General features: G+C 39.1%; 31 protein-coding genes. 23 read left to right on the forward strand and 8 right to left on the reverse strand.

Annotation, left to right across the window (positions count from 1 at the left end; all coding sequences use genetic code 11):
• Positions 1-455: 455 nt before the first annotated feature.
• On the forward strand, positions 456-1,313 hold the full coding sequence (locus ACFSTH_RS12570) for an immunoglobulin-like domain-containing protein (RefSeq protein ID WP_377770317.1): 858 nt from the start codon (positions 456-458) through the stop codon (positions 1,311-1,313).
• A gap of 128 nt (positions 1,314-1,441) precedes the next feature.
• Here the strand turns inward: ACFSTH_RS12570 and ACFSTH_RS12575 are convergent, their stop codons facing one another.
• Together ACFSTH_RS12575 and ACFSTH_RS12580 are read right to left on the reverse strand one after the other, a co-directional pair.
• Complete coding sequence (locus ACFSTH_RS12575; protein ID WP_377770318.1) at positions 1,442-2,392, reverse strand: 1,4-dihydroxy-2-naphthoate polyprenyltransferase; 951 nt, start codon at positions 2,390-2,392, stop codon at positions 1,442-1,444.
• A gap of 128 nt (positions 2,393-2,520) precedes the next feature.
• The gene (locus ACFSTH_RS12580; protein WP_377770319.1) at positions 2,521-3,141 is read right to left on the reverse strand and encodes a LysE family translocator; all 621 of its coding nucleotides are present in this window, start codon (positions 3,139-3,141) and stop codon (positions 2,521-2,523) included.
• 173 nt (positions 3,142-3,314) lie between these two features.
• On the opposite strand from ACFSTH_RS12580, the gene greA reads away from it, so the two are divergent.
• The 4 genes from greA to ACFSTH_RS12600 all read left to right on the forward strand — a co-directional run bounded on the left by greA (position 3,315) and on the right by ACFSTH_RS12600 (position 7,772).
• Positions 3,315-3,782, forward strand: a complete 468-nt coding sequence (gene greA, locus ACFSTH_RS12585) for a transcription elongation factor GreA (RefSeq protein ID WP_377770320.1) — start codon at positions 3,315-3,317, stop codon at positions 3,780-3,782.
• Between the two features lie 190 nt (positions 3,783-3,972).
• Entirely contained in the window at positions 3,973-5,745 is a 1,773-nt protein-coding gene (locus ACFSTH_RS12590) for a glycerophosphoryl diester phosphodiesterase membrane domain-containing protein (RefSeq protein ID WP_377770321.1), read from the forward strand.
• 12 nt (positions 5,746-5,757) lie between these two features.
• Positions 5,758-6,759, forward strand: coding sequence for an L-glyceraldehyde 3-phosphate reductase (mgrA, locus tag ACFSTH_RS12595; protein WP_377770322.1), 1,002 nt, complete (start codon positions 5,758-5,760; stop codon positions 6,757-6,759).
• A gap of 50 nt (positions 6,760-6,809) precedes the next feature.
• Entirely contained in the window at positions 6,810-7,772 is a 963-nt protein-coding gene (locus ACFSTH_RS12600; protein WP_377770323.1) for a hypothetical protein, read from the forward strand.
• Between the two features lie 432 nt (positions 7,773-8,204).
• Here the strand turns inward: ACFSTH_RS12600 and ACFSTH_RS12605 are convergent, their stop codons facing one another.
• Together ACFSTH_RS12605 and ACFSTH_RS12610 are read right to left on the reverse strand one after the other, a co-directional pair.
• The gene (locus ACFSTH_RS12605; RefSeq protein ID WP_377770324.1) at positions 8,205-9,827 is read right to left on the reverse strand and encodes a response regulator transcription factor; all 1,623 of its coding nucleotides are present in this window, start codon (positions 9,825-9,827) and stop codon (positions 8,205-8,207) included.
• On the reverse strand, positions 9,817-11,706 hold the full coding sequence (locus tag ACFSTH_RS12610; RefSeq protein ID WP_377770325.1) for a sensor histidine kinase: 1,890 nt from the start codon (positions 11,704-11,706) through the stop codon (positions 9,817-9,819). The genes ACFSTH_RS12605 and ACFSTH_RS12610 overlap by 11 nt, the downstream gene beginning before the upstream one ends.
• Positions 11,707-11,906: 200 nt before the next feature.
• Here ACFSTH_RS12610 and ACFSTH_RS12615 point away from each other — a divergent pair, with 200 nt between their 5' ends.
• From ACFSTH_RS12615 to ACFSTH_RS12650, 8 genes are all read left to right on the forward strand, one after another.
• On the forward strand, positions 11,907-13,283 hold the full coding sequence (locus ACFSTH_RS12615) for an ABC transporter substrate-binding protein (RefSeq protein ID WP_377770326.1): 1,377 nt from the start codon (positions 11,907-11,909) through the stop codon (positions 13,281-13,283).
• 127 nt (positions 13,284-13,410) lie between these two features.
• On the forward strand, positions 13,411-14,283 hold the full coding sequence (locus tag ACFSTH_RS12620) for a carbohydrate ABC transporter permease (RefSeq protein ID WP_377770327.1): 873 nt from the start codon (positions 13,411-13,413) through the stop codon (positions 14,281-14,283).
• Positions 14,283-15,107, forward strand: coding sequence for a carbohydrate ABC transporter permease (locus ACFSTH_RS12625; RefSeq protein ID WP_377770328.1), 825 nt, complete (start codon positions 14,283-14,285; stop codon positions 15,105-15,107). Before ACFSTH_RS12620 ends, ACFSTH_RS12625 begins: the two co-directional genes overlap by 1 nt.
• A 23-nt stretch (positions 15,108-15,130) precedes the next feature.
• Complete coding sequence (locus ACFSTH_RS12630; RefSeq protein WP_377770329.1) at positions 15,131-17,287, forward strand: alpha-galactosidase; 2,157 nt, start codon at positions 15,131-15,133, stop codon at positions 17,285-17,287.
• Between the two features lie 179 nt (positions 17,288-17,466).
• Positions 17,467-18,150, forward strand: coding sequence for a response regulator transcription factor (locus tag ACFSTH_RS12635; protein WP_377770330.1), 684 nt, complete (start codon positions 17,467-17,469; stop codon positions 18,148-18,150).
• A gap of 5 nt (positions 18,151-18,155) precedes the next feature.
• Positions 18,156-19,157 (forward strand): sensor histidine kinase, encoded by a 1,002-nt coding sequence (locus ACFSTH_RS12640; protein WP_377770331.1) that lies wholly within the window; start codon positions 18,156-18,158, stop codon positions 19,155-19,157.
• 166 nt (positions 19,158-19,323) lie between these two features.
• The gene (locus ACFSTH_RS12645) at positions 19,324-20,007 is read left to right on the forward strand and encodes an ABC transporter ATP-binding protein (protein WP_377770332.1); all 684 of its coding nucleotides are present in this window, start codon (positions 19,324-19,326) and stop codon (positions 20,005-20,007) included.
• The gene (locus ACFSTH_RS12650; RefSeq protein ID WP_377770333.1) at positions 20,004-22,652 is read left to right on the forward strand and encodes an FtsX-like permease family protein; all 2,649 of its coding nucleotides are present in this window, start codon (positions 20,004-20,006) and stop codon (positions 22,650-22,652) included. The genes ACFSTH_RS12645 and ACFSTH_RS12650 overlap by 4 nt, the downstream gene beginning before the upstream one ends.
• A 535-nt stretch (positions 22,653-23,187) precedes the next feature.
• On the opposite strand, the gene ACFSTH_RS12655 is transcribed toward ACFSTH_RS12650, so the two are convergent.
• The gene (locus ACFSTH_RS12655) at positions 23,188-24,999 is read right to left on the reverse strand and encodes a methyl-accepting chemotaxis protein (RefSeq protein ID WP_377770334.1); all 1,812 of its coding nucleotides are present in this window, start codon (positions 24,997-24,999) and stop codon (positions 23,188-23,190) included.
• 374 nt (positions 25,000-25,373) lie between these two features.
• Between ACFSTH_RS12655 and ACFSTH_RS12660 the strand changes: the two genes are divergently transcribed.
• The 6 genes from ACFSTH_RS12660 (at position 25,374) to ACFSTH_RS12685 (ending at position 31,849) form a co-directional block, all read left to right on the forward strand.
• Positions 25,374-26,291 (forward strand): aldo/keto reductase, encoded by a 918-nt coding sequence (locus ACFSTH_RS12660; RefSeq protein ID WP_377770335.1) that lies wholly within the window; start codon positions 25,374-25,376, stop codon positions 26,289-26,291.
• Positions 26,292-26,476: 185 nt separating this feature from the next.
• Positions 26,477-27,415 carry an ArsR/SmtB family transcription factor gene (locus tag ACFSTH_RS12665; protein ID WP_377770337.1) on the forward strand — a complete coding sequence of 313 codons (939 nt, stop codon included), beginning with the start codon at positions 26,477-26,479 and terminating at the stop codon, positions 27,413-27,415.
• A 205-nt stretch (positions 27,416-27,620) separates the two neighbouring features.
• A complete protein-coding gene (locus ACFSTH_RS12670) occupies positions 27,621-28,898 on the forward strand; it encodes an ABC transporter substrate-binding protein (RefSeq protein ID WP_377770339.1) in 1,278 nt (425 codons plus the stop codon).
• A gap of 19 nt (positions 28,899-28,917) precedes the next feature.
• Positions 28,918-29,202 (forward strand): hypothetical protein, encoded by a 285-nt coding sequence (locus ACFSTH_RS12675; RefSeq protein WP_377770341.1) that lies wholly within the window; start codon positions 28,918-28,920, stop codon positions 29,200-29,202.
• Positions 29,199-30,005 carry a carbohydrate ABC transporter permease gene (locus ACFSTH_RS12680; RefSeq protein WP_377770343.1) on the forward strand — a complete coding sequence of 269 codons (807 nt, stop codon included), beginning with the start codon at positions 29,199-29,201 and terminating at the stop codon, positions 30,003-30,005. Before ACFSTH_RS12675 ends, ACFSTH_RS12680 begins: the two co-directional genes overlap by 4 nt.
• 56 nt (positions 30,006-30,061) lie before the next feature.
• Entirely contained in the window at positions 30,062-31,849 is a 1,788-nt protein-coding gene (locus ACFSTH_RS12685; protein ID WP_377770345.1) for a glycoside hydrolase family 2 protein, read from the forward strand.
• Between the two features lie 128 nt (positions 31,850-31,977).
• Here ACFSTH_RS12685 and ACFSTH_RS12690 read toward each other — a convergent pair whose 3' ends face one another.
• Positions 31,978-32,826: an AraC family transcriptional regulator gene (locus ACFSTH_RS12690; protein ID WP_377770347.1), complete on the reverse strand. Its 849-nt coding sequence runs from the start codon at positions 32,824-32,826 to the stop codon at positions 31,978-31,980.
• 141 nt (positions 32,827-32,967) lie between these two features.
• Here ACFSTH_RS12690 and ACFSTH_RS12695 point away from each other — a divergent pair, with 141 nt between their 5' ends.
• Complete coding sequence (locus tag ACFSTH_RS12695) at positions 32,968-34,290, forward strand: alpha-L-fucosidase (RefSeq protein ID WP_377770349.1); 1,323 nt, start codon at positions 32,968-32,970, stop codon at positions 34,288-34,290.
• A 101-nt stretch (positions 34,291-34,391) separates the two neighbouring features.
• Here the strand turns inward: ACFSTH_RS12695 and ACFSTH_RS12700 are convergent, their stop codons facing one another.
• Positions 34,392-34,961 (reverse strand): TetR/AcrR family transcriptional regulator, encoded by a 570-nt coding sequence (locus ACFSTH_RS12700; protein WP_377770351.1) that lies wholly within the window; start codon positions 34,959-34,961, stop codon positions 34,392-34,394.
• Positions 34,962-35,028: 67 nt separating this feature from the next.
• The gene (locus ACFSTH_RS12705) at positions 35,029-36,525 is read right to left on the reverse strand and encodes a cellulase family glycosylhydrolase (protein ID WP_377770353.1); all 1,497 of its coding nucleotides are present in this window, start codon (positions 36,523-36,525) and stop codon (positions 35,029-35,031) included.
• A 403-nt stretch (positions 36,526-36,928) separates the two neighbouring features.
• Between ACFSTH_RS12705 and ACFSTH_RS12710 the strand changes: the two genes are divergently transcribed.
• Genes ACFSTH_RS12710 through ACFSTH_RS12720 form a run of 3 tightly spaced genes read left to right on the forward strand, consistent with a single transcriptional unit; the run spans position 36,929 to position 43,382 of the window.
• Positions 36,929-39,373 (forward strand): glycoside hydrolase family 95 protein, encoded by a 2,445-nt coding sequence (locus ACFSTH_RS12710; RefSeq protein ID WP_377770355.1) that lies wholly within the window; start codon positions 36,929-36,931, stop codon positions 39,371-39,373.
• Between the two features lie 42 nt (positions 39,374-39,415).
• Positions 39,416-41,869: a beta-galactosidase gene (locus ACFSTH_RS12715; RefSeq protein ID WP_377770357.1), complete on the forward strand. Its 2,454-nt coding sequence runs from the start codon at positions 39,416-39,418 to the stop codon at positions 41,867-41,869.
• A 46-nt stretch (positions 41,870-41,915) separates the two neighbouring features.
• A complete protein-coding gene (locus tag ACFSTH_RS12720) occupies positions 41,916-43,382 on the forward strand; it encodes an alpha-L-fucosidase (RefSeq protein WP_377770359.1) in 1,467 nt (488 codons plus the stop codon).
• The last annotated feature ends 1,123 nt before the right edge of the window (positions 43,383-44,505 follow it).

The raw sequence follows: 44,505 nt of genomic DNA on the forward strand, positions 1-44,505 counted from the left end.
ATATTGAGTCATGATGAATCCCTCCATTGAATGTCGTCTCGACAACTTCATTCTAAAGGAAATAATTCATCATGGCTCTTCTTATTTTCTTCCAGATGCATTTTACACAATTATATGGACTTTACTATGCTTAACCTATTATCGGGGTCATTTTATATGATTTTTCTTATAAAACTGACCTATCTCCATACTTATTTGGATATTTGTACGTATTATCGTATAAAATCCTATTATATTCTCCTAATACAATTTTCACAGTAAATGTTAAGACCTCACGCGATAAAAGTTACGTCCGAACGACCCAGGGTCAGTTGCTACAACACTTAAATAACGTCACATTCTCTGGTGTGTAAATTCTTGCAGGGGGGATAGCAATTTTCAACGAAAATGACCAAAATGGAAGGAAATTAAGCATACGTTGTATCATTCCCTATATTATTTTGATAACTCTTCTATTGACGGCTTGCACATCTAAAGTAGACAATCAACAAGAAGGTGAAGCAGCTGAAGGGTATGAAAAGCAAGCATCTCGTTGGGGCGAACTTTTCTCTAACGCGGGAAAGACTGATCAAGTACAAATGAAAAAATACAATCTTGACGATTCGATCATTATCCCCAAACTTGCTGAACTAACAGGATTGTCTGAACGGACAAACGTTATTTTTCAAAGCCTACGAGATAATAATCTTTTATATTATAGACCTGGTGATGCGATTACGTTTAAACCGTGGAATGACACTACGAAAAATATTCAAATTCGTTATCGTTTAGTTGCAATAAATGAACAATTTACGGAGATGAAAGTGGTTATTGACGATAGTACCTCTACTGATCCCTATACTGTAGAGCTACCTAATCAGAAGGACAGCCTCTACTTACTTAGCTTAGAAGCACTGAATGAACAAAAGCAAGTGATAGACACTGCTATATATGTAGTTGAAGTAACACCGCAAAAAGTGAATGCTGCATTGACGCTTGATCAAGCGAAGTTCGATTCTGCGCAAGACATAGCTGCTACCATAGAATTAAAAAATTACGGACCAGATATTATCTATTACGGTGACGACTATTTCATTGAACAATTTGAAAATGAGCAGTGGTACTCATTAAACTTTAAGGAAGATTGGGGTTTTACGTCGCAATTAAATCGTAGTCAGCCGGGAGAAACGTTCCAGCAACCACTTTACATACCATCGCAACTAACAGCAGGTAAATATCGAATAGTCAAAATAATCCAAACATTAGACAGCTCGACCAATTTAGAAGCGTTTGAAACTGTTCCATTGGCAATAGAATTTCAAGTAAAAGATTGAAAGGTTGATCGCTGGAGAGGTTGAACGTTTATAAGCGTATCCCTCTTGCTCAGTTAACAACAAAATGTAGTATTCGTTGCTACTGAGCGAGGGGGATACGCCTGCAAAGAAACAATTACATCCTAGTTCTATTGCAGTAAAACAGCGATAAACAGTACAATCACTCGTGCCATACTAATGATAATGAAATTTTTTACGGCAAGATGAAATGTTCCTCCTTTAGATGGAGCAGCTACAAACGTATTAATATTTTTGTGGACTGGAATAACGGTAATGATAATAGCAAGCGCTAGCCACCATGGAACGCCCAAATAAATTAAGATAGGTATGTCTAAGTATGAAGCATAGTATAAGTAGCGAAATAAGTAGAGCGCATTGGATTTTCCAATATAGTGTGGAAGTGTATAGCGCTTGTTTACGATATCTTCGTCAATATCAGAGATGTTATTTGCTAGCATAATGTTGGCAATTCCCAAAATAGTCGGTATAGAGATAAGTAAAATAAGCAATATTTCGACTATATTGATGTTAATCGATAATTGACTACCTAACAGAGTAATCGTTGCTAATTGCCCGCCATCACTATGAATATAAGCAGCAACAAAAGTGATAACAAACCCCATAAATAACCCCGAAAACAATTCACCCAATGGCATACGAGAAATCGGTATAGGACCAAATGAATACAATATTCCAACGCCAAAAGATAAAAAACCGAGGACAAGTACAACTAAATTTGTTTGTGATACAAGCACTAGACCAGCAAAAACGGAGCTTAAAAACATGATTAGTATAAGAATAAATACAAAGATGGGATTCATCTTATATTTAACAATAGCATTATGTTCTTCATAACCGTAGCCATGTCGTTTTTTTGCTTTGACATAATCGAATAAATTGTTAATCGCTGTCGTTGTCATATCGAAAAAAAGTAAAGAAACGAGCATTAATAAAAATAGAGGCGTACTAAAGGTATCGAAGTAATACCAAGCGTACAAGGAACCGAGCAAGAAGGGAATCATGCTGGCTACTTTCGTGGGAAGTTCTACAAGCTTAAAAAATTTTGTTATGATGTGCATCAAAGATCATCCTTTCTGATTTCAGTATAAACGGTTTCCGAATGGCATTGCGTGATGTTTGTCACTAGGAAATCGGTGAGTAAGAAAGGATGTAGCTTACATAAGGAAATAGAAGCAACAATTTTCCATTACTGTTTACTAAAGACGATGTTCAAGCTAATCAATGTTAAGATAGTTCCTTCTGCAAGAGGAAGTTTGCTAGCAATCGTTTTGTTTTTTCGTAAGTAGTTACCAATTTTTGCAGCGAAAATACTGATTAAACTAAAAATAAAAAATGCTTGGATTAGGAACACTAACCCTAGACCGATCATTTGAAGTGGAACTGACGATTGATTGTTAACAAACTGTGGTAGTAAGGCTAGGAAAAATAAGGATACCTTTGGGTTAAGCACGTTCATAATGACACCTTTTTTGTAGAGCGCGCGATACGTTTCGGCTGGTTTCCCATCGATCGTCGGATTAGAAGTATGGCTGCGAAATGCTTTAAAGGCAAGATAGAGTAAATAGATAGCTCCCGCATATTTCACCACATGAAAGATGAAGGCAGATTGATAAACGATGGCTGAAATACCAGCGGCAGCCGCTGTAATATGAACGAGCAGCCCTGTACATAAGCCAAGTGTAGTGGCAAAGCCAGCTTGTTTGTTTTGCGATATACTTTGAGCAAGGACGAACATGTTATCTGGTCCAGGCATAATCGTTAATAACATAGCTGTACCAAGAAAAGAAAAGATTGCTAAAAAGTCCATGAAATAAATTCCTCCGTAAAAGTTAACGTGGTTAAAATAATATAAATAATATCAGTTAATTGTTTGTATTATAGCATGGTCATGCTAAAAATCACGAAAATAGTTTTGTGACAAACATGACTTCACCCTTAATATAAGGTAAGATAGGAGTGAAGTGAAAGGGCGGGATGTTAATGCAGGACAATACAACCATCTTAACTAAAGAAGGCTTGGAAAAAATTCAACAAGAATTAGAGCATTTAAAAGGCCCTCGTAGAAAAGAACTAGCACAACGATTGAAAGTGGCAATCGGGTACGGTGATCTGAAAGAAAATAGTGAATATCATTCTGCCAAAGAAGATCAGGCATTTATGGAAACACGAATTTTAACGTTAGAACGTATGCTACGCACAGTTCAAGTCGTCGATCAAGCAGCTACTGGAAAAGTAGGTATCGGTTCAACGGTAGTTTTGCACGATTTGGAATTTGACGAGGAACTGGAATACCGTTTGGTAGGTCCGGCTGAAGCAGATGTTATTAACCATATGATCTCGTACGAGAGCCCGCTAGGCAAGCAACTGTTTGGTAAACAAGCAGGTGTTTTGATTAAAGTTGATGCTCCTGCTGGAATTATTCAGTATAAGCTATTGGAAGTGAAGTAAGAATAAAGCTCTTTTGCAATAGCAGGAAGAAATATAATTCCTCATTGTAAGAGAGCTTCTTTTTTGAAAATTGCAAGTACCAATTCATAAGTTGATAGTAATTTGATAAAAAAAGATGAATGGCCACGGTTTCAATCTGCTATCATTCAATAGTATAATGTAAAAGATACTTCGATAAATAGGTGATGGTATGTTTCATATTCTAAGTAAAAGTTTGCGTGATTTTCGCAATTCATATAAACGGTTGTTAGCATTTGAATATTTATTTATGTTACTAACTAGCGTTATTATTATTCCAGTAATTACTTTTATATTTAACCGTATATTAATGGTGGTCGGATCTGGATCACTACTTAATGGGGAAGTGTACCGTATTGGTATGAGTATAGAAGGAGTTAGTGGTCTAATTATTATCGGGTTAGTTGCTTCGTTCGCTCTATTTATTGAGTTGTGCGTTCTTGTTATTATGATTCAACAAAATTATTTTCAGAAAAAAATTACAATGGCAGATGCGTTAATAACGACGCTACGCAAAACACCTCGTTTGCTCGGATTCGGTTTTGTGCAGTTATTGTTTTTCTTATTGATTTTCATTCCATTCATTGATTCGCCTTTGTCAGAATCCTTTTATAATTTGTTTAACACCACCATTTTTTTTCAAAATAAAGTGTTGAACACCTCTTTTTTAATGACGTTAATTTATTCTATTATTGTAATAGTAGTGGTTTATGTCGTTTTACGATGGATATTTGTGCTTCATTTTATTATGTTGGAAGGACAGTCGATTACAGAAGCGATTCGTAGCAGTCAAAAATTAACAAGCGGAAAACGTTGGCGAATATTAAGTGTTCTCTTATTATTTAACGCCGTTGTACTTGGTTCAGGGATACTGATATTAACGGCTCTTTCCTATTTGCCAGTATGGCTCGATCTCGATTTACTCAAAGCGTTTTCTAGTCACTATTCATTGACTATTTCAACGATACTTGCTTATATGATGGCGTTGCTGGTAATGCCGATTAATTTGATATTTCTAACAAGATTATATTATTACTTTAATTATGGGGAAGGAAATAGACCGCAAGATCGTGCGCATGTTTATTATAGTAAGCTTGGCAAATGGGAAAATAAACTTATCAATCGTTTGAAATTGCTGGCTCGTCCTAAATTAGTTATTGCTGTAGTAGCGGTGATCTATGTTGGTATTACTATATTCGTCGGGCTTAGAGCGAGCGAAGGATTAGTTTATGCAAAATGGAATGTGGTTATATCGGCTCATCGCGGTGATACATTAGAGGCGCCCGAAAATTCATTACGTTCGATTACAGCTGCTATAGAAAAGGGATATCAATCGGTTGAAATAGATGTTCAATTAACAGAGGATGGTGTAGCCGTTTTGCATCATGATCAGACGTTAAAACGTCTGGCGAAAGAAACGCATGCGATATCTGCTCTCTCTTATGCAGAGTTAGGTGGATATTCTATCGGCAAAGATAGTAGTGGTGAAGTCGTCTATATCGCTTCGTTATATGAAGCATTGGCAGCGGCAAAAGGCAAAGTAAAGCTGCTTATCGATCTCAAGCCGTATGGCCCAGCTACACAATTAGTTGAAGAAGTTGTAAGACAAGTGAAGTCGTTTGAAATGGAAGAAGAAGTATATGTGCAAGCATTTGATAAAGAAGCTTTACGCTATATGCGGACATTGGAGCCTACGATCAAAATTGGGCAAGTGTTATACGTTGCACTTGGTAACTTGACGGCACTAGATGTTGATTTCTATACAATCGAACAAATTATGCTCACAGATAAGTTAGTCGAAACGGCTCATGCAGCTGGACGAGAAGTATGGGTGTGGACGGTGAATCATCCGAAAAATATGAAGGAAGTATTGAAGTACCGGATCGACGGTTTAATTACCGATTACCCCAGTATTGCGCAGTCAATGGTAGAATTAAATTTATAGAGGAGTGTTGATATGTCTTACGTGGCAAATGCACAGCGGTATGAGTCAATGAACTATCGAAGAAGTGGAAAATCAGGATTAAAACTCCCTTTAATTTCACTTGGGTTATGGCATAATTTTGGAGATGTTGATTCTTTAGCAAATGCTAGAGAGATGGTTAGAACGGCGTTTGATTTGGGCATTACTCATTTTGATTTAGCTAATAATTATGGACCATCTGCTGGTTCGGCTGAAGAAACGTTTGGTGAAATTTTAGCAAAAGATATGCGTCCATATCGAGATGAACTTGTCATCTCAACCAAAGCAGGCTATTACATGTGGCCTGGTCCTTATGGTGAATGGGGCTCTCGTAAAACGATGCTAGCAAGTTTGGATCAAAGTTTACAACGGATGAAATTGGATTACGTTGATATCTTTTATTCGCATCGTCCCGATCCTCATACACCGTTAGAGGAAACGATGATGGCACTTGATCATGCCGTTCGCCAAGGAAAGGCGCTTTATGTAGCTATTTCGAATTACAATGTAGAAGATACGAAGCGGGCAATGGATATTTTAAAACAGCTTGGCACGCCGTTACTTATTCATCAAACGCCGTATTCTATGTTTAATCGTCAAGTTGAGGATGGATTACTAGCACAGCTTGATGATGGTGGAGCAGGATTTATTGCTTACAGTCCACTTGCACAAGGATTATTAACAAATCGATACCTTCATGGTGTACCAGCTGATTCGCGAGCAGCGAGTGAACATAGCCCATTTTTGCATACGAAAGATATTACGGAACAGAAGTTAGCGCAAATAAAACAATTGCAACAAATAGCGGAAGAACGAGGACAATCGTTAGCCCAATTAGCATTAAGTTGGGTATTACATGATGAACGTGTTACTTCTGTCATTATTGGTGCAAGTAAAGCGAGTCAAATAGCGGAAAATTGTCAGGTTGTTGATCAAGTGTCATTTACGGAAGAACACCTTACACGAATTGAAGCGATTTTAAGTAATGATAAATAATAAAAAATGATAATGCCATGTGAAATTACTGCTAGGGAGGAGAGGTTTCGATGTCTCATTCGCTATTTCGTATAACAGAAACAAGTTTTCATGAAGTACGTGCCTTTACGATGGAAAGTAACAAAGTAAAGCTAGTGATGCTACCGGACCAAGGGGCGAGTATTGTATCTCTGCAATATAAACCAACAGCAAAAGAATGGTTAGTCCAATCTCCTCATCAGGCAGTCGTTCGGCAGACAAATTACGGTGACGATTTTTCAGAAGCAGTGATGCATGGCTACGATGAATGCTTTCCAACAATTAACGTTTGTAATTACCCGGTCGAGGGGAAATATGAAGGTGCGTTGTTGCCCGATCATGGGGAAGTATGGTCGATTCCATGGGCTGCTTCCGTTGTCAATAACAAACTAGTCACTACAGTTGCTGGACAAGCTTTACCGTATTCACTTGAGCGTGAGATAGCATTTGTAACGGATAGTTGTTTACGTTTCAACTACACAGTAACTAGTAAAGCGGAAGAAGAACTCGCATTATTTTGGTGCGCACATCCGTTATTTACCGCGACCGATTATACACGTATTCACATTCCGAAAGATGCTGCAGATATGTTATGTGTCGTGGGTGGCAAGCGATATAACGCTAATCAAACGTATACATTTACAAATGATAACTTGGATAAACGAGGGATTGCGATTAATCAAGTAGCACCTGTGACTACGGAGGATTCTCGGAAGTTTTATATTGATCAGCCATATGAGGATGGACAAGCTGCTTTAGTCGAAGAAAATACGGGAGAGTACTTGCAAATGAATTGGGATAGCAAGCAGCTACCTTACTTTGGGCTATGGATTAATGAAGGGCATTATAACAAGCAACGAATGGTTGCCCTCGAGCCATGCAACGGTTATTATGATAACTTAGCACTAGCCTATGAACGTGAGCAAACGTTACTACTTCCAGCGGGAAGAGCAGCAACGTGGTCATATACGATAGAGTTTGGTGAACAGAAGTAAAATAGATAGTAGTCCACCTATCGTTTCTAGAAAAGTAGCGAGGCGGTTTCCTGTCGCTTTCGAGCCTGTTGCCTTCATGTTACTATCCTTTTTGTTGTGTTTGCTTTATTTATTTATTGCTTGCTACAACCTTCCAAAAGCCAAATTTATACGTTTTTTCGTATGAAACCTTACATTACAACCCACTTCTCAAGTCTTTTATACGTTTTTTCCTACAAAACCTACGTTACTAGCTACTTCTCAAGTCTTTTATACGTTTTTTCCTACAAAGCCCTACGTTACTAGCTACTTCTCAAGTCTTTTATACGTTTTTTCCTACAAAGCCTACGTTGCTACCCACTTCACATGTCTGTTTATACGTTTTTTCCTACAAAGCTTAAATCACTAGAATGAAATGCAATGCTCATCGAGATAAAAAACTGCATAGGCAGTTTAGCCGCGAAATTCGGTTGGGCTAAGCCCGGTCGCATTTTTGAAAACTCGGGAAAAGTATTGTTGTTCAGGATAGCCAACTACTTCTGCAATATGTTTAATGTCTAGTTCAGGTTGTTCAATCATTAGTTGTTTGGCATGTTCTACACGTAATGTTGTTAAATATTTCATTGGTGGTTCGCCGCTGTATCGTTTGAACACACGAATAATGTAGGAGGAGTTAAAGTTAAAATGATCGGCTATCATTGAGACTGTTATTGGTTTGCTCATATTTGTTTGAATGAACTGAGCGATTTGTTGATAAAGCTGCTCGGAAGTATCTGTCGATTTTTTGCGTGTTTGCAACAAGGGACTGATGTGACTGAGAAAGATTTGTATAGTGTCAGTTGCTAGCTGTTCGGGTTCTGTTGCGGCAGCGATGGTCTCGATTATTTCAGCAGCAAGTAGTTGACTTGCCATGGAAGTATCAGCTTCTAAGGAAGCAAGTAGTTGTTGAGCGAGCCGTTGAATGACCATTTCCAAATGACGCTGTGTTATAGGTTCACTCATCATTGGGAGTAGTAATTGTCGCAATTGCTGTTGCCATTGTACTAGTTGTTGTTCTTTCATCAGTAGCTTTAGTGCGTTTATTTGTACCTGTTCTATTGCTATATCTTTCGGCGCAGGTTGCTGTTCTATTCTATCATCTGTAACAAACAACAAAGAGGAAGTGCAGCATAAACTTGAACGCTCTAACGCATGCCGAATAGTACGGGCATTGTCTCTTAGTAGCTGGATCGTTGTCGGGGTAATCGTAGTACTTACTGTTACAGACATAGACTGTAATAAATAGTTTGTAATCGTTGTTTGGATATGCGCTGAAAAAGCTGCGATTTGGGCTTTATGTTCAACTTTATATTCAATTTTATCTTCATTAGACGCCTCAGCGGATTTTGGAGCATAGCGAATAATAAGAAATCGTTGATTGTACGATATATCTTCTGTCATCCACCATCGCGATAGTGGTAAATTACTATTATGAAGTAGCTTGTCCCAGTCGATCATCGCCCATAGTCGGTGGAAATAGTCCATATCGAGCAGATCGGGAGCGTATGTGTATAAATTACCAAGTGTAATAGAGATGAGCTGGAGAGGTGCTTTCCAGGAGGAATCCACAGTGGATAATGGCTTGCCCCGAAATTTCCCCCCTTGTAAAGCTTCTTCGACCATCCGCTGTTCGTCCGCAAGTAATCGTTTGTTCAATCGTTGTGTGATGTCAGTAACAATCGCTTCTAGCTGTTCCATTTTGATTGGTTTCAAAAGATAGTCGGACACACCAATTCGAATTGCTTGCTGCGCATAGCTAAAATCATTGTAGCCACTAATAATAACTACTTCCAAGTGCGGACATATTTGTTTTGCTAATGCAGCAAGGGATAGCCCATCCATTTCGGGCATTTGAATATCTGTAAATAGTATGTCTGGTTCATACTGTTTAATTAGTGCAAGAGCATCACTTCCGTCATGAGCCGTACCAACGATTTGAAATTGTGTTGTAGCTTGCGATATTTTCTGAACAATATGGTCTAATATAAGCGGCTCATCTTCAGCAATGACGACATGATACATCGGTTTATTCTCCATAATGATCGCTAATCCTCCTTCCGTTGTTTGGATGCATGCTGTATAGTTTTCCACCGCCGATTGTAACGCTAGCTCCCCCATTTTCCCCATTTTTAAACGTCAAGAGAAGTTGGTTTCCATAAATTAATTTTAGACGATAGTAGATGTTGCTTAATCCGATTTGTTCTGACATGTTTGCTGGTTGCAGTGGTTCCGTTACTTTAGAAGTAAGCTGTGTTAGTTGTTGCAGCGTCTCCTCGCTAAATCCAGCACCATTATCGCTAATGGTCAATTGCCAGTCGGTAACTGTAACGGTACCTGTAATTATAATGTGCCAAGGTGGTTTTTGCTTAAAACCGTGCTTAAAGCAATTTTCTACAATCGGCTGAATAATTAAACGTGGCACTTCTAACTGCTGCAAGTTTTCTGGTACAGCTATTTCATAATAAAATTGTGTCGTATAGCGTACTTTCATGAGTTGTAAATACTGCTCAGTATAAGCCAATTCTTGTTGAATAGAGACGGGATTGGCATTGTCTACGGCGATATAACGCAACATATCAGACAAGTTATAACACATCGCTACGATGTCTTGTTGATCATTGTTTTCTGCTTTAATGCTAATGGTCGCTAACGTATTGTACAAAAAGTGAGGATTCATCTGCGCTTGTAAGGCGAATAAACGCGCTTGATATTGATGAGATTTCGCAGCAACCACTTCTTCTAACGAAATTTTTAACCGTTCACACATTTCAATAAATGCTTGGTTTAATTCTTCTAATTCATTGAGCGATATTTCGGTGTTCATTTTTGGTTCTAACGTTTCTAAACTGAGTGTTTTAATTGATTTACGCATCCGCTTCAATGGCAAGGCTAACCCTTTGGCTACAAAAAAGGAAACGATTAACGTGACTAATAAAATAAGCACTCCAAAGAAAAGCAACTGATTTCGGAAAGTGCTTACTGGAGCTAATAAATCCGCTTCCGATTGCACAAGTGCAACTGTCCAGCCTGTAAATGGTGAACGGGTAAAAGAAACGCTATCTGTATTTGTAGATAAAGGGGTAGTCATTGTAAACGTATGTTGTGTTTGTGTTTGCAGTGCCAATTGTTCCCAATAAAGAGCAGCTTGTTCATGTAACTGTTCTTCCTTTCCTTTCCATTGTTGCTGAACAGTCGGATGTGGATAAATAAGCGAACCTTGCTCGTTAAATATATAGGCATGAATAGGTGCACTTGTTTGATCGTTGTGCGGATTAATAGAGCGAACAATAATATCGGCAATCGTATCGTATTTCTCCTGCACTTCTACAATGCTATCCATTTTGGCACCGAAAACTTCTGAGAAAGCGCGAGATAATGATAGAATAAGTGGAGTTTTATCATCTATTGGTTGTGAATCATCTAATCGAGGTGTCGATATCGTTCTCCGACCATCATTAACGAGCACTGGTTTTGTCCATTGCTTGGCAGCGATGAATGCGGGACTCGTATCATATACATCATACTCTTTGCCAAATTTCACAAAATGACCATTTAATCCGAAAATATTGAGTTGATAAAATTGAAAGGGAGTACCGGTAATCGAAAATAGCATACTGGTTATATCCCATTTATTATGGAGGAAAGTAACTTCCTTTTCGTTGCTTTGTGAATAAAATAGTTGCTTTACTGGTTCAGCGCTAATGACGCGTTCCGCGATAGAGTCCATATATCGAAACTGAGCATCTAATTTATCAGATAGGTTCAGCGCCAATCGACTGCTGGAATCTGCCGCTTGTTTTGTTAATAATTGCGCTGTAGAAATGTAATAGATGACCCCAAGGATAACCATAATAATAAGAATGAGCAAAGAATAATTAACAAATAGTTTCGATTGAATACTTTTGAATTTAATCATTGTTTTCTCCGCCTTATCATTTAGTATGGTTGATTATAGCATAATAAAAGCCAGAAACAAGTTGAAAATGAAAACTGCAACAAGTCAGTATAATCCACATCTTGAAGTCAGTAAATGATATTCATCTAATCAGTGAAAGGGGTTACAATGAAAACGAAGCGATCAAGACTAACTCGTATATAGAAAAGGGAGGAATAACAATGGTAATGAAAAGAAAAACGTTGCTGTCTATTTTTATACTGTTACTCGCTGTATCCGTTGTATTAGCTGGATGTGGATCGGGCAACAATGGTGGCAATAATGGCGGGAAGAATAATACAGGAAATAATAGTGCTACAACAGAACCAACTGCTCCTGCCGAAACGGATAAGCCAGAAAAAGTGAAAGATGTAAAGCTAGTATTCGTATCTTCACAAAACTGGATGAACAAAGGTTCCAAAGTAGATTCAGAACTAATTGAAGCTTTTACAGAAAAAACGGGAATTAAAGTTGATTTACAAATTGTACCGGATGATCAATATACGAACGTATTGAAAACGAAAATGACTTCTGGTGAAGTGCCCGATATATTTATGGTTGGTGCTGGGTCAGGCGCACAAAAATATTTGCCAGAAAAGTACTTTGCAGATTTATCAGATGAAGCTTGGGTAGATCGATACCAAGAATATGCGAAGATGGGTACTACAATCAATGATAAAATCAGTGGTTTTATGACTTGGAACGTTGATGGTTGGGGAGTATTGTACAACAAAGCATTGTTTGATAAACATCAGTTGTCTATTCCAAAAACAAAAGAAGATTTGATGCAAGTCATTGATACGCTCAAAGAAAACGGAGTAAAACGACCATTTTATATGGTAGGGAAAGATGCTTGGTATTGGGCGGTTTGGTTTTCACAATACGGTCCGAAAGCAGCAGCAACTCACCCGGGCTTATATGACAAATTGAATAGCAATGAAATGAAATTTGCAGATGTACCTGAGTTTGAAACATATTTGAACGAATTTAAAGAGTTATACGACAAAGGTTATTTTGGTGAAAATTCGCTATCTAACGCATGGGATTCTAGTTATGAAGCATTGGGAACAGGCGAATCTGCAATGGTAGTTATGTATCAATCGTATCAAGGGGAAGTTAGTGAGAAGTATCCTGATTCGGGTGCTGATGAGTGGGAGATGTTCCCGATTCCTTTAGCTGGTAACGATATGTACTCTCATTCCGCAGGTGGAAATATGCGAGTAGCTTATAAAGATTCAGCAAACTTACCATATGTGAAACAATTTTTCGATTTTCTAGCAGAGCCAGAAAACTTGCAGAAATTTTATGACGGTCGTCCGGATTTACAATCTAATCCTTCATTTGTAGATGTAGAAGGCAAGCCATCACTAGCTGGTAAAACGATTATGGAAAATACACCAGGTGGTCAAGGATTAGATATGGAATACGGTATTCTCTATTGGGATAATACGAACATCGGAAAATATATACAAGAAATGATGCTAGGTAGCAAGACTGCTAAGCAAGTATTAGAAGAAATAGACAAAGAACGTGCGAGATCTTTTGCAGCAAATGAGTAATTGTTCTGTTTGTCGATAACTACAACTTTTGTTAATGCTCCTAAGTGAATAAAGAGGGCTGCTCGTTTGTTGCGACAATGCAGCTCTCTTTTTCTAACTAAAATTATTCGATAATGAGGGAACAGCGATGTATATAAATAAGATTTACTCCAAAAAGTTTATATGGCCAGCGCTAATTATTTTCTTTGTCCTATTTTTATTGCCCAGCTTGTTAGGTTTTTATTATTCGTTAACGAATTGGAATGCGATGAGCGACAAAGTAAAATTTATCGGTTTAGCCAATTTCAAAGAAATATTCGGTGATGCAAGTAATTTTATTTTTATTAAAAACACATTAATGTACGCTTTCTTTACAACTATTTTAAAAGTAACGATTGGACTAGCATTAGCATTAATGCTGAATGAAGGTATTAAGTCAAAAGGTTTATTGCGAACGATTTATTTTTTACCGATTATTATTTCCAATTTAATTGTAGGGTTGATGTTTCAACAAGTACTACACCCAGTACACGGTATATTAAACACAGGATTACGCTCTATTGGACTAGGAGGACTGACACAAGCTTGGCTAGAAAATCCGAACATTGTTATGTGGTCTACGATTGGGGTAGAGGTGTGGAAATCAGCGGGCTTTGTGATGATTATATTTTTGGCAGGTTTGCAAACGGTATCGAAAGAAACATTAGAGGCGAGTGAAATTGATGGTGCTAATTACTGGAATAAATTAACGAAGATAATAATACCGTCGATCTCTCCATCGATTTTAATTAATACATTGCTCAGTATTATTTCGGGATTAAAAGTGTTTGACGTTATTTTCGCTTTAACAAATGGTGGACCAGGTAGATCATCAGAAGTTATTAATATTACCGTATTTAATCATTTTTCGATGGGGAACTACGGCTATAGTACGGCATTAGGGGTCGTTATGTTTATCTTCCTTGCGATCATTTCTATCGGGATTATTACGTTATTTACGAGAAAGGACGCGGATAGCTGATGACAAAACAACGTAAGTATTGGAATATAGCGAAAGAAGCTATCGCTTGGATATTAAGTTTAATTATAATCGTACCGTTTCTGATGATTCTCTTTAACTCATTTAAGACGGTTACGGAAGCAGCGACGATGAGTTTAGCATTACCAAGCAAGTTTATGTGGAGCAACTACGCAGAAGTATTAAGTGATAAACGAATTTTTTCCTCTTTCTTTAACAGCTTACTTTTGGCGGGCGTATCTTCGCTTATTACATTAGTTGTATCGGCGATGGCATCTTTTGTCCTTTCTCGTAATCGAACACGGGCAAATATGATCTTTTATAATATTTTTTTACTAGGTTTAGTAGCGCCGATGAACTATGTGACCACGATGAAAGTGTTGCAATTTTTGAACATTATTAATACGTACACAGGAGCTTACTTACTTTATAGTGCCATGTTTATTCCGTTTACGATCTTTCTTTATTTCGGCTTTATTAGCAGTATTCCTAAAGAGTTAGATGAATCAGCGATTATTGATGGTGCTGGTGGTGGTCGCTTATTTATGAGCATTATTTTCCCATTACTGAAGCCAGTAACAATGACGGCTATTATTATTAACTTTTTAAATGCTTGGAATGACTTTATTATACCGCTTTACTTTTTAAATTCATCGAGTAAGTGGGGCATGATTATGGTAATGTATAATTACTTTAGTACGTATATTAGCTCTTGGAACTTAGTGTCAGCAGCGATGATTCTGAATTTGCTTCCAATTATTGTGGTGTATGCTGTTGGTCAAAAGTATATAATTTCAGGTATGACAGCGGGAGCGGTAAAAGGTTAATTATAAGTAGGAGGAGAATTTTATTGATAAAAGTAGATGAGCAACGACTATTGTTTTTATTAAATACGGAGCAGATGAGCTATGGCATCGGAGTGAGCAGTAAGGGGCATGTCTTGCACGGTCATTGGGGCGAACAAGTGCAGTTAGATGATCTAGCGTCGCTATTTACGCCGTATTATCATTCGCATTTTGATACCGAAGTGGAACGAGAACGAGAAGAATATACGGATTGGGGTGGGCTTATTTTTACGGAGCCTGCTCTAAAGGTAACTTTCGATGATCATGTACGTGATCTGCAACTAATATATAGCAGCTATCGAGTAGTGGGTAATCACACATTAGAATTGACACTGATGGACAAACATTATCCGTTGCAAGTAACGCTCATCTATCAAGTTATTCGACAATTGAATGTGATCGAACGTAAAGCGACGATTATTAATAACGGAGTTACGGCTGTGCAACTGGAAACTGTCCAATCAGCGGTGTGGAATATACCCGCGCTAGAACAATATCGAGTAACATCGGTAACGGGAAAGTGGCAAGAGGAATTTCAAGTGCAGCAGCAGCTTATGTCGGTCGGCAAATATGTGATGGATAGCCGTCGTGGTATTACGAGCCACCATGCTAATCCATGGTTTGCGATTGATAATGGTACAGCGACGGAGCAGCAAGGTGCTGTTTGGTTTGGCGCATTAGCGTGGAGTGGTAACTGGAAAATAACAGTCGAGCAATCGATCTTTCATCATTTGCGTGTCGTTGGTGGCATACAAGACTTTGATTTTAGTTGGCAATTAGCAGCGGGGGAACAGTTTGAAACACCGACATTTGTTGGTGGGTATGGGACGAGTGGTTTTAGTGGAATGAGTAGAGTGATGCACGAATATCATCGTCAGTATGTGATGCCAGAAGTAACGAAACATACCGTTCGCCCAATTCTCTATAATTCTTGGGAGGCAACGGAATTTCATGTGCAAATAGAAGAACAAGTCGCCCTAGCGAAAAAAGCAGCGGATATGGGAGTTGAGCTATTTGTTATTGATGATGGGTGGTTCGGCGAGCGTAATCATGATAAGGCAGGGCTTGGCGATTGGTATGTAAATCGGGACAAGTTTCCTAACGGACTAGGTGAATTAATTACGCAAGTTAATGCGCTTGGCTTGGAGTTTGGTTTATGGGTAGAGCCAGAGATGGTAAATGCAGATAGTGATTTATATCGAGCACATCCGGACTGGATTTATCATTTTCCTCATAGAGAAAGCACATTAGCTCGCAATCAATTAGTATTGAATGTTGCTAAACCAGAAGTGAAGCAGTACATTATCGATTTCATGAGTAAGCTGTTAGCGGAAAACAATATTTCGTTTATAAAGTGGGATATGAATCGAGCGATTAGTGAACCGGGTTATATGAATGTACGACCTGCTCAGCAGCGGGAAATGTGGGTGCGACATGTGTATCATATTTATGATATTTGGGAGCATTTGCGTGTCAAATTTCCACATGTTGCGTTTGAAACATGCGCTAGTGGTGGTGGGCGTATTGACTTTGGAATGCTGCGTTATGCGGAACAAGCATGGGTTAGCGATAATACTGATGCCTTCGATCGACTGAAAATTCAAGAAGGATTTTCTTACATGTATTCTCCACAGACGATGATGTGTTGGGTGACGGATTCACCAGGGCATGCGAATAAGCGTAGTGTGTCGTTAGCATATCGTTTTCATGTGGCGATGACAGGTGCTCTTGGGATTGGCGGTAATTTGAACAAGTGGGCGGCAGAAGAACTAGTAGAAGCAGCAGCGCATATTAACACGTATAAACAAATTCGTACGTTAGTACAACAAGGACAGCAGCATCGATTGCAATCGCCACGACATGGCGAGCTAACAGCGATTCAATATACGAGCAAAGAAGCGGATGAAGCTGTCGTGTTTACATTTTTACATGCACAGCAATTTGGTAATAGTCCAAATCGATTACGATTAGCCAACTTACATCCATCCGTCCATTATCGTGTGGAATATGTAGGGTTAACGGACGAACAAGCAGCATTTACGATGAGTGGTGCTGGCTTAATGCAAATCGGTATTCCTTTAACTTTAGGCGGCGATTTTGATAGTCAGTTAGTGCGTATCAGGGAGGAAATTGCGTTATTGCTCAGTAGAAAAATAGTGTAAAAAAAGAATTAGCAAGCTAAGCTTTTGATATGTCTCATATCAGAGCTTAGCTTTTTTGGTGTTTCCCGTCGAATCATAGTACTTCGTTCCATAATATGTAATAATAAGGAGAACTCATTGATGAAAATAGTAAAACAGATGATACTGTTAATACTATATGTAGCGAAGGCGGTATAGAGATGAAAGTATTAATGGTCGAAGATGATAAAGCGATAGCGCTTGGATTAGAATATTCCCTACAGCAAGAAGCGTACGAGACGATTATTTGTTATGATTTTGCATCTGCGGCTACCGTTATAAAGGAACAATTAGATGACATTAGTTTGTGTTTATTCGATTTGTCGCTGCCAGATGGTAGTGGTTATGAGTTATGCAAACTAGTAAAGGAAAGGTCGGATGTTCCGGTTATTTTTTTGACGGCGCTGGATGACGAAGTGAATGTAGTAATGGGATTGGACATGGGAGCAGACGATTATATAACAAAACCATTCCGGATTAGAGAGTTGTTATCGCGGATGAATTCGGTGCTGCGTCGTTACCAACGACAAACATCACCAAAAGGTGCTATTATACTTGCTAATATTACAATCTATCCACAAGAAGGAAAAGTATTTAAACAGGGAAATGAGATAGCTTTGACAGCGTTGGAATATAGGTTGTTACTCATATTTTCTAATCATATTGGTCAAGTACTAACAAGAGATCAACTATTAGAAAAAATTTGGGATATCGCCGGCGAATTTGTAAATGATAACACGTTAACAGTTTATATTAAGCGACTAAGAGACAAGCTGGAAGATGATCCGCAGAAGCCGGTCATTATTAAAACGATGCGAGGGTTGGGCTATAAAGCGGGGGAGTAGAGACGATGCTACGTAATAAAGAGTATGTTATTTGGTTAGTAGTTAGTGTATTAATTGGTAGCTGTGGAGTCGTTGCCGTTAGTTTTTATTCGAATAATGCTGCTGTTTGGACAGCTATCACTGTTGGGTTATTAGTAGGTAGTTATTCCATATTTACTAGGTGGCGATATAAACAAATCCGGTTGTTATCAGAGTTTTTGCAACAAATCCGTAATGGCAATTATAGTTTGGATGTGCGTGATCATCGTGAAGGTGAATTAAGTATATTGAAAAGTGATATTTATAAAATGTCGGCTTTGTTATCCGAACATAATGAACAATTACAAATAGAAAAACAAAAATTGACGGAAGCGATCTCAGATATTTCTCATCAGTTAAAAACACCGCTGACATCGATGATGATGATGAGTGAATTAGTAGCCGATGATCAACTACCACATGAAAAACGTCAGCAGTTTGCTGGTCAGATTACGGCTCAATTGGAGCGAATTGATTGGCTGGTGTCGTCTTTGTTGAAGCTGTCCAAAATCGATTCGGGCACGATTGTTTTTAAAAAAGAAACGATAGCAGTAGAGCAGCTCGTGCAACAAGCGCTTGATCCTATTCGAATTACTAGTGAACTGAAGCAACAAACCATTACGATGACAGGCGATCCAACATTGATGATAGTTTGTGATAGCAATTGGACGAAGGAGGCACTGCTGAACATTGTGAAAAATAATGTGGAGCATACGCCAGTAGGTGGTCAAATTGCTATTCGTTATGGAGAAAATCCGTTATACGTAGAGATTGTAATAGAAGATAACGGTGTAGGTATGGCAAAAAGTGAATTGCCATATTTGTTCAAACGTTTTTTTCGGGGAAGGCAAGCAAGTGAAAATAGTGTAGGGATCGGCTTATCGATGTCCCATAGTATTGTTACTAGTCAACGTGGTGTCATTGATGTATATAGTGAAGCGGGGAAAGGAACAACATTTCATCTGAAGTTTTATAAACAACATGAATAGCGGCATGAGTGGCTGACTTAGCAAATGAACTTGAAATAATAGTAGATGACGCAATGATTCAATGACGTAATGGTTCATTGATAATGACAATATTGTCACTTAACAGTCACGAGAAAGTCATCTGCCTGCTTTATGCTTTGGTTATGAATAGATGGAGGTTGGAACAATGGACATTTTACAAATAAAGCAGTTATCCAAAGTGTACGGCAAAGGTGATACGAAAGTAAAAGCGGTTGATAATGTTTCTTTTTCTGTACGAAAAGGTGAATTTGTAGCCATTATCGGTCCTTCTGGTTCTGGTAAATCAACACTTATGCATATGCTTGGTGGCGTAGATCGTCCAACGAGTGGACAAGTCATCATTAATGGGACAGATATTTATAAATTAAATGAAACACAATTAGCAATATTTCGCAGACGACAAATCGGTTTAATTTATCAATTTTATAATTTAATTCCGGTCCTTTCGGTTGAAGAAAATATGACACTGCCGATGTTATTGGATGGACAAAAAGTAGATAAACAACAATTAGAAAGTATTGTAGACAAGCTAGGTTTGAATGAACGATTGCAATATTTGCCTAATCAGTTATCAGGAGGTCAACAACAACGGGTATCGATCGGTCGAGCACTTATTTCAAAACCTGCATTGATGCTGGCAGATGAGCCTACTGGAAATTTGGATAGTCGTAATAGCGGTGATATCATCGACTTACTTCGTATGTTTAATCGGGTGTTTAATCAGACGCTGGTTGTTATTACGCACGATGAGCGTATTGCTCTGCAAGCAGATCGGATGATTACGATCGAGGATGGCAGAATTGCGAGGGACGAGGTGGTACGTCCATGAATATTGTCAACAAACTAACACTTCGCAGTATGAAGGCTAATAAACGGCGGACGATCGTTACGATTATCGGAGTCATCATTTCGGTAGCGATGGTGATGGCAGTCGCGACGATTAGTGTATCATTTCAAGATTTGATGAAAAAGCGAGAGATTCAAGATAATGGTTATTGGCATATTGCATACAATGCTATTACAGAGAAACAGCTAAAGGATATAAGAGCAGAGAAGCAAGTAGATAAGGTTGTAGTTAAGCAAGAGTTGGGTTATGCACAGCCGGAAAATAATCAAGATAAACAAAGACCGTATCTTCAGTTTGAGTTTTTTAATAAAACAGGGTTCGACCATTTTCCACTTGAAATAGTTAACGGAAGACTACCAGAAAATCCGCAAGAAGTTGTCGTTACAGAAGATTTAATTAAGATGGCTGGCTTAGATTATTCGCTAGGAGAGAAAGTAAATTTCGATATTGGAAAGCGGATGGGTACGAAGCGTGATGGTTCCAAAGAGGTATTAGGGAAGCATGTATTTTATGGACAGACAGATACAGATGGAGAAGTAGAATACAGCGAATCGTTGCAAGTGAATAGACAGCTCGAAGTGACGATTGTCGGTGTCGTGAAGTTACCCAACTGGATTACAGCATGGAGCTCCTATCCTGTTATTGGATTATTGGACGAAGTGATCGTAGAGGCGGAATCCGATAATGGCGAGCAAATATCTGCATTAGTTACGACTCATAAAATAAATGGGAGTATATATAGTTATGGTTCTAATCAAATGGAATCTCTCGGGCTAGCAGAGCAACAATTATCGTTTAATAATAGTTTGTTGCGCTATGATGGGATAACGCAGGATGATAATTTTAGAACGGTACTATACTCCCTTGCTGCGATCATTATTGCAATTATTATGGTCGGCTCTATTTCACTAATTTTTAATGCATTTGCTATTTCTGTTTCAGAGCGTTCTCGTTATTTGGGAATGTTATCTAGCATAGGTGCAACCAAAGTACAGAAGAGAAATTCGGTATTTTTCGAAGCGGCTTTAATTGGAGTAATTAGTATTCCACTAGGACTAATATTCGGTTGGCTCGGCATATGGGTTACTTTCCAGATTATGAATGATACATTACAACAAGCTTTAGACTTTAATATTCCTTTGGAAGTGCTCTTATCACCAGCTGCTTTATTAGTAGCTACTGTTGTATCGATGGTTACGATAGCCTTATCAGCTTATATTCCAGCAAGGAGAGCGTCACGAGTGACAGCGATTGAAGCGATAAGACAAACACCAGATATAAAGTTAACGGGGAAGAAAGTACGAACGACGAGAATTGTTCGACGTTTATTCGGTATGGAAGCAGATATTGCATTGAAAAATTTGAAGCGAAATAAGCGTAAATATCAAGTGACCGTCTTTTCGTTAGTCATTAGTATCGTCCTTTTTTTATCGGTTACTTATTTTACAGATGTGATGAAGAAATCGCTTTTGCTCACGCAAGATGGAGAAAATTACGATATTGTTATTTATAATATGCCAGAAGAAGAGCAAGCTACAATACTACAAAAAATCGCAGCCTTAGACACGGTAGAAGCTTATAGTGCCAAGAAAGGAATGGGCGGCTATGCTTATATAACGGAAGCGCAATTCGCTGAAGCAACGATACATCCTTCGATGAGTCGGAGTGAGCAATTGACGACATCTCTCGATGAAAATGGACGTTATCCCTTATCGCTAAATATAAGTATATTGGATAAGGAAAGTATGGAAGCTTATGCAGCGCAGATAGGGGTAGATAGTAAGCAATTATTCGATGTAACAAAACCAGCGGTGATTGTGCAAGATACAATACGCTATAAAGATGAGGACTTGAAAAAATATGTGGAAAAGAAAGTAATGGAAGCTAAAGTCGGTGATCGTTTAGTATTAATGCAAGGAAAGCGTGGTGAGAATCACGAGTTTATACCGACGGAGGAATACGAAGTAGGGATAGCTGCAACAACGGATGAAATACCGCTTGGCGGTGAACGGAGTTATCCCCAAAATATGAACATTGTTGTTTCGGAAGAAGTAGCGCTACAATTTCCGTTTATTTCAGAACAGGTAGCGGATAAGTCGTTCAGTGTGTATTTGACAAGTAAAAAACCGATGCAAACAGAGCAAGAGATATTGGAAATAGACGAGAGTTTGTATATGAGAAATTGGTATACTATGCGACAAAGAGATGTGCAGATGATAACATTAATGTCCGTATTTACTTACGGGTTTATCGTATTGATTTCTGCCGTTGCTATAGCCAACATATTTAATACGATTTCAACTACGATTGCACTTAGGAAACGAGAGTTTGCGATGTTGAAATCGATCGGGATGACACCGCGTGGTTTTAATAAAATGATGCAATATGAAAGTTACTTCTATGGTTTAAAGGCACTCTTGTACGGTATTCCGATCAGTATCCTATGTATGTATGGGATTTATCGTGCGTCAGATAGTATGTTTGATTTTGCATTTCGACTCCATTGGCTATCGCTGACGATTACGATCGTTGCAGTATTTACAATCGTGATTGCGACGATGTTTTATGCGACATCCAAACTAAAACGAGAAAATATTATTGATGCATTGAAGCAAGAAAATATATAATACTCAACATGATGGGGTGTCTAGTGAGTCAGTGAAAACTGACTACTGGATACTCCTTTTGTGTAGAGGAGATGACGTAACAGGAGAAAGTTTGTATGAAAAAACGTATAAAGGGTCGTGTACAGCGTGTTGTAACGAAAGCTTTATACGAAAAAACGTATAAAGGGTCGTGTACAGCGTGTTGTAACGAAAGCTTTATACGAAAGAACGTATAAACGATCATGTGTAGCGTGTAATAAGCGAAAGCTTTGTACGAAAAAACATATAAACGGTCGTGTATAGCATATAGTAGCGAAAGCTTTATACGAAAAAACGTATAAACAGTCATGTGTAGCTTGTTGTAGTGAAAGCAGTATTTTACTAATTTAAGCATAGACGATGAACATGGTGGATATATTATGGCAATAGTATTATATGATGTGAAGGTAATTCACCAAACATAATATATAACGAAAAAAGAATCCTACAAAAGAGTCGCTGCATCAACTCTTTTGTAGGATTTTTGTAACTTAGTAGACTGTTTAAGTTTACCTATTTACAATTTAAACTTATCCGATTGTTCTTCCATATTAGTGGACATTGATTTTAATTTTTCAATAGAGGATGCTATTTCGTCCATGGAAGCAAGCTGTTCTTCAGCGGCAGCTGATACGTTTTGGGCTGCGCCGGCTGTACGTAATGAAATATGCTCGATTTCATGAATAGCAGCGGATATTTCTTCCGAGCTTGCAGACATTTGTTGTGCTGCTGCCGATACATCTTGAATTTGATCAACGACAGACTGGGTAGAATCAACAATTGTATCAAAGCGTCTACTGGACTCTTGAATAGCTAATATGGCATTGGAAAATTCATGTTCGCTTTTCTTCATCGTTGCAGAAGTTGTAAATACGTTGCCGCGAATGTTATCGACTAGCTCTGTAATTTGTTCAGCAGATTGATTAGTCATTTCTGCCAGTTTACGCACTTCACCCGCGACCACTGCAAATCCTCGACCATGTTCCCCTGCTCTTGATGCTTCGATGGCAGCATTAAGTGCTAGTAGGTTGGTTTGACTCGAAATACTTTTTATCACATTAACGATATCTTCAATTTGTGCAGATTGTTTCATTAAGAGTGCAATAGAAACACTTAATTCTTGCACCGTACCACTTAATACCTGGACTTGATTCGTTGCAGCTATTGTACGTTCATTGCCATCTTTTGCTTGATCAAGCGTAGTAGAAGACAACTCGTAAGCTCTAGAGGACGCATCTGCAACTCTACCAATTCCAATCGCCATTTCATCCATGGCAGTAGCTGTTTCTTGTGTAGATTTTGCTTGCATCTCGTTATTATTCGCCACTTCAGTAATGGCATTAGTAGTATGATTAATCGCTTGAATCGTTTCTTCTGTCACGACTGATAGTTGATTAGAAGAAGCGGCTAGCGTATGGGAACTAAGCGAAAGATTTCCGATCAAATGCTGCAAATTTTCTTTTAAAGTATTAAAAGATACGCCAAGCTGTCCAATTTCATCACGATTACGAATAATAAGCGGTTGTCCACTTAAGTTACCAGCTGCGATTTGTTCTGCTTCTCGTTTAATTTTAATAATCGGGTTAATGAGATGGCGAGCAAATAACAAGAGCAATATACTGCCGATAACTGTACAGATAACTAAAATGAGCACAATCGATTTCAAAATATTGGTTTGACCAGAGTTATAGTCTTGTTTGTAAAAACCAGCGGATACGATCCAATCCCATTCTGGCACAACTTTCGCATAAGATAGCTTCACTGCTTCTTTACTGCTCGTTTCTTTTTGATTAGCTGACGTTTCAAGATAGGCACTATTGTCATTTTTATTTGGCAATGGATATGGATATTCTACGAACCCACCACCTTGAGTCGCCGCTTGAATTAATTCTTGTATATAAAATGTTCCGTCAGATGCTTTGTTATTAAAAATATTTTGTCCTTCAGAAAAAGGATGGGCCAGCAATGTTCCTTTCTCGTCAATGATAAAGAAATAACCATTCTCTCCAAAATCAATAGCGGAATTTAATGGGCGAGTACCATCGTTTGCTTTTTCACCGAGTATCATTTGTTTTACCTGCTCTTGCGCAGCTTCTTTACTCATCATGTTGTTTTGGACAGATTCATTAAGCTTTTCAATGATTTCTATCGCCATATGTACGCTAGTACTCAGGTTGCTTTGAATTAAAGATTCGGTTTCTTTTTTAGACACATTATAGGAAGTAATTCCTAATACAGATAAAGGTACTACGAGTAATAACAGTGAAATAGTAATTAATTTGACACGAATCGACATTTTTATACTAGTTCTTAAGTCGTTATTGGTCATTTTATCTCCCCCCGCCTAGCTTATTATATAGTATATTCCTACTACTATAATCAATAAGGGCTAGTCTTGGCAATATCATAAGTTACTGTAAATAGAAATGATTTCTGTTACGTTGTAGTAGTTCGCACAATTGAAACAATTATAGTGATATTAATCAAAATGGTAGCTGAAAAAGAGGGAAAATTCATTATTTAAAATAAAACGGAAGTTAAACAATAGCAATCGGACAATAAAGAGGTGAAAAGGTCTTCTTCTTGAGACTATATGACTAGTAACAGTAATGAGTTTTATCATTAAAACTTTCCATTATGCGAGAAAAAGTATACGATAGAAACGAGTGCTTTATCATTTCTATGAAAAGGGGTTAGATAATAGTGAAATATATTAATATTGGCGGAAGCGGTATACATGGCTCTGCGGTTACACTTGGTTGTATGCGGATTGCACAGATGGAACATAATGATGTAGCACGATTAATAGAGACGGCATTTGAAGCTGGGATTAATATGTTTGATCATGCGGATATATATGGTCGAGGACAGTCGGAACAAGTATTTGCTGAAGCGCTGAAACTAACTTCAATTAAGCGAGAACAAATGATTTTACAATCAAAATGTGGTATTCGCCAAGGATTTTTCGATTTTTCAAAGGAACACATTTTACAGTCGGTTGATCAAATACTACATAGATTACAAACAGACTATTTAGATATATTATTGTTGCATCGCCCAGATGCTTTAATGGAGCCAGAGGAAGTGGCTGAAGCATTCCAGCAATTACAGTCTTCCGGAAAAGTTCGTCAGTTTGGTGTAAGTAATCATCATCCAGGTCAAATTGAATTATTGAATAAGTCATTATCTGTAAAATTAGTAGCTAATCAATTGCAGTTTAGTGTGACTAATGCCAGCATGATTGATGTTGGACTGAATGTGAATATGGAAAATGCGGAAGCGATTAATAGAGATGGACAAGTGCTAGATTATTGTCGTTTACAAAATATGACGATTCAAGCGTGGTCACCATTGCAGTATGGGTTTTTCGAGGGAATTTTTATCGGTCATGAGAAATACGCTGCTTTAAATGAAGTGCTTGAGCGAATTGCTGCTGAACAGCAAGTAACGGTGGAAGCCGTTGCTGTTGCTTGGATATTGCGTCATCCAGCTCAAATGCAAGTTGTCATTGGGACAACGCAACAAAAACGAGTGCAAGGAATGGCACAAGCGTCGAACGTACAGTTGAGTCGTGAACAGTGGTATGAAATATATCGAGCATCAGGAAAAAAATTACCGTAATTAGTAGTTACAACGGTGTTGGATGGAAGTAATGGAGGTGTTGCCGGCAGCATTATGTGTGCGGTAACATCTTTTTTATGTTCATTTGTTACAAAAATCTTGCATTAAACCAGATAATGCTATTATAATAAACGGACTTCAACAAAATAATGGAAGAAGAACATGAATATAGGTAGGTGATGAAGATGCTTCAAGTAGGGATGCATGATCCCGATCAACTTGTCCGAGTAGCACATGCCTTATCTACAAGAGCGAGAGTGGACATGCTTCGGTTGTTGAATGACCGTAGTATGAACGTACTAGAAATTTCAGATGCACTTTCATTACCAGTGTCTACTGTAGCTAATAATGTAAAAATATTGGAGGCAGCTGAATTAATTCATACAGAATTGTTACCAGCGGTACGTGGAGCGATGAAAGTATGTACGCGTAGTTATGATGATGTGCACATGGCATTAAACACCAAATTCAATCAACCTGTGGGCGATTTACAGCTGTATCAAATAGAAATGCCAATTGGTCAGTACAGCAATTGTGAAGTATATCCGACATGCGGAATGGCTAGTGTAGAGGAGCTATTAGTGCAGGAAGATGAGCCGGCAAGTTTCTATCATCCATTGCACATTAATGCCGGTATTATTTGGTTTCGCAAAGGATTTGTTGAATATTTACTGCCACTGGAAACACCGCAACAAGCAACGATAGAAGCTATTGAATTTTCCATGGAGCTATGTTCGGAAGCGCCAAATTATGATCACGACTGGCCTTCAGATATATCCGTTTGGATTAATGACGTGGAGCTTGGTCATTGGACTAGTCCGGGCGACTTTGGTGAACGAAAAGGAAAACTCAATCCGTTATGGTGGAAGGAAAGAACGAATACACAATATGGATTGCTAAAAACGTGGCGTGTTGATCGAGAGCGTACAACGCTCGATATGACGAAACTTTCCGATGTGAAACTACTTGACCTACAACTGGAGCATCGACCAAATATTAAGTTGAAAATCGGTGTAAAACAAGATGCATTGCATCGAGGTGGTGTTAATTTATTCGGTCGACAATTTGGCGATTATGAACAAGGGATAATAATGAAAGTACACTATAAATTAAATAATGACTAGTTGCGATAAGACGTTGGTTATAGAAAGTATATAATCAACGTCTTGTTTTTTTGTTTTACAGATCAATTATTACAATAAAACGATATGAAAGCGTTGGCAAAGTAAAGTTATTGTCATATAATTTTCATTAATAAATATAATAATTGTAACAAACCAAGTATTTTGTTTATGATTTAATGATATTAATGAAAAGGGGAGAAAGAGGATGCGAAGATCATGGCGGTTAGTTACAGCATTGTTGCTAGTAAGCGCGTTAATGTTAGGAGCTTGTAGCTCCAATTCTAGTGGGGGAAATAGCGGAGATAAAGTAACATTATCGTTTTGGACGCTATTTTCTGGCGGAGACGGCGACAATATGCAAGCAATGATCGATTTATTTAACAAAGAACATCCGGATATCGTTGTCAAAAATACGAAGCTAGAGTGGGCTGAATATTACACCAAGCTAGTTACAGCAGTAGGGAATGGTAATGGGCCGGATATTGGTATTTCTCATACGTCTCGCTTGCCTGATTTAATTGATCAAGGAGTTGTAAGTCCGCTCGACGATATAGCGTCCACTGCGGGAATTGATTTTTCGACATACAATCAAAACTTACTAGCTGCCGCCATCGTCGATGATGTTCACTATGCTATTCCAATAGATACACACCCGTTCATTATGTACTACAACAAAAAATTGCTCAGAGATGCTGGATTATTGCAAGAAGACGGAACTCCTGCCTTTGAAGCAGACGCCGAATCATTCGTTACGTTTTTACAGCAATTACAAGAGAAATTGCCAAAAGGAATAACGCCATTAGCACTATCTCCAAACAATGATGACCCATTTCGCTTTTGGTGGGCACTGTATGCACAACTTGGTGGGGATGACATTATAGATGACAGTTTGCAAAAAGAGCAAGTAGATGATACGAAAGCGGTGCAAGCAGCGACTTATATTCAAAATCTATATAAAAGCAAGTTTATAAAAGAAAATGATCCCGATTTCTATAAAAACTTTCAAAGTGGAACGGCAGCAATAATGATGACTGGAGTTTGGGCGACAGGAACATGGGAAAGTACAAAAGACTTGGAGTTTGGTGCAATGCCATTGCCGCAACTATATGATAAGCCAGCGACTTGGGGCGATTCGCACACGATCATATTGCCATTGTCGAAAAAAGAGAATGAGCAAAAGCAACTTGCGGCTATTACCTTTGCTGATTGGATGGCGGAAAACGGACAAATATGGGCAAAAGCAGGGCATATTCCAGCCAAACCTGCCGTATTAGAAAATGCGGAATATAAAGCAATGCCTTATCGCAGTGATTATGCAGCGGTAGCAGATACTGTTAAATTCAATAAGCTATCGACGAAAAATTGGCAGCTACGTGACTTGGCGATGTTTAAATATTTGAATGAAGTTTGGGCGAACAAAATGACACCGGAACAAGCGATTGCTAGTATGAAAAAAGAGATACAAAAAGTGCTCGACAATTAACAGCAGAGGGTGAATGGATATGAAAATGAGCAAAATGAAGGCGGATGTACAGGCGCTTTTGTTCTTGCTACCCTTTCTTGCCATTTACTTGTTGTTTACGATATGGCCAATGCTCAAAGGTGTAGAGATGAGTTTTTACAAATGGTCGCTCATCCATAAGATGGAGTATCTTGGTCTAAGTAACTATGAGAAATTGTGGCAAGATCAGGAGTTTTGGGCATCGGTCGGGCATTCTTTTATTTTACTAGCTATGTCCGCACTGCAATACTGGTTAAATAATCGAAAAGGAGCGGATGATGCATGAAATGGGTATACCGGATAATCTCCCTTGTCGTAGCTTCAATATTCGTCATTCCGCTCATTTGGATGCTAGTTGTTTCCATTAAACAAGAAGGGATGAAAATCGTCACTGTCGTAGACTGGTTTACTCCTCCCTATTCTTTGGCAGTTTACCAGGAGGTGATTACCGAAACAAAACTACTGCTATGGTCATGGAATAGTTTGTTTGTAGCACTATTAGTAACGTTATTTACGATTATTATTGCTGCTATGGCAGGTTTCGTCTTATCCAAAATACCATTTCGCTATAAAACATTTATGTTTTTATTCGTATTATCAGGTCTACTTATACCTGGTGAGGCAACGCTAATTCCGTTGTATCAAGTGGCCAAAGATTTAAGTATATTAAACTCTTACCCCGGTTTAGTATTACCGGCACTTGCTTCACCAATAGCCATTATTGTACTAAAAAGCTTTTTTGATGGCGTACCGAACGATTTAATAGAAAGTGTACAAATAGATGGTGGAGGTATTGTTCGTATTTTCTTTCATATGATGTTGCCGCTTACAAGGCCGGCGCTAGCTTCTATGGCAATACTTACGTTTATCGGTTCGTGGAATAACTTCTTATGGCCGTTTCTATCGATTACCGATGACAACTTATTTACACTACCGATGGGTATTCCGACATTAATGGATCAGTTCACTGAAGATTATGTCAAACCGATGGTAATTAACTCCGTTGCTTCCTTACCAATTGTAGCCATTTTCTTAATTTTTGAAAGACAGATCGTCAAAGGAATTAGTTTAACTGGTATAAAAGGCTAAGTGCGTAAGATTGATAGAGAGTGATAATAAAAAATATAAAGGATAGGGTGAATAGTATGGCTTTGAAAGATCATTATCGCAAAGATTATCCGCGACCACAGTTTGTACGTGAAATATGGGAAAGTTTGAATGGGAGCTGGGATTTTATATTTGATGATAAAGATGTAGGGGAGCAGCTAGGTTATCCGCAAGGATTTACGCCTACGCATATTATTCAAGTACCATTTAGCTATGAAACGAAAGCGAGTGGCATGCAAGAAGAGGCGTTTCATCCCTATGTGTGGTATCAAAAGCAAGTGGCGATTAGTAAACAACAGTTAGAAAAAAACGTCATATTGCACTTTCAAGCGGTAGATTATGTCGCAAAAGTATGGGTGAACGGTATATTTGTTGGACAGCACCAAGGAGGATATTCGGCGTTTTCGTTTGATATAACGGCATATCTTCAACCGGACTCGGAAAATAGAATCATTGTAAAAGCAGAAGACAGTAATAGTTGTACCCAACCTCGGGGCAAGCAACGCTGGAAAGAATACAATTATGGCTGCTGGTATGTACAAACGACAGGAATTTGGCAATCGGTATGGTTAGAATTCGTTCATCCAACGTTTGTAAATCAGGTGAAAATGACACCACTGTATGATGATATTAGTGTGAAATTCGATTATTGGATCACTGGTTTAGCGAACACGCAAGCGAAGTATTCGATCACGACAATCGTATCGATTGACGAGCAAGTGTTGCAGGAGATGACACAAACGGTGCAGCGAGAACAGTTTACGACGATTGTGTCATTGATGCACCAACATTTGGACTGGAAAGTAGCGCATTGGAGCCCGAATAGTCCTCAGTTATATGAGGTATCGTTTCTACTGAAAGAAGATGGGCAAGTCGTGGATACCGTTCATTCGTATTTTGGTATGCGAAAGATCGCTATTGAACATGGAAAAATATTGTTAAATAATCAACCGTTTTATCAGCGACTTATTCTCGATCAAGGGTACTGGCAAGATAGCCACCTGACACCGCCTTCCGAAGAAGCAATTATTGATGATATTAAAAATATTATGGCGATGGGCTATAACGGTGTGCGCAAACATCAAAAGATTGAAGATGCAAGATTTTTGTACTGGTGTGACGTGCTAGGTGTAGTTGTGTGGTCTGAAGCGGCAGCTACGTATGAGTTTAATGATGAAGCTGTTAAGCGATTTACTACGGAATGGATCGACATTGTCAACCAGCATTACAATCATCCTTCTATTATCACTTGGCTTCCATTTAATGAATCGTGGGGAATTGCCAACGTATATAATGATGTAGAGCAACAGCAATTTACAGAAGCGATCTATCATTTGACCAAATCGATAGATGCTTATCGACCAGTCGTTGTAAACGATGGTTGGGAACATACGATATCGGATATTTTGACACTACATGATTATGAAGAATTAGGAGAGTTGCTGAGCAAACGGTATAGCGATAAACAAGCAATTGTAGGCAATCGAGTCTCCTTTTCGCGTTCTAAATTAGCTTTTGCAACAGGTTACTCTTATCGAGAGCAACCGATTATTATTAGTGAATTTGGTGGAATTGCCTTTAAGCATGAGAGTGGATGGGGATATGGTAATCAAGTAGCTTCTAAGGAAGAATTTGTCGAGCGATTCCGCGCTATTACACAAGCGATCAAAGATTTGGATTACGTATGTGGCTACTGCTATACACAAGTGTCAGATGTGCAACAAGAAGTAAATGGACTACTAACTGAAGATCGACAACCGAAAGTGGACTTAGCTATTATAAAAGAAATAAATTTGGCAGAGCGAAAGTGTGGCTTTGAGAAATAGTAGCTCATAAATAGTAAGACCGTACAATGCTAGTGGTGCTGCATGGTAAGTAAGCAGCTAGCCTGTACGGTTTATTTTTTTATATAGTCTAATATGACATCTCTACACCTGCATGCGACTACCTTTGATTACAAACTTTTGCGTACTTGCAGACGGTACTCTGTTGGAGAACAGCTGTTTTCTTTGCGGAATGCTTTGGCAAAATGGTTCGTATCAGAAAAGCCGACTTGTTCGGCAATTTCTCGTACAGGAAGTGACGTTGTACTGAGCAAAGCGGAAGCTTTTTGCATTCGTTTGCGGTTCAAATATTTTAGTGGTGAGACAGCAAAGTGTTTGTTGAAATAACGAACCAAATAATTAGGATGCAGATGTACGTGTTTAGCAATTTGTTCTAATGTGACTGGTTCAGCCAAATGCTCTTGAATGAAATGTTCGATGGATTGCAAACGATCCAAATCTTGCGTTCGGTTTGCCACAAATTGCATTGCCGGTTCAGCTTCGTTTAAAAAAGCAGCAATAATTTCTAATAGAATAGCTTTTTCGCGAATGCGAGCAGTTAGAGAATCATCCTCGTAGAGATGCGTTAGTTCTTTGAAAAATTGATGCAACTGTTGTTGGTTATGTTTAATCGTTAAGCAATGTGGGACAGCGAGCCACTGAAATAAATCCAAGTCACCAATGGTAGCTGTAAAATGACACCAGTATTTACGATACGTATTATCATTAATAACCGAATAGGATTGTTTCACATTGGCAGGCATCAAACATAATTGTCCGGCTTTCGGATAGTATTCGTCTTCCCCAATTTTTAACCATCCTTCCCCGTCAACAATCCAATAAAATTTATTATAAGTAGGAATATAATCGATTTCACGCCATTTGAGATGACAATGTGAAAAATAGGAACTAACTAGATGTACTTGTAAATTATGGAGTAACTCTGCAACGTAACTACTACTTGTGTTTACTGGCAACATTTGTCCACCTCAGAAAGTTAATTTGATACCCGTCTAGGCTAATCGTCTGTCTATTGATTATACCAAATGATTGTTACACTGTTGAATATAAGCGATATTAATTTTATAAAATCATATCACTCAGGTGGAGGAGAATTCATAATGACTAACAAATTGATTGCTGAACGTACAGAAAGAACACAATGGTTTATGGAAGATCGGTTTGGAATGTTTATACACTGGGGCTTGTATGCGATTCCAGCAAGAGGAGAATGGCTGCGTTGTAATGAGCAGATGTCAGTAGAAGACTATCAAGTTTATTTTGATGAGTTTAATCCACAGCGCTATAATCCGAAAGAATGGGCAAAAGCAGCGAAACAAGCAGGCATGAAATATGCGGTTCTTACAGCAAAGCATCACGATGGTTTTTGTTTGTTTGATAGTAAGCTAACAGATTACAAATCAACTAAAACGCCATCTGGACGTGACCTTGTTCGAGAGTTTTTGGAAGCATTCCGTGAAGAAGGAATTAAAGTTGGTTTATACTATTCGATCATTGATTGGTACCACGAAGATTATCCAGCTTATGGCGATCGTCATCATCCAATGCGTAACAATGAAGATTTTAAACGTGATCCAGCTACATTTGAAAACTATTTAACATATATGCATGGTCAAGTAAAAGAATTGGTAACCGAGTATGGTCATTTGGACATTATGTGGTTTGACTTCTCTTATGATGAGATGACAGCTGAAAAATGGCGTTCAACGGAATTGATCGAAATGATGCGATCAAACCAACCACATATTGTTATCGATAACCGTTTGGAAGTGAACGGCGAGCAAGGAGCAAGTATTTATACGAGCAATCCTGAAGTGTATGCCGGTGACTTTGCTTCTCCAGAGCAAATTATTCCGCCACAAGGTGTGATGGATGAGAAAGGCAACGCTATTCCTTGGGAAGCATGTGTTACGCTCAACAATAACTGGGGATATGCAGCGAACGACCTTAACTATAAGTCGCCAGAGACTATTATTCGCAAACTGGTAGAGTGTGTAAGTAAAAATGGCAACTTGTTACTGAATGTCGGACCGAATGCGCAAGGTGAAATTCCAGTACAATCTCTCGAGATTTTGGAAGAAGTAGGCGAGTGGATGACCGCAAACGGTGAAAGTATATACGGCTGTAGTTATACTGATTTACCTCAACCAGAGTGGGGTCGTTATACGAGAAAAGGTAACAAAATATATGCACACGTATTTGAGCAGTCGATTGGACCGATTAACTTACCGGGCTTAGCAGGTAAAGTGAAAAAAGCACGTGTACTAGCTGATGGATCAGAAATGTTCATTTCGATTCCATGGAATGCACAATTGTTCGTAGATGATGCATTTATTAACTTTGCAAGACCAGAGCACAATACGTACCAGCTGCCTGATAAACGTAATACGGTAATCGAACTTACATTGCACGACGACAATTAATAAAATTAACTAGAAGCTATTTAATAAATAGGGCTGTATCCTTCTAATGTCTTCTGCTACGCAAGCAGCGACTCGTTAGAAGGAACAGCCTATCATATAAGTTAATTTCGGAGCAAGGCAGGTAATATTAGTTCATTGACGGTTTCATGTAAATCGTCAATCGTATATTTACCATTGCTGCTGACAACATACATGCAAGCACTTTCTAGCATGCCTAGCAACCCGGCTGCGGCAATATCGCTATTGAATTTCTTTAAAGCGCCGTCGGTATATCCAAACGTCAGGACACCCGACAAGAAATTAATATATTCTTGTTTCAGTTTATTGATGCGTTCCAAAATTGGCGGTTCAATACCATTAGTCATTTCGTTAAAAATAATATGGACAAGTTCACTATATTGCGAAAATAATTCGATATGCTTGCTAACGATAGTACGAATTAATTGATCAGGATCACTATCTTCTGTCAATGCTTGATCTACTTTTTCGCGCAGCATATGCATACCGCTAGTAACGATCACTTCGAACAATTCACCTTTTCCTGTGAAGTGATAATATAGTGTGCCTTTGGCAACATTTGCTTCTTTGGCGATATCGTCCATGCTCGTTCTATGATAACCAAGCTCAGAAAATAGCTTAATGGCAGCATCAACTATTTTGTCTTTGCTCATCTAGTAATCGCTCCTCATCTATGACGTGCTTTTTATTTCATTAAATTATAGCACAACTTTGAGGGTATTATCCGATTTGGACTTTTCTAGCTCCGCCACCAATTGGTTGGATAACGAGTAGTCCGCCAACTCCATCGTCAAAAGCAACCCATTCATAATTGCCAGCTCCATTGTTGTTATCGATTGTCAGCGAAGTTTGCTGAGTGGCAGCTAAATTAGGGAAATAAATAACAGTTGGCGCTGTTACGCTAGCATCTTCTTGCCAAGCAAGTTGGAATGTATTCGTTGCATGTACGAAGGAATAGGAATCGATCGGTCCAGATGCAGCCATCGGATAACTACGCTGTACTCCTTTGAAGGAAGAATAGCGATCCATTTCTGGATAGAGGTAACACCAATACGCATCGCTTACAAGTAGTTTCTCGAATACGGTTTGAATGTGAAGTGCAGCTGCTTCTGCTATTTCGGATTCACCATAAGCACCCCATTCCCCGATCATCATCGGCATGTTAAGACGTTGTCTTGTTTTCTCGTGTTGTTCGAAAATAAAGTCAATTCTATCATTATTAGCAGCATGGACGAAGTCCGAGTCAGTAACAAGATCATAACCATGCGGTGCATAACACTGTTCGGCATCACGAATTCCTGCTGCGTTAGTTACAGGGGCAATCGAACTTTCTACTCCCATATTAGAGAAATAGTTTGTTTCCAAAAATAGAATGCCATGCTGGTCTACTTCACGAATAGCGGCAGCCACTTTGTTATTGAAAGGTGATAACACCTCGCGCTCGAAGTAAGCTTGCGCTTCACCAGCAGCATTCATAACAGAGCCGTATGCAGCTGGATCATCTAGCATTTGGAGAGCTTCCATCTTTTTCTCTGGATCTAACCATACTTCAAATAGTTGTTCTACCTCTACTTGTTGTCCAGTAGCATCTGTCATTAGCTGGGCAAAGCGAGAGAAGAGACTAACGACAATGTTGTAAACGTCGGAGCCGATAAATGGTTCATTCATAATATCGTAACCGATTAAGTTTGGTTCGTTAGAGAGTGTTTTGACAGCATGACCCCAAGCTGCAGCATAATGATCCTGTAGTCCAATGCCATCAGAAGCTGCTGTATTATTCCAGAAGTGGTCAAACGCCGTTTGAACTGCTCGATCGAACAAGTAAGCATCGCTCCACAGCTCCGTTGCTTGATAGACGTGTTCGTCTGTCATAGTAGCCCAGTCTGGTGCACCATCGGCATATTGCTGGCTGTACAGATCTTGATGCATATCGAGAAACACATATTGATCATATTTGTTTGCTAATTGCATCCATTTGCGAATATTTTCTAAATAGTTATCATCATATTTTCCAGGCTCTGGTTCGATACCATCCCAAATAATGCCTAATCGAATAACGTTGAATCCCCATTCTTTTAACTTAGCAAAGTCGGTTTCCGTCCAATCGTCTATAAAATTTTTAGACTTATCTTTACAAACCATACTAATACCGTGGAGAATAACATGTCTCCCATCTTTATCGATAAAGCGACTACCATCTGTACGAATTGCTTTCATTGTATTACCTCCTGTATTCTCTTGTATAGTTATTGTCTATTCCTGCTGATTGATACGTGTTGTTGCTTAATAGATAAAAGTTGTGAAAGTTGAAAGGTGCTGTTTATTTTCCGTTATGGAGAAAGTATCACATTTACCTTGAAATGACTGGTCAGTACAAATATAATAAATGTAGTACTGCTTTGTCAATGGATGAGCAGGATATTTCTACTCGATAGGGAACATTTATTAAAAGTTGCTTATTACTTTAATAATTGCTTATCACTTTTGCAAAGGATGCTTACATTTAAAGATTGTTCAACTATACATTAATGAGTAGCATAGGCGTTAGAGATATGCCGTTCATGGATAATGAGCGAGTAGTTTTTGACAAAGCTAGCTTGATGAGGAGGAGAATGTAATCGTGAAACAGACAGAAACGCTTCAATTATGGTATCGTAACGCAGCAGAAAAATTTGATGAAGCATTGCCGATTGGTAACGGTCGCATTGGTGGTATGGTGTACGGAGGGATCGAGCAAGAGCGAATTAAACTGAATGAAGACACGTTATGGTCAGGTGGACCGAAAAATACAAATAATAGTGAAGCGCTAGCACATTTGCCGGAAGTTCGGCAATTGATTGCGGATAAGCAATTTGTTGCAGCGGAACAAGTGATTACTTCGACTATGTTAGGGCCGTTTACGCAATCGTATATGCCACTTGGAGATTTGCTTATAGCAACAGATCATGCAGCTAGTGATGTGCAAAATTATCGTCGAACATTAGATTTGGAGCAAGCGATTGCAACGGTTTCGTATGAACGAGCTGGTGCGCAATATAGTAGACAAGTTTTTTGTTCCCATCCTGATTTGGTTATGGCTATTCGATTGGAAACTACCGCTCCTGATGGGCAATCGGTGAATATAACGATGGATAGTTTACTTCCATATGAAATACAGACACTGGATAACAAAATGCTATTAAGCGGTACTGCGCCAAGTCATGTCGATCCGAATTACTTTAATCAAGCAGGGAGAGAGCCAGTCATCTTTACGGAGGGCGAAGGAATGCGCTTTGCTTCTATTGTAGAGGTACAGTTTGCCGATGGAACAGTTACGACGCAAGCTGATGGTTTGCACATTAGTAATGCCAAAGAAATCGTATTGTTACTTCACGCCGCTACTAGTTTTGTTTCGTATGATGTCGATCCGGCAACTAGCAATCGAAATCCCATTAATATATGTGAGCAAACACTGCGTCAAGTCGTTACTTCCATGCAATGGAACAACCTGCTTGAAAGACATGTTGCTGATCATCGGGAGCTATTTGGTCGCGTTCAATTCACATTAGATAGCCCGGTTCGTCAGAAGCCAACGGATTTGCGATTAATTGATATGAAATTAGGCGAGCAAGATTTGTATATGGAAACGTTACTATTTCAATATGGACGCTATTTGATGATTGCTGGCTCACGCCCGGGAACCGAACCGCTTCATTTGCAAGGGATATGGAATGAAAGTTTGCGCCCACCATGGAGTAGCAACTATACGATTAATATTAATACAGAGATGAATTATTGGCCGGCAGAAGTATGTAACCTAGCAGAATGTCATGAACCACTATTCGATTTGATAGCGGATTTGAGCAAAATGGGTAGTGTGACTGCGCAAGAGCACTATGGTGCGTCCGGCTGGGTGGCGCATCATAATACCGATTTGTGGCGACAAACTACCCCTGTTGGACGAACGGGCGAAATGCCGGATACTGTTTCATGGGCGATGTGGCCAATGGGTGGTGCGTGGTTAGTCCGACATTTGTGGGAGCATTATGAGTTTCAGCCTAGCCGGATATTTTTACGAGAAACCGTAGTTCCGATTGTGACGGAGGCTGCACAGTTTTTACTTGATTGGTTATTTGAACATGAGAGCGGTTATTTATATACGAGCCCATCTACTACGCCAGAAAACAAATTTTTTACGGCGACAGGTGATATATCTGGTGTCAGTGAAATGACGACGATGGATATTGCTATTATTCGTGATGTTTTTACTATTTGTTTGCAGGCAAATGAGCAATTAGTTAAGCATGATAATGGAAACGATAAGCCGTTTCACAGTGCTGTTCATGTCGATAGTGCGCAGCAACTTGATAGTTTGATCGAGAACATTAGGCAAGCTATCGTGAAGTTGCCACCTTATCAAATCGGGGCGAACGGTCAATTGCAGGAATGGATCGAAGATTATGAAGAAGCCGAGCCTGGACATCGTCACGTTTCTCATTTATACGCGCTACATCCCGGTTATGACATTACGCCAAGAAGTAATCCAGCGCTCGCTGAAGCGTGCAAAACGACGCTTCAGCGACGAGTCGAGCATGGGGGTGCGCATACGGGATGGAGTTGTGCCTGGACGATTAATATGTGGGCGCGTTTGTATGACGGCGAAGAAGCATATCGGTATGTGAGAATGTTGTTTGAGCAATCAACGAATGATAATTTATTCAATTCCCATCCACCATTCCAAATCGATGGAAATTTTGGCTACACTGCTGGTGTTGCAGAAATGCTCGTGCAAAGCCATGATGGCATCATCACGGTATTGCCGGCAATTCCAACATCGTGGGCATCCGGTCAGGTGAAAGGTTTGCGGGCAAGAGGCGGTTATGAAGTAGCGATCCAATGGTCCGCTGAAAAGATCGATACAGTAGAGATTTCTGCTAGTGTTGATGGCGTATGTAAAGTAGCGGCGAAAGATCGGTTGCAACTGATGGATGATCTACCTTGTCAAGAAACGCAATTAGTCGATGGCTATTACCAGTATGAATTTGCTGTACAACGAGGAAAGCAATATCACTTGCGAGTAAAATAAACGGTTAATAAAAATTATCTATTTTGAAAGGAAGTAGAAAAGATGATCGTAACGTTGCAAGCGAATGAGGCACAGCAAATAGCAGCAACACCCGCATTGCTAGAAGGGCATTTGCGAATGGGTGGAGCTAATCCTACTGGAGAAGTTATCGATGTAAATAATCGTTATATTACGCGTAATGGTAAGCCATGGCTACCGGTTATGGGGGAAATGCATTTTTCTCGTTATCCTCACGAGTTGTGGGAACAAGAGATACGCAAGATGAAAGCTGGCGGCATTCAAATTGTAGCTACTTATATATTTTGGATTCATCATGAAGAGATTGAAGGCGAATTTGATTGGACTGGTAATCGTAACTTACGGAAGTTTATTGCATTGTGTGCCAAGCATCAATTGTATGTACTGGTTCGGTTAGGACCGTGGTCACATGGAGAATGTCGTAATGGTGGATATCCCGATTGGATTTATGGACGTTGTGCTTTGCGGACGAATGACCCTGATTATTTGTATTATGCCAAACTATTATATGAACAAATTCACCAGCAATTGGAGCAGTTATATTTTAAAGATGGTGGACCGATTATTGGATTGCAATTTGATAATGAATTAACGAACAATGGTCCTCATCTATATGAGCTGAAAAAGTTAGCATTGTCCATCGGAATGGAAGCCCCTCTATACACAGTAACTGGTTGGGGTGGTCCAGGTGGAGCAGAAATTCCACAAGATGAAGTATTGCCATTGTTCGGTGGATATCCAGATCATCCATGGGAACAGCATACAAAGCGACTTGAACCAAGCTTGCACTATTTCTTTCATAGTATTAGAAACGATCCAGGAATAGGTACAGATGTTATACCTGTCAATCAAGATGGTCTGGAAGGTGATTTAAGCAATATAGAACGTTATCCAAATGGCACTTGTGAGCTAGGTGGTGGCGTACAAATTACGTATCATCGCCGACCTATTATACCTGCGGACGATCTAGTAGCGATGGCTACTGTTCGGATTGGAAATGGTTGTAATTTGCTAGGCTACTATATGTATCATGGCGGTATTAATCCAGATGGAAAGCTATCGACGATGCAAGAGCATAATGAGCTGAATCGATTGCCGGTATATAGCTATGATTTTCAAACACCATTAAGCGAATTTGGCTATATTAGACCGTCGTATCATGCTATGCGCCGACTTCATTTGTTTTTGGCAAGCTACGGCGAATCATTAGCGCAAATGACAACGATCTTTCCAGCCGAACGACCTGCTTCGCTCTATGACAATGATACACTGCGTTATGCTGTTCGTGTCGATGGCAATCGAGGATTTTTATTTATTAACAATTATCAGCGCCATACCAATATGCCGTCACACGAAAATGTTCAAATTAATATTGCTTTACCAGATGAAACACTAACTATTACAGAGTCTGGTGTCACCATTCCGAGTAATACGTATATGTTTTGGCCGTTTAATTTGGATATGGAAGGTAGTTTGTTGAAATATGCGACCGTACAGCCATTAACAAAAGTAAACAACGAGCAAGAAATGTTATATCTGTTTTTTACAGCTGGTCATGTGGCAGCGGAATATCGATTTGCCGCTCATACGATGGAGCAAGTGGAAGGAACCGGTATAGTAGTGACAGAAGATAAACAGGAAGATGCTCTATATGTGCGGGTGACGCAAACTCAAGCTCAAGCTTCAACTACTGTAGACCATTTCTTTACGTTTACGACAGCAACTGGACAGCGTGTAAAAGTAGTTACGCTGACAGAGGAGCAATCGTTACAGGTGTGGCAAGGCGAGTTGTTTGGGAGAGAACGAATCGTTAGGTGTAAGCATCCAATCCAGTTCACTCCCGAATCACTATTATTACAGCGAGCGAATGCGCAGCAGTCTGCCTCTTCGAGCAGTGAATCGAGTAGTGAATCAGTAGTAGTTGCTGAAGATAGTGAACTAGCTATTTACCCACCGATAGAAGTGGGAACATTAATGGTAGATGCGGTGGAAATGAAAGCTCAGCCTTCCGAAGTGTGGCAACGGTTCATCCTTCCTCCTACTGAGGATAAGGAAGTCACACTTCAATATGAACGAGAAGACAATCAACCATTGGATGATGCGATATTTTTTAATTTATTTGAAGAAGAGCATCAATATGGTCAGTCTCCCGAATGGATGATAAAGGTAGATTTGCAGCATATCACTTCACGTGATGAAGTAATATTAGAAATTGATTTTATTGGTGACGTTGCGCAGTTATATATCGGTGGTAAGTGTGTCGCTGATCAGTTTTACAGTGGAACGACGTGGCAAGTCGGGTTAAGTCGTTATTATGAGCAATTGCAAGCCGAGCCACTAATATTGAAAATATCACCACTACTAGCAGAGCGAGACATCTATATGGAAGAGCGACCGACAGAAGATAGAGAAGCTCAGCTGCATCAGGTAATCGTTCATATCGAACAATCGCAGCAGATTACTAGGAGTCGAATTTAAACTCATCATTCATATAAAATAATTTATACAAGGAGCGATATTACAAATGAGCAAAAAAAACAACCTTAGAAGTCAATTAGGACGAGTAAATGAAGTAAATAAAGAAGGTAGATTCAAGTCGAATTGGGAGTCACTACAGCAATATAACATACCGCAGTGGTATGAAGATGCGAAGTTTGGAATTTTTATTCATTGGGGTGTATATTCAGTACCAGCATTCGGTAGCGAGTGGTACGCTCGTCATATGTATGTAGAAGGTACGCCAGATTATATGCATCATGTGCAAACGTATGGTCCACAAAGCGAATTTGGTTACAAAGATTTTATTCCGATGTTTAAAGCGGAGAAGTTTAATGCTGATGAATGGATGAATATTTTTAAAAAGTCTGGTGCAAAATTTATCGTACCTGTTGCCGAGCATCATGATGGTTTTGCAATGTATGATAGTGATTTGACAGAGTGGAAAGCAAGCACAATGGGACCAAAAAGAGATATTATCGGAGAGCTTGCAGAATCCGCACGCAAACATCATCTTGTATTTGGGCTATCGAGTCATCGAGCTGAAAACTGGTGGTTTTTTAACGGTGGTATGAAATTTGATTCCGATGTACAAGATCCACGTTATGCAGGTTTGTATGGTCCAGCGCAGCCGAATGATGTTCAAAACGGATGGAAGCCAGAGCAACAGCCGAATGAGCCGTTTTTGGATGATTGGTTAGGAAGAACGACAGAATTAATCGAAAAATATGAACCGCAAATAGTGTGGTTTGATTGGTGGATTGAACAACCAGCCTTTAAATCATACCTACAACGGATGGCTGCTTATTATTATAACAAAGCGGATGAGTGGAACAGAGGAGTAGCGATCAACTACAAAGAAAAAGCCTTTGAAAAAGGAACTGCCGTTTTCGACGTCGAGCGTGGTCAATTAGATGATATTCGAGACGAGTTTTGGCAAACAGATACTTCGGTATCAGAAAATTCCTGGAGTCATATTACCAATCATAAATACAAAACAGCAGAAAGCATCATTGGTGACTTAGTTGATATTGTAAGTAAAAATGGCGCATTATTATTAAATATTGGACCGCGTGCAGATGGTACGATTCCCGAAGAAGAGCAGCAAATGCTACTGGATATCGGTCAATGGCTAGATGTAAACGGGCAAGCTATTTTTAGTACACGTCCGTGGAAAGTATATGGCGAAGGTCCAACAGAAGTAGTCAGTGGTTCGTTTAGCGATACGAAAAGAGCGGCATTCACGTCTGCCGACATTCGCTTTACGACTCAAGCTGGTAAACTATACGCATTAATCCTTGCTATTCCAGAAGACGGAAAAGTGAAAATCACATCACTAGCATCATCTCTGAGACTATATAACAAAGCAGTAGAATCTGTAAAATTATTAGGCTATACGCGTGAACTGACATGGTCACATGAAGCTGACGGACTACACGTCACATTACCCGAAGCTCATCAAGTAAGCAACACATTTGTGCTAGAAATTAGCTAAACAAATGGTAATGATCGCTATCTAAATGAAGCAAGCAACGCTGCTAGAATCGGTCTTATAAACCTGATTTTCTACCAGCGTTTTTTTTACCACAACACTAGAACGTGTCTTAAAACTCATCACATCGTTCGTTTAAAATTGGAAGACATATATATAAATGTGAAAAGTCGATCATAGGATCGTTTTTTTACATTTACAAAAGTTGCAGCAATAGACCCCAGGTCGTTCAGACGTGGCTTTTATCGCATGAGGTCTTAACATCTACTGTGAAATTTGTAATAGGGGGGAGTGTAGTAGGATTTTATACGATAAAACGTACAAACATTCAAATAAGTACCGGAGGAGATCAAGTTTATACGAAAAATCATATAAAGCGACCCCGATAATAGGTTGAGCATAAGGATTTTATACGATAAAACAAACAAACAACCGTAATTGCGATGATCGGAATACAACTTTATACGAAAAAACATACAAGCTTACCGTTTCAGAAATTAATCTTTAACATGACCTAGTTATGACCTGAAATAACTACTAATAGTATGTATAGTGCACAGGCGAAGCACCCCCCCTCCCCGGCATTCCTTTCCATAGATTTCGATTATTTTCTCTTTGATACTCCAGTTATTTTCTCAAATTATAGCATACAATTATATAGTTTTCTGACGCGTCCTAGTCTCTTTCATCCTTATTAGCGTATCCCCATCGCTCAGTAGATGTTAAATTAATCCATTTTATATGTAGGAGGTATACGCAAAACAAATTGACCCAACTGATCTAACGTTTTACGTCATATCCAACTGAGCATGGGGAAACGTCATTCGTCAACTGAAATTAGCCAACTGAGCATGGGGAAACGTCATTCGTCAACTGAAATTAGCCAACTGAGCATGGGGAAACGTCATTCGTCAACTGAAATTAGCCAACTGAGCCATGGGGATACGTTATTCGTCAACTTAAGTTAGCTAACTGAGCCAATGGGATACGACAAGTCTGACTCCCTCAATTTGAACGGGATTACTCACGCATGCTCGCTTATTCGCAGGATCTCAGATAACTCGGATGAGATGGAACGACATGAAGGGATAGAAACCGTTAGTAACAATGGATTGGAGCAGTCAAT

The organism is Paenibacillus yanchengensis, from assembly GCF_042684845.1.
Classification (GTDB): Bacteria; Bacillota; Bacilli; order Paenibacillales; family Paenibacillaceae; genus Pristimantibacillus; species Pristimantibacillus yanchengensis.

Bases quoted from the DNA above. Each gene is read 5' to 3' on its own strand.
- ACFSTH_RS12610 (WP_377770325.1), bottom strand. From the start codon at position 11,706: ATGATTAAATTCAAAAGTATTCAATCGAAACTATTTGTTAATTATTCT.
- ACFSTH_RS12600 (WP_377770323.1), top strand. From the start codon at position 6,810: ATGTCTCATTCGCTATTTCGTATAACAGAAACAAGTTTTCATGAAGTA.
- ACFSTH_RS12580 (WP_377770319.1), bottom strand. From the start codon at position 3,141: ATGGACTTTTTAGCAATCTTTTCTTTTCTTGGTACAGCTATGTTATTA.
- ACFSTH_RS12650 (WP_377770333.1), top strand. From the start codon at position 20,004: ATGAATATTGTCAACAAACTAACACTTCGCAGTATGAAGGCTAATAAA.
- ACFSTH_RS12605 (WP_377770324.1), bottom strand. From the start codon at position 9,827: ATGGAGAATAAACCGATGTATCATGTCGTCATTGCTGAAGATGAGCCG.
- ACFSTH_RS12625 (WP_377770328.1), top strand. From the start codon at position 14,283: ATGACAAAACAACGTAAGTATTGGAATATAGCGAAAGAAGCTATCGCT.
- ACFSTH_RS12690 (WP_377770347.1), bottom strand. From the start codon at position 32,826: ATGTTGCCAGTAAACACAAGTAGTAGTTACGTTGCAGAGTTACTCCAT.
- ACFSTH_RS12720 (WP_377770359.1), top strand. From the start codon at position 41,916: ATGAGCAAAAAAAACAACCTTAGAAGTCAATTAGGACGAGTAAATGAA.
- ACFSTH_RS12675 (WP_377770341.1), top strand. From the start codon at position 28,918: ATGAAAATGAGCAAAATGAAGGCGGATGTACAGGCGCTTTTGTTCTTG.
- ACFSTH_RS12655 (WP_377770334.1), bottom strand. From the start codon at position 24,999: ATGACCAATAACGACTTAAGAACTAGTATAAAAATGTCGATTCGTGTC.
- ACFSTH_RS12695 (WP_377770349.1), top strand. From the start codon at position 32,968: ATGACTAACAAATTGATTGCTGAACGTACAGAAAGAACACAATGGTTT.
- ACFSTH_RS12640 (WP_377770331.1), top strand. From the start codon at position 18,156: ATGCTACGTAATAAAGAGTATGTTATTTGGTTAGTAGTTAGTGTATTA.
- ACFSTH_RS12575 (WP_377770318.1), bottom strand. From the start codon at position 2,392: ATGCACATCATAACAAAATTTTTTAAGCTTGTAGAACTTCCCACGAAA.
- ACFSTH_RS12680 (WP_377770343.1), top strand. From the start codon at position 29,199: ATGAAATGGGTATACCGGATAATCTCCCTTGTCGTAGCTTCAATATTC.
- mgrA (WP_377770322.1), top strand. From the start codon at position 5,758: ATGTCTTACGTGGCAAATGCACAGCGGTATGAGTCAATGAACTATCGA.
- greA (WP_377770320.1), top strand. From the start codon at position 3,315: ATGCAGGACAATACAACCATCTTAACTAAAGAAGGCTTGGAAAAAATT.
- ACFSTH_RS12665 (WP_377770337.1), top strand. From the start codon at position 26,477: ATGCTTCAAGTAGGGATGCATGATCCCGATCAACTTGTCCGAGTAGCA.
- ACFSTH_RS12715 (WP_377770357.1), top strand. From the start codon at position 39,416: ATGATCGTAACGTTGCAAGCGAATGAGGCACAGCAAATAGCAGCAACA.
- ACFSTH_RS12645 (WP_377770332.1), top strand. From the start codon at position 19,324: ATGGACATTTTACAAATAAAGCAGTTATCCAAAGTGTACGGCAAAGGT.
- ACFSTH_RS12670 (WP_377770339.1), top strand. From the start codon at position 27,621: ATGCGAAGATCATGGCGGTTAGTTACAGCATTGTTGCTAGTAAGCGCG.
- ACFSTH_RS12620 (WP_377770327.1), top strand. From the start codon at position 13,411: ATGTATATAAATAAGATTTACTCCAAAAAGTTTATATGGCCAGCGCTA.
- ACFSTH_RS12700 (WP_377770351.1), bottom strand. From the start codon at position 34,961: ATGAGCAAAGACAAAATAGTTGATGCTGCCATTAAGCTATTTTCTGAG.
- ACFSTH_RS12635 (WP_377770330.1), top strand. From the start codon at position 17,467: ATGAAAGTATTAATGGTCGAAGATGATAAAGCGATAGCGCTTGGATTA.
- ACFSTH_RS12615 (WP_377770326.1), top strand. From the start codon at position 11,907: ATGGTAATGAAAAGAAAAACGTTGCTGTCTATTTTTATACTGTTACTC.
- ACFSTH_RS12705 (WP_377770353.1), bottom strand. From the start codon at position 36,525: ATGAAAGCAATTCGTACAGATGGTAGTCGCTTTATCGATAAAGATGGG.
- ACFSTH_RS12685 (WP_377770345.1), top strand. From the start codon at position 30,062: ATGGCTTTGAAAGATCATTATCGCAAAGATTATCCGCGACCACAGTTT.
- ACFSTH_RS12590 (WP_377770321.1), top strand. From the start codon at position 3,973: ATGTTTCATATTCTAAGTAAAAGTTTGCGTGATTTTCGCAATTCATAT.